We start from the raw sequence: 56,440 nt of genomic DNA on the forward strand, positions 1-56,440 counted from the left end.
CGGCGGCCTTCCTGTTTGGGCAGGTGGTGCAGGTCGGCCATGAGGAGCATGTTCTCCTCGCCGGTGATCAGGCCGTCGACGGCGGAGAACTGCCCCGTCACCCCGATCGCGGCGCGGATCTTCTGCGGGGCGCCGGCCAGGTCGTGGCCGGCGATCTGGGCCTGGCCGCCGTCGGCGGTGATGAGGGTGGAGAGGATCTTCACGGCGGTGGTCTTGCCGGCGCCGTTGGGACCGAGCAGGGCGAAGACGGTGCCCGCCGGGATCCGCAGGTCGATGCCGTCCAGGACGGTCTTGTCGCCGTAGGACTTGCGCAGCCCGACAGCCGAGACGGCGGGCGGCGACGGTTGACCGTCCCCCTGCTTGGGCGTGGGCATGACAGAAGAAGGCACGGGGCTCTCCATTCGAAGGTTGAAGCGGGCGGAAGATGTGGCGGGTTGGGGAGGTGGCGCTCAGGCCTTGGCGCGGCGGATGTCGATGTTGCCGTGCCGGGTGCGGGCAAGGACCTTGACGGTGTCCTCGGTCTTCTTCGGCGTCCCGGACGCGGTGAGCGTGTTGCGCACCTGGCCGGAGCCCGAGCCGGCGTCGAGCCAGGCAGCTGTGCCTTCGCGGACGCCGACCTGGATGGCGCCGTACGAGGTCTCCAACTGGACAGTGCCGCGCGCTACTTCACCCACCCGCAGGGCGCCGTGGGCGGTGGTGGCGGTGACCGAGTCCTCGGCGCGTGCGACGTCGATGTCCCCATGGGCGCCGCTCGCCCGGAGCTCGCCGGTCGCGGCGCCGATGGCCGTGTTGCCGTGCGCGTTTTTCAGCACGACGGGGCCGTCGACGAGGCCGACGCGCACGCTTCCGGAGCTGGTGGTGATCTCGGCCGCGCCTTCGACGCGATCCACGGTGATCGAGCCGTGCGACGCGGTCAGGTTCAGCGGGCCGGTCACATCGAGGCGGACGTCGCCGTACAAGGTTTTCACGCGGACCTCGCCGAGTCGGCCCTCGCCGAGCACCCGGGCCGCGGCGCCGGTGATGTCGATACGGGAGCCAGTGGGCAGTTCGACCGTCACGTCGACGACGCCGGTGCGACCGAACAGAGGTGACTTGGGGGTCCGCACGGACAGCACGCCGCTCGCGTAGGTGACCTCGGTCCGGCCGGCCGCCCGTACGTCGAGGTCCCGCCCCGAGTCGCGGGGGCGCACCTCGACCACACTGTCCAGGCGGTCACCCGCGGCGAACCGGAGGGAACCGGCCTCCACGTGCGCGGTGACCGAGATCGGTTCGGGGGTGTCGAAAGTAGGCATGGCTGTCCCGTCCTCATGGATTCTCATGGGCATTCAGGACGTCCCCGCTGGTGGGACGTGGTGTGGTGAAGTGGTGCGGAGCGGACGCGGCGACTGGCGCACCCAGCCCGTGAAGCTCTGTCCGACGGTCACCCGACGCTCTGGCTCTTCTCCGCCGTACGCGGCCGAGTGGGACCGTCGGCCGCGGCCGACACCGCCCGCACCAGCCACGCGTTGACGGACAGCCCCTCGCGGCTCGCGGCCTCCTCGGCGCGCGCCTTGAGGGAGGCCGAGAGCCGCAGATTGACGCGGGCGATGCCCCCTTCGTCCCCGTCGGCGGGCACCTGCGCCTGGACCGGTTCGACGGGCGCGACGACCGCCCCCATGGGGCTGCCGTCGGCGGGCGGCGGCGTCACCACGAAGTCGGGGTCGGGCCCGCGCAGCCGTACGTCGACCGAGCCGGGAGCGAGCTCGCGGGTGACCTCGCCCATCGCGGCCGAGAGCACGTGGAGCAGGGTCAGCCGGGTCGCCGACTCCAGCGGAGCGGTGAGCCGCTCGGCCAGCTCGCGGGCACCTTCCCCGCCTGCCTCGGCGGCCACCGCAAGTTCACGGCGGAGGGTGTCGACGTACGGGGTGAGATCCATGACGCCATCATGGCACCACATTGGCGCCATCGCAAGCCCGATTGGCGCCACCCCCGAGGTCACTCGACAGCGGCGGAACCGACCTGCGGATTCGAGCGAGGCTCGCCTGCGCCATCATGGCGCTACGCACACCCGGCAAACTTGCGAGCGTATGGACTGAGACGGATGGCGCCAGCTGGCGTTGGTTGAACACCGCGAGACACCGCGAGACGCCGCGAGACACCGACTGACACTAAGTGGCGCCATCCCGCGCCAGGTGACGCCATGTGATGTCACCGGGTGGCAGCCTACGTCGCCTCGCCGACCACCCCCGGGGCCGAGCGCGCGCGACGATGAGCGTTGCCGCACGGATCGCCCAAGGGCGTGAGTGGCGCCCCTCGGGAATGGCGGACAAGCGGCCACGCGTTAGCGGGGGGAGGACGAGAGCACCGGAGCACGACTTGAGTACTCCCATGATCACGGCATCTGTGGCCGAAGCCCTGCGAGCCTGGCGGCGCGCCACGCCGGAGCCCCTGTGGTGGGTCGGGCCACTCCTGCTCATCGTCGCGATCCCGGTGGCCGACGGATTCCTGGCGCCGGACATCCATCTCGCGCACCTGCTGGTCGTCGCCGTGGCGGTCACCGCCATCGGCACCGGCCCGCGCGCCACCACGCTGATCGGGGCACTCGCCGTACTCGCCCTGGTCTCCGCCGGCATGGAGCGCGGGACGCTGACCACCGAGAGCGTGGTCGTCGAACTCTCCGCGCTCCTCGCCGTCTGCGCCTTCCTCGTCCTCTTCACACGCCTGCGTGACCGGCGCGAGCGGGAACTCCTCAGGGCGCGCTCCGTCTCCGACGCGGCACAGCGCGTCGTCCTACGGCCCTTGCCCGAGCGAACCGGACCCGTCACCCTCGCCTCGGAGTACCGCAGTGCCGAAGCGGACGTGACGATCGGCGGTGACCTCTACGCCGCGGCCCGGATCCCCGGCTCGACGCGGCTGCTCATCGGAGACGTCCGGGGCAAGGGTCTCCCCTCGATCAGCGACACGGCGATCGTGCTGGGCGCCTTCCGCGCCGCCGCACACCGCCCGATTCCGCTGCCTGAACTGGTCGCCTACATCGAGGACGCCGTCCGGTGGGGACTCGCGGAGTTCTCTGAGACGAAGGAGGACGCGGCCGAGCGCTTCGTGACCGCCGCCGTGGTGGACATCCCGGACCACGAGCCGGTGGTGCATGTGATCAGCTGCGGGCACCCGCCGCCCCTCCTGCTGCACAGCGCGAGCACCACACTCACAGCGACAACGGCAACGGCAACGGAGGGGACAGCGACAGCGCTGGCGGTACCCGAGCCGTCTCCTCCGCTAGGACTCGGCGTATTGCCGGACGGCGCCGACGGCACAAGCAGCGCCGCCGACACCTACGCTCCGGCGACTTTCCCCTTCGACCACGGCGACCGGCTGGTGCTGTACACCGACGGCGTCAGCGAGGCCCGGAACGCGGACGGTGTCTTCTATCCGCTCGCCGAGCGGGCGGCGGCCTGGGCGGATCAGGCGCCCGGTCCCCTGGTCGAGCGACTCACCGCCGACGTCCGCACGCATGCCGGCGGCCGCCTCGACGACGACATGGCGATCATCGTCGTACAGCGCGACCGCACACCGACACAGGGCGACTGAGTTCGAGCCGTGGTCGTGGGGACGCCCGTACGTCAGCGGCGGCGCAGGCGCTTGTCGGTGATGGGCGGCGGCGGGTTGACGAAGAAGTCGTCCGGATTCACGTCGACGCCGGGCGGCACGATGGCGTCGACGCGGTCGAGAATGTCGCCGGTGAGCTCCACGTCGGCGCCGGCGAGGAGGTCGGCGAGGTGTTCGGGAGTGCGCGGGCCGATCAGTACCGCGCTCACCGCCGGGTGGGAGCGCACGAACGCGATCGCGAGATGGGCGAGCGACAGTCCGGCCTCGGCAGCCAGGGCGGTGAGCTTCTGGACGGCGTCGGCCTTGGCCCGTACGCCGGGCTGGGAGAGATCGAACATCTTCGCGCCGAGCCCGGCATTACGGTGCCCCTGGGTGGGATCCACGCGTCCGGAGAGCCAGCCGGAGTTCAGGGGGCCGAAGGTCAGCACGCCCATGCCGTACCGCTGGGCGGTGGGCAGGACGCGGTTCTCCACGCCGCGGGTGAGGACGGAGTAGGGGGACTGCTCGGTACGCAACGGGTGGTGGCCGTGACGCCGGGCCGTCCACTGGGCCTCGACGGTCTCCTCCGGTGCGAAGAAGGAGCCCCCGATGGCACGGATCTTCCCGGCGCGCATCAGGTCCGACAGGGCGGCGAGGGTCTCGTCGATGTCGGTGTCCGGGTCCGGGCGGTGCATCTGATAGAGGTCGATGTGATCCGTGTCCAGACGGCGCAGGCTGTCCTCGACCGCGCGCCGGATCCAACGGGCCGAGCCGCCGCGCTGGTTGGGGTCCTCCCCCATCGGCAACCCGAACTTGGTGGCCAGCACCACCGCGTCACGACGGCCCTTGAGAGCCTTGCCCACGATCACCTCCGACTCCCCGCCGGAGTAGACATCCGCCGTGTCGACGACATTGATGCCTGCGTCAAGCGCGGCGTGGATGACGCGGATGCACTCCTCGTGGTCGGTGTTGCCCATCGCGCCGAACATCATCGCGCCGAGCGCGTACTCACTCACCGACATGCCGGTGCCGCCGAGAATCCTGCGCTTCATCGCAGCTCGCCTCCTGGTGCCTTGGTTGCTCGTGCCAGCCGAACACGGCCATCGGCCAGGGTGGGAGACCCGCTCGGACAGGGGGTCCAGCAGGGCCTCCCTGGAGGCTCAACGCTGGGATCCGCCGCGCCTACGCTGGTCGCATGGGTCAGGATCCGAATACGGAGCTGCGGGACTTTCTGCGCTCACGCCGAGCGAAGATCACCCCCGAGGGGGCGGGTCTGACGCCGCATCCCGGCACGCGGCGGGTGCCCGGTCTGCGGCGCGAGGAGGTCGCGCTGCTCGCCGGGGTCAGCGTCGACTACTACATCCGCCTCGAACGCGGACGCCACGCACATGTCTCGGAAGCGGTCCTGGACGCCCTCGCGCGCGCCCTGCGCCTCAACGACCTGGAGCGCGCGCACCTGCTCCGCATCGCGCGCCCCTCCCCCGCCCGCTCACGCCCCGCGCCGTCGCAGCGCGTCCGCCCGGGCCTGCAACTGCTGGTCGATACGCTCGCCGACGTCCCGGTCCTGGTTCTGGGACGGCGTTTCGACGTGCTGGCCGGCAACCACCTCGCCCGCGCCCTCTACACCGACTTCGACGCGCTGCCCGCCCACGACCGCAACATGGCCCGGTTGATCTTCCTCGACGAGCGGGTACGCGCGCTCCACGTCGACTGGGAGGAAGGTGCCCGCTCGGTGGTCGCCTCCCTGCGCCTGTACGCCGGACGCCACCCCCATGATCCCGCCCTGGCCGAACTCGTCGGCGACCTCTCACGCCGCGACGCCGACTTCCGCCGCTGGTGGGCCGAGCACGACGTCTTCCAGCGCACTCATGGCACCAAGCGCTACCGGCACGCCCTCGTCGGGGATCTCGTGCTGGGCTACGAAGCCTTCACCGCCGCCGACGACGCCGACCAGACCCTCGGCATCTACACCGCCGAGCCCGGCTCCCCCTCCGAAGACCGCCTGAAACTCCTCGCGAGCTGGAGCAGCCCCTCGCACCACCAGCCCACCCAGGAGCACCACGGGGTTCCGCCTCGCACTTGAAGTCCCCGGACCGACCGGCCGGAGAGGCGCTCAAGCCGGACCGCCCGCACCGTCCGGCGCGGGTGGTCCAGGCAGTGCCCTCGCCTGGTCAGGCCTCCGCGTAGATCCTCTCCACAAAGGTCGCCATCTGGTCGTCGGAGAGGTGCGGGGCGAGATCCGCCTCGCTGATCATGCCCACCAGCTTCTTGTTCTGGATCACGGGCAGCCGACGAATCTGGTGACTCTGCATCTCCTCCAGCACATCAGTGACGTCCGCGTCCGCATCGATCCAGCGCGGGGTGCCCTGGGCCATGTCACCGCACGTGACCTGCGCGGGGTCGTGCCCCTTCGCCACGCAGTTCACGACGATGTCGCGGTCCGTGACGATGCCGCACAGCCGCTCCGCGGAGTCGCTGATGGGCAGAGCGCCCACGTTGAGCTGGGCCATGAGCTGAGCGGCCCGGTCGAGGGTCTCGGTGGCGGGGATCCACTGAGCCCCGGGGTGCATGATGTCTGCGGCGGTAGTCATCGCGTCAACCTCCTGATCGCGCCGTCGCGGCGGGCGCGGGCGCGCCCGCTTCGGCGCCCTCATACCCATCCTGATTCGGCTGTTCGGAGTACGCGACTCCGCCCTACGACACACCCGGTACGCACCCGCAGCCACCACGCCTTCATCGCAGTCACCTCCGCCGACCGCTCAAGGGTTCTTGAGCGGCGTGAGGTCGCGCCGTATGGCTGTACCGGCCGTACCGGGTCCCCATGAGGTCGTCAGCCGCTCGCCGCGCCTCGGCCAGGGAGTTCCCGGGCACCACACCGCCGCAGCCCCCGTACCGAACGGCTCGCTCCGCGCTGTCACCTCGCGGCCGCTGTCATTCGTGCGGCTATCTGAAGCCGTTGTTCAGCTGTCTGCCATCGGTCGGTCACAGCCACTGCGCAGCGTGCCCCTCGGACCCGAAAAGTTCCACCTCAGGAGGGCACATGGGCACGTCAGGACACCAGAGCGGACTGGACAGACGCGCGTTGCTGCAGGCGGCGGTCGCCATACCGGCGGCCGGCGCGGCGGTGACGGCGGCGTCCACGATCGCGGCGACGCCCGCGCACGCCGCCACGGCGAGCAGCGGCGGCCGGTCGCACTTCGACGAGGAGAGCCCGCGCTTCGCACTCGCGGTCCTCCCCGACACCCAGTACCTGTTCGACGCGGACAGCGCGGACCCGGAGCCGCTGCGCGAGACCTTCCGCTACCTCGCCGCCGAGCGCGCCGAGGCGAACATCGCGTTCATGACGCACCTCGGCGACGTGACGGAGCACGGCACGGAGGAGGAGATCGGCCTCGCCGCCGACACCTTCCGCACCATCCACGGCAAGGTGCCCTACAGCGTCCTCGCCGGCAACCACGACATCCGCTCGTCCACCGACGACCAGCGCGGCGACTCCGCCTACCTCGACGCGTTCGGCCCGGAGCGCTACGCCTCGATGCCGACCTTCCGGGGCGCGTCGCCCGACGGCTACAACAGCTACCACGTGCTGCGCGCCGCGGGCCGCGAGTGGCTGGTCCTCGCCCTCGACTGGCGTGTGTCGGACAAGGGCCTGTCGTGGGCGCAGGGCGTACTCGACGCACACCCGACACTGCCCGCCATCCTCACCACGCACGACATCGCGTGGTCCGACGACGACGGCGCGGCGCAGCTGTCGGGCAACGGCACGCGTCTGTGGGACGGCCTGATCCGCGGCAACGACCAGATCTTCCTGGCGCTGGGCGGCCACTACTGGCCGCCCGGGCGCACCGTGCTCACCAACGACGCTGACAACGATGTCCACGTCCACATCACCAACTACCAGGACCGCTACTACGGCGGCGCCGGCATGATCCGCATGTACGGCTTCGACGTGGTCCGGAACGTGATCGACGTCCAGACCTTCTCTCCGTGGTTCCTCGCCCGGGACCCGGAGAAGCGCAGCCCGCTGGAAGCGGAGACCATCGAACTGACCGGTCCCGTCGACCGGTTCAGCCTGGACATCGACTTCGCCGAGCGTTTCGCGGGCTTCTCCCGTGCGGTGCCTCCGGCGCCCCGCCCGCCGGCCGCCGTGATGCCGCGCGGCACGGTCGCGTACTGGCGCTTCGACACCTCCGGCACGGTCGCCGCCGGGAAGCCGGGCACGTCCGTCCCCGACGGCGTCGTCGTGCGCGACCTCTCCGGCCACGGCAACGACCTGACCGTGAGCCGTGTCGGCGCCGCCGGCCAGGACGCGCTGACCTGGTCCGCGGATCACCACCCGGGCCAGCCGGCGCACGCCAGCCTGCGCTTCGACGGCGGCAAGAGCCCTGACCACGCCGCGATCCTGACCACCGCCGCCGGAGCCGCGCTCAACAGCGAGAAGTTCACCTCCGGCTACACCATCGAGACGTTCATCCGCCTGCCGGAGCCGTTCGAGGGCGACCACGCCTGGATGGGCATCCTCAGCTGGGAGGGCCGGAACGGCGACGCCGGCAAGACCACCGGCTGGTCCCCGCTGGAGCCCACCTGCAGCCTCAACCTCTCCCCGGAGCGGTTCCTGCAGTTCGTGGTCTACCCGCACAAGCAGGACGCCGACCCCACGTCGTGGAGCCACGCCCTGCCCATCGGCCGCTGGACACACATCGCGGTCGTCAACGACGGCCGCCGCACGGTGGTCTACGTGGACGGCTCGCGCATCGCCCGCAACCCCACGCAGCGCTCGACCGGCATCGCCACCCTCGGCAAGCCGTTCGTGATCGGTGCCACCCAGTTCGACGAGCGCTTCGGCCAGGGGTTCTACGGCTGGATCGGCGACACCCGCATCGTGGACCGCGCGCTGCCCGTACGGGACTTCCTCGCGCCCCCGGCGTAGCGCATGCCGTGTGCCGTGCCGACCTCACTCCTCGGGAGGCGGCACGGCGCGCGACCGGCGATCCGAGCAGGGTCCGCGAAGACGTCGTATCCGGTCCGACACGGGTGGCCGTCGCCGCCCTGTCGCCGTAGTGACTAGGGGATGATCGCCTACGTGACGAAGGAAGCGGATTCGGGTGCGGGCGTTGATGAAGCCGCGACGTGGGACGCGCGGTTGGGTTGGGCGTTCGGGCTCATCGCCCACGATCCCGTCGAGCGGGCCGCGGCGCTGCTCCGTCTCGCTGATGTCCAGGGAAAAGTGGCGGACGCCCGGGATCGGTTCAACGAGTTGTGGCATGCGACGCTGCCGCTCGGCAGAGAGGAGCGCTGGCGTGATCCGGCGTTCCTGCGGGCACATGAGCGGTATGTCGAAGCCGGGAGGTATTCGCTGCCCAACGCGTTGTGGAACCGCCCGTCCAGCGACATCAGGACCTGGCAGGGGTTGCCGTACGCGCTCCTCTTCCTGGAATGGGAGGCGAGGTATCCGCAGGAGTGGACCCGGTACGCCAAGGAGTGGGGCACGAAAGAGGGCCTCATACGGGACGTGGCGGTCGCCGGCCACGGCGAGACGGCCCGGGCGAAGCTCACCGACCTGGTCGAGGTCGTCGTTCAGAGGGCCTACCGCTGCAAGGACCGCGCGTACGTGCGCGTCGCCCGAGCCGTCGACAGTGAGGATCTGCGCGGCAGGCTGAAGGCCGCCGCCCGGTCCGCCAACCCATGGGCCCGGCTGCATTCCGGCTATGTCCTCTGGCTCCTCGATCGCCCGGAGGTGCCCAACACGATCCGCGTCTGGCAGAACTGGATAGCGGACGACGCCGGAGAGTGAGGCCCCCGTCCATGCCCTCTTCCGCCGTCGGCCCGAGCGGCCACTCGATCCGCCGCGGCGGACTCCATGCGTCGCTCCCGCGGCTGCCGCGCCTCCTTCGGACTCTTGGGGCGTCGATTCCCGGAAAACGTTCGTGCGTACGAGATCTCGGCCGTGCCAGGATGGCTTCGGGAAGCGAGGTCTCGTGAAGGAATTGGCGCGGTTCCGCCAGGCGTTGGTCGCGTGGGCGGCCCGCGGAGCGGAGGCGGACGCTGCCGCCGCGGTGGCGCGGGAACTGGCCGGCGGCGGGGCGCGGACCATCGTCCTGGTCGAGGGGAGCAGCGATCAGGTCGCCCTCGAAGCGCTGGCCACACGGTACGGCCGCGACCTCGGCGCGGAGGGCGTCGCGGTGGTACCGCTCGGCGGTGCGACGAACATCGGGCGTTTCCTGGACGTGTGTGGTCCTCCGGGGCTCGACCTTCCGCTGGCCGGCCTCTACGACATCGGTGAGGAGCGGCATTTCCAGCGTCACCTCGAACGGGTCGGGCTCGGATCCGGTCTCGCGCACAGCACATTGGAGACGCTGGGATTCCATGTGTGCGTCGCCGACCTGGAGGACGAACTGATCCGCGCCGTGGGGGCCGAGGGCGTACAGCAGGTGATCGAGGCCCAGGGCGAGACGCGCCCCTTCCGCACCTTCCAGGGCCAGCCGGCGCAGCGGGAACGGCCCGTGGAACACCAGCTGCGGCGCTTCATGGGCACGCACAGCGGCCGCAAGGCGCTCTACGCGCAAGCCCTGGTCGCGCACCTGCGCCTCGACCGCGTTCCCCGGCCGCTGGAGCGCCTCCTCACGCACGTATGACCGTCTTCAGCGGCTGCCGTCCTTGGGCATGGCCTCGGACGACGACGTGCCGTGGGTGACCGTCCGGGCACCGCGTGGGTACCCGGACAGCGGAACGACGTACGTCAGTGCAACGCGAACTTCTGGGCCGCCGAACCGTTGCAGTCCCAGATCCGCAGCCGTGTGCCGTTGGCGGTAGCGCCGTTGGGCGAGTCGAGACAACGGCCCGACTGCGGGTTGAGCAGCGAACCATCGGCCTGCTGCACCCACTTCTGGCCGCCCACACCATTGCAGTCCCACAACTCGACCTCGGTGCCGTTGCCGGTCCCGTTGCCGACGATGTCCAGGCACCGCCCGATCGTGGACAGCGAACTGTCCGCGTGACGCGTCCAGTGCTGATCCGCCGCCCAGGACTGGCAGTCCCACAGCTGAACGGCCGTACCGTTGGTGCCCGTGTCGTCCGCGGCGACGTCCACGCACTTGGCACCGGGACCGGTGACCGGCGCACCGCCGTTCACGGAGAACTTCTGGGCCGCCGCGCCGTTGCAGTCCCAGATCTGCAGCACCGTTCCGTTCGCGGTGGCACCGCTGGGCGAGTCGAGACAACGGCCCGACTGCGGGTTGAGCAGCGAACCATCGGCCTGCTGCACCCACTTCTGGCCGCCCACACCATTGCAGTCCCACAACTCGACCTTGGCCCCGTTGGCGGTCCCGTTGCCGACGATGTCCAGGCACCGCCCGATCGTGGCCAGCGAGCCGTCCACGCGGTGCTCCCAGTGCTGGTCTTCGGCGTAGGTCTGGCAGTCCCACAGCTGGACGGCGGTGCCGTTGGTGCCGGTGTCGTCCGCGGCGACGTCGACGCACTTGCCGCCGGGTCCGGTGACCGTCCCCTGCGGGCCGTTGGGAACGTCCGTCGCGCCGGAGTATCCGACCGAGACGATGTTCGCCTGAACCGCGTTCTCCGCGGCGTCGGTCGGGTATCCGGCGACCATCACGCCCTCGAAGAACGTGCCTCTGTTGCGGTTGCTGTTGTCGCCGCCGATGCCCAGGATGATGCCGCCTTCCTGTTGCATCGGCCGGTAGCCGCCGCGCGTGGGCAGACCGCCGTCCCACCACGTCGTCAGGGCGCCGGACTGGGAGTTGCCGCCCTTGAGGGCGTATCTGGTCTGTCCGTCGTTCTTCAGCACGGCGGTGACGTACGCGCTGTTGTTGCCGCGATTGGCGGTGTTGGAGCCGTTGTCGCCCTGGAACATGCCGTTCTCCAGGTCGGCCTCGACCCACGGGCCCGAACCGGTGCACGGCGCGAAGTAGCAGGTGGTCGCGATACTGACGGCGTCCATGTGCCCGTTGCCGGTGTCGGCGGGGGTGCTCTCGGCGTTGCCGTAGTCGAAGCAGCAGTCGGAGCCGACGTGCGTGCCGCTGGCCACCATGTAGACACCCTCGGGCTGTCCGTTGACGGCGACGCCCGACGCGACTCCCGTGTAGCGGTACCCGACGCCGGGTGAGATCCAGATGCCGTACACCTTGTGGCCGCCGGCGGTCACGGCGATCTCACTGGCATCGGCCCCTCGGTCCACGCCACCGGCGGTCCCTGCCGGGCCCGGCGTGAGGTCGTTGTGCCGGGGGCTCTGGTCGTAGACCTTGGTGATGCGGCAGGTGGTGTTCGCGCAGAACGTGTCCTGCTGCGCCGCGTTCGCGTAGCCGCCCTGAGCCAGCAGACCGATGTCGGTCTTCGCGCCGTCCGAGGCGCGGGTGACCTGGTAGAGCGGTCCGTTGTACGAGGAGTAGAGGGCGCGCGTCGTACTGTGCGCGGCCACACACGCCGTGCCTGCGCCGCCGTAGAGGTCGCAGGGAAGGGAGCCGGCCGCCTGCGAAGCGCCGGGAAAGCCGATCAGGACGCCGAGAGCGAGGCCGAGAGCCGACACCGCGACCGCCACCGCCCGCGCGACTCGGTGACCTGCGGTGGCGGCCCTGCTCAGCGGTGTCCCCGCCCAAGATAATCTCGTAATGTGCATGACAAATCTCCTCCAAAGTCCAGCCCTGACTTGAGGTGCCGTCCGCACGGACGGATCGCACGCCGACCGGCTCGGAACCTACGCAGCCTGTTTGAAGGCGTCAATATTTGTGGCATCGCTTTGGTACGTACTTTGCTTGATGTCGGAACGTGTTCGTTCTCCTTACGGGACCCGACCAGTGCGGAAGGCGGTCCAGTCGTTCGTCCCGCAGCCGCGCGTCGGCCTCGGAGAGCGTGATGTCGGGCCCGGCGTGGGCCAGTTCGGCGACAGCGGCCATCCAGCGACCGACCGGGCCGTCCAGGTCATGGCACTGGGGGGAAGTCGCGCGAGGTCCAGGCCGGGCAGGCGGCCGGTGGCGGTCCCGTCGTGGGTGACCGAGGTGGTGCTGTGACCGGTGCGGCGCATGCCGTCGACCAGGAGGCTCCGGCTGCCATCGGGGCAGACGTTGGTGCAGCCGACCGCGGCAGAGCCCTGACCGGCCCGTGGATCGAACGAGGTGCTGTCGTGGCCTGGTACCTGGCACCCTGTCGACCGTGCAAGGCGCCGCACGAATCGTGGCCTTCGGCGGCGCCTGCCCAACGTCTCCCGCGCACCCGCTCAGTGAGCGTGGTCGTCCTCGCCCGCCTCCAGCAGGTTCGCGGCCGCGCCGACGATGCTCGGATCGGGACTGCCGACGACGTCCTCGTCCTTGTCGGCGTAGTCGAAGCGCGCGAGGACACTGCGCATGGCCTCGACACGGGCCCGCTTCTTGTCGTTGCTCTTCACCACGGTCCAGGGCGCCTGCACGGTGTCCGTCTCGCGGAACATCGCGACCTTGGCGGCCGTGTAGTCGTCCCAGCGGTCGAGCGAGGCCAGGTCCATGGGGCTGAGCTTCCACTGCCGTACGGGATCGACCTGGCGGATCGTGAAGCGGGTGCGCTGCTCGCCCTGGGACACCGAGAACCAGAACTTGATCAGGTCCACGCCGTCGTCGACGAGCATCCGCTCGAACGCGGGCGCCTGCCGCATGAAGCGCCGGTAGTCGTCGTCCGTGCAGAAGCCCATGACCCGCTCCACGCCGGCCCGGTTGTACCAGGAGCGGTCGAACATCACGATCTCGCCCGCGGTCGGCAGATGCTCGACATACCGCTGGAAGTACCACTGCCCGCGCTCGCGCTCGGTCGGCTTCTCCAGGGCCACGACACGCGCGCCCCGCGGGTTGAGGTGCTCGGTGAACCGCTTGATCGTGCCGCCCTTGCCGGCCGCGTCGCGCCCCTCGAAGACGATGACGAGGCGGCGACCGCTCTCCTTGATCCAGCTCTGCAGCTTCAGCAGTTCTATCTGCTGGAGCCGCTTGTGCCAGTCGTACTCCTTGCGCTCCATGCGCTCCTGGTAGGGGTAGTTCTCCCGCCAGGTGTCCACCGGGGTGCCGTCCGGCCGGATCAGCACCGGGTCGTCATGGTCGCTGTAGTCGACGGTCATTCCCGTCAGTAGTGCAGTCATCGTGTCTCTCCGCCTTGGCCTCAGTGGAACTGCGGCACGATCAGATAAATTCCGTACGCGACCACGGCCGCGCAGGCCAGGAAACACATCCCGGCCTGGGCGAGACCGAGGACGTGAGTGCGGCCGCCGTCCGCCTCCCGCGCGGTCTCGACCTGAGAGATACCCAGGACGCCGAGCGCGAAGACGACGACCACGGCGACGGTGACTCCGATACTCACCGCGGTGACCTCACCGAGTGCGGTCCAGTCCAGATCCATCGTACGAAACTCTCTTCGGCTCAGGCGGCGGTGCCGACGCCGGTGGGCGTCCCGCCACGGATGGTGACCTTGTGGGTGTCGTTCACGTTGTCCGCGTGGACCGGGTTACGGCGCGAGGCGAGGACGATGAACGCGGCGACGGCGACGGCGCACACGGCGATCACCGCGGTGCCGACGTTTCCGCCGTGCTTGACCACGCTCGCCGAGACACCGCCGACCAGCGCGGCGGCCGGCAGCGTGATCAGCCAGCCGATCACCATGCGGCCCGCCGTGCCCCAGCGGACCTCGGCCAGACGCCTGCCCAGACCGGCGCCGAGGATGCCTCCGGAACAGACCTGCGTGGTGGAGAGCGCGAAACCGAGGTGCGCCGAGGTGAGGATCACGGTGGTGGAGGCCGCCTCCGCCGCGAAGCCCTGCGGCGACTGGATGTCGGTGAGCCCCTTGCCCATGGTGCGGATGATCCGCCAGCCGCCGAGGTAGGTCCCGAGGCCGATGGCGAGACCGGCCGACGCGATGACCCACACGGGGGGACCGGCGTCGTGGCCGAGTGAACCCGCCGAGATCAAGGTGAGCGTGATGACACCCATGGTCTTCTGCGCGTCGTTCGTGCCGTGCGCGAGCGAGACCAGCGAGGCCGAGGCGATCTGGCCGAACCGGAACCCCTTGGTCACCGATTCCTTGCGGCCCCGCGCGGTGATCCGGTAGGCGAGATAGGTGGCCAGTAGTGCGGCCACACCCGCCACGACCGGTGAGGCCACGGCAGGGATCAGCACCTTCTCGATGATCTTGTCGAAGTGGACACCGTGCTCACCGGCGCCGACCCACACCGCACCGATCAAGCCGCCGAACAGGGCGTGCGAGGAACTGGAGGGCAGGCCGAGCAGCCAGGTCAGCAGATTCCAGAGAATGGCCCCGACCAGCCCGGCGAAGATCATGCCCGGGGTGACCAGTGCGTCGTCGACGATGCCGCTCGAGATCGTCTTGGCGACCTCCGTGGACAGGAAGGCGCCGACGATGTTCAGAACACCGCTGATCAGGACGGCGGTTTTCGGCTTGAGCGCGCCGGTTGCGATGGACGTCGCCATTGCGTTCGCGGTGTCGTGGAACCCGTTCGTGAAGTCGAAGGCCAGAGCCGTGACGATGACGACCGCCACGAGGAACGTGATGTGGTCCATCGCTCGATGGAAGCAATCTGAGACGTACACGCGGGAAACCGGAGACGACCGGGACGCGTGGCCCAGCGAAGATGGATGTGTGTTTGGGTCGTATCGGACCGATCCGATGACTCGATGCGCGTCCCACCGCCGACCGTCGGCTCGCGTCGGCGCGCTCGGGTCGCCGGGCCCCGGAGCGCCATGACCCGTCTGGCGTCAGGCGGAGAGCGCGGCTGGAACTCGATGGCCTGCACGACGTCGAGTCGACTCAGGAGAGAGGTCGCTCACTCCGGCGGCGCATGTCCGGCCGGTCGAGAACCTCGACATACATGATCCGGCCATACACGACGTCCAGGCACAGCATTCCCCGCGCCGACAGGAGCGGCACACACCGGTGGCCGGCGCCATACGGCTGCCCCTGCGGATGCGCTTCGGTCGCGAAGCTCTGACAGAAGTCATCGCCACAGCCGCACTCGTCGACCAGACGAAGATCCCAGGCGCAGATGGCCAGTTCACGTTCTCCCTCGTGTTCTAGAAGGGAGATCAGTTCTGCGACGAACTCGGGGAAGACGTCGCGGACAAGGGGACGGTCCCGCTCCATGACCCGAGGGTAGCCGGAGTCGCAGACCCTGGCGCCGCCCTCTCGCCGTACTCGCCGGAGTCGCCGAGGGCCACCGCGCACTAGACGCCTGCCACACACGGGAGTTCACATACACAAACCTGCGCCACGTAGATGTACAGCGTGGTGAACGCCGTGCAACTCTTGCCTCGCCTCTTCGCGTTCCGTCCCCCACTCGAAACGGCGGGCCCCCATGAGCCTCTCCCGGCGACACCTGCTGACCTCCGCGGCCGGCGCCGCGGCCGCGACGACCGCGCTCGCACCCTCCGCTCAAGCCGCGCAGGCCGCGCCCATCGCCCCGGCCGCGGATCCGGCCGAGACGATACGAACCCTGCGCACGGCGGCGGACTACGCCGTGACCAAGCTGAGAGCGGTCGCCCCCGGCGTCACGTCGTTCCCCGTCATCACGAAGTTCGAGAAGTGGACCTACTCGGACAACGGCGACTGGGTCGGCGGCTTCTGGCCGGGCACACTGTGGATGGCCTGGCTGCACAGCGGCGACGCCCAGTTCCGCTCCCTGGCCCTCGCCGCGGCCGACCGGCTGGCCCCGCGCCGCACCGACACCGGCACCCACGACCTCGGCTTCCTCTTCTACCCCTCGTGGGTCACCGCCTGGCGGCTCACCGGCGACCCCAAGTGGCGTGACGGGGCTGTCCAGGCGGCGTCCTCGCTCGTCAAGCGGTACAACAGCGCGGGACGGTTCATCCGGGCCTGGGGCGCGCTGAACGAAACGGCCAACGCGGGCCGCGTCATCATGGACACGATGATGAACCTCGACCTGCTGACCTTCGCGAGCAAGCAGACCGGGGACGCGCGCTACCTCGACGCCGCCGTCGCCCACGCGCGCACCGCCCAGCGCTACTTCCCCCGCCCGGACGGCTCCACCCCGCACGTCTACGACTTCGACCCGGCCACCGGCGCCCCTCTCGGCCCCAACACGGTCCAGGGCTACAGCCCGTCCTCCTGCTGGTCCCGGGGCCAGGCCTGGGGCGTCTACGGCTTCACCACGATGCACCGGCGCACCGGCGACCCGCAGTTCCTCGCCACGGCGACCAAACTGGCGGACTACGCGCTCGGCGCCCTCACCCCGGACAACGTCCCGGTCTGGGACTACCTCGCGCCCCAGCAGCCGTACGACATCAAGGACTCGTCCGCCGGTGCCGTCCTGGCCTGCGGGCTGCTCGACCTCTCCGCCGCCACCGCCCGTCCCGACTACCGCGAAGCCGCCCTCCGCATCCTCACCGCCCTCGCGACCACCTGCCTGACCACCCGGTCCACCCGGGCCCAGGCCGTCCTCGCCCGCGCCACCCGCAACCGCCCCGCCGAGGACGGCATCGAGGTCTCCGTCCCCTACGGCGACTACTACCTCCTGGAGGGCATCCTCCGCGTCCTGCGCCCCGCCGACGTCGACCGCGCGATCGGCCTCTCCTCGGTGTGACGGCCTGAGCGCGGCAGCGGCCAGGCATCGGAACCCGGGACGCCCGACGACGGCGCTCGGCTCGCGTGATGCCTGGTCGCACCCCCGTGGCGGCTTTCGCCGGTCGGTGCGAGGCTGATCGGCAAGGAGCCCCGTCGGAGCGACGGACCTGCGAAGGAGCCATGGTGAACCCTGAGGAAATGGTCGCGCTGTGGGAGCGGCACACGGCGTACGAGTTCGAGGTCAAGGACGCCGATCTGACGGTGAGCACCATGGTGGAGGACGCCAGTGTGATGCATCTGCCGACGATGAGCGGGGGGTTCGGCAAGGAGCACCTACGGCGTTACTACCGCGACGTCTTCATTCCCGGCATTCCGCAGAACACCGTCACGGAGACCGTGGACCGGTCGGTGGGCAGTGACTTCCTCGTGGAGGAGATCCTCATGGGGATGCCTCACGACCAGGAGATCCCGTTCCTGCTGCCCGGACTCGCGCCGACCGGACGGGCCCTCGAGGTGCCGCTGTTGGTGATGGTGAAATTCCGCGACGGCCTGATGGAGAGCGAACGCCTCTACTGGGACCAGGCCGCCGTGTTGACCCAGGTCGGTCTGGTCGCCCCGGAAGGCCTGCCCATGGCCGCCCACACGGAGGTGGTCCGATTCCTGCGGGACAAGGTCATGTCCTGAAGTGCGCGCGGGGTCACGCGAGCCGGACTCCGCGCGGGGGTGCGACGCGCTTTTTTCGTGGAGCTCAACTCATCACGATCCGCTGACTCTTGAGCGCCGACTGCATGTGGCGACAGCGTTCCAGGGAGCGTCCACGCATCCACACCATCCAGCAGCAGAGCGCGACCGTCCCGGCCGCGGTGACCAGTGGCAAGGTCGGTTCACCGCTGCTCACCCCCAGCACGAGCAGCCCGGCCGCGACCAGGCCCATGGAGCCCAGCCAGTACGGCAGCCACCGCCTTCCCCGTTCCATGCGCCCGAGGTGCTCGTCGACGAGCCGTCGCATGGTCGCCTGCTCCTGGGGGTCCTTCGGCACCTCACGGTGCACGATCTTGCGGTTGAGTTCGGCGAGTCCGTGGGGGTCGGTGCCGACCGCACGCGCGACCCTGCGGCGCTGTAGGGCCATGAACCCGACGATGATCGCGGTGTAGAGCGCGGCCTGGATCACCCATAGCGCCGGATGCTCATCCCGACGCGACACAGCGTTGAAACCCACGGTCAGGACGAAGGCCAGGACCGCCTGGGCGAACAGACTGCGGCCGAGCCAGTTCCTCAAAGCGTGCACGGTACGTACCTCCTCGAACATCGACGCTCACCGCTGTCGCTGTCCGGTTACCCCGCCAGGCCCGGCCTACCGGCAGCCCACCTGCCGAACCGCAACAGATCGCACCTGACGCGGACTTGCGCACCGCTCCGCCCGGGGAGGGCGCCGTAGACTCCAGGCCGACGATGGCCCGGAGGAGACCGTGACGGATGGCCGGCCCGTATACGAAGCCGCGAAGCCGGCGGGAAACGGCTCGCGGCCGGCGTGGTCCGTGAGGTCGAATAGGGCGGTGTCGGAGTCGGCGGACGGGAACCAAGTACGGGGGCGTGGTGGGAACCGTACTGAAGGGCATGATCCGTGTCCCGTGGCACGAGTTGGAGCACGCGTACGGCTCCGCGAAGGACGTTCCCGGAAGGCTCTCCCGGGTGGCATGGGGCGATGCCAGGACCAGCGCCGAGGCCTTGAGCGACCTTGGCCTGTGGCTCGGTGAGCTGGCCGTCTTCGACGCGACGGTCGCCGCGGTCCCGTTCCTGTGGGATCTCGCCGTGACGGAAGCCGTCGCCTGCCGGCCCGAGGTGATCGAACTGCTCCGGGCGATCCTCGGACACGGCAGTTCGCACATCGAGGTACAGCGGGCTGCCCACCTCGCCGTGCTGCACCGTGCGCGCACGGTGACCGCGCTGACCGGTGATGACGACCCTGCGGTACGGGCAGCGGCAAACGATCTGGCGACGGCGATCGACGGCCATGTCTGCCGTTCCTGCCGCCCGGCCTGACGCAGATCGGTCGACGACCCCACACGACCCGCCTGCTCGCCCGCCTCCCCCAAGGCGGTTTGTTCGGGCTACTAAATACAGGTCGAGGGTTCCGCGCCCGGATGCCCGTATGGCGGACAAGGCATCGGCCGGGAAGAATCTTGCCAGGCACGGTTTGCACGAGACGAAGGTTCCCCGGATGAACGGTCGGTTGGCCTTGCTCGGGTCGGTGGCCCGTGGTCTCACGGAGAGCGAAGTCTTCCGTCTGGCACTGCAACACGCCGTGGCGGAGCTGAGCGCCCTCGGAGGCACGATCCATCTCCGCGGGCCCATGTCCGCGCTCCGGCTGGTCACGGCGACCGGCATACCCTCCGCCTGCATCCATACCTGGGAGATCATCGACCAGGACGGCCCGCTGGCACCGGCCCAGGCCCTCCAGCGCGGCACCGAGGTGTGGGTGCCGCTGGCGACAGCCGCTCCCGGGACGGATCCGGCCGCCCCGCCCTGTGCGGGCAGCGACTTCGGTGGCCACGGATGGCTCAGCACAGGCATGGTCGCCCTCCCCCTGTCGAGCGCGGACCGCACCACCGGCGTACTCACCCTTTTGACCGGTGAGCGGGGCGAGCCGACCCCGCGCCAGTGGGACTTCCTGCACGGCCTGGTCGCATGGACCGAGGAACGCCTGGCCCAGGCGCCGCCACCGGTGCGCCCCCCGCCGGACGACCGGGGCTCCGCGCGTCTGCGACAGGCCCTCAAGGAGGTCAGCATCGGGTCGTGGGACTGGAACATCGCGACCGGCGAGCTGATCTGGGACGAGGCGTCCATGGAGCTCTACGGCGTGACACCGGACGCCTTCACGGGCAAGGTCGAGGACTGGATGAGGGTCGTCCACCCCGACGACCTGGCCTACACGCTCGCCGCCGTGGAGCGGGCGATCCGTGACCGGACGGTGTTCGACGTCGAGTACCGGGTGCGCAGGCCGGACGGCGGCTGGGGCTGGACCAGGGCCCGGGCCAAGCCGACCTACCACGAGACGGGCGAGCCGTACCGGATGATCGGTATGGGCTGGGACACCAGCGAGTCCCGTACCGCCCGGGACGCCCTCAGCCGGGCATTGCGCCACATGAGCGACGGCTTCCTGGCGGTGGACGGCGACTGGCACGTCACCTTCGCCAACCTGGCGGCCGAGCGCGTCCTGGGTCTCTCCGAGGAGGAACTGTTCGGACGCGTGCTGTGGGAACTCCCCACGACCAGGCCGGCGCCTCCACGGCTGGAGGAGCAGTTCCGCAAGGCGGCACGCGAGGAGGGGCCCGCCAGCTTCGACTCGATGCTGTGGGGCAGCGACCGTCTGTACCAAGTACGCCTCGTCCCCGGGCCGGACGGGCACACCCTCTACTTCACCGACGTGACCGAGACCCGGCGCCTGGAGGTGGAGGCCGAGCGGTCCGAGCGTGCCGCGAGTGAACGTGCCGTCCGCATCGCGGAGTTGAACGCCGAACTCGCCAAGGCGACGACGTCGCAGGACGTGGTCGACGCGGCCGCCCGCAGGGTCCTCTCGCCCTTCGGCGCGTCCGGATTTCTGGTGCGGGTCATCGAGGGCAACCGGCTCCAGAACGTCGGGGCCGTCGGTCAGGCGCGCCAGTTCCGCCCCGCCCTCGACAACCGCACGCGGGTACCGGGCGACCCGGAGTGGGACACCATCACCTCGGGGGCCCCGCTCTTCTTCTCCTCCAGGGAGGAGAAGTCCAAGCACGTACCCGACGATCTCCTGCTGCCCGAGGCAGCGGATGAACAGGCGTGGGCCTACCTGCCGCTCACCGCCTCGGGGCGCACCTTCGGCGTCTGCATGGTGGTGTTCGACCACCCGCGCCATCTGACCGACGACGAGCGTGCCCTGCTGAGCACCATCAGCGCCCTCTTCGCCCAGGCCCTGGAGCGGGCCCGGCTCTACGACTTCGAGCACACCCGCTCCCGCGCGCTCCAGAGCAGTCTCCTCCCGCGCGGACTGCCCACCCTGTCGGCGTGCACCACCGCGGCCCGCTACCTCCCGGCCGGACAGGGTATGGACGTCGGCGGCGACTGGTACGACGTCATCCCTCTCTCAGGCGGCCAGGTGGCGCTCGTCATCGGTGACGTCGTGGGCCACGGCGTGCCCGAGGCCGCCACCATGGGCCGTCTGCGCACCGCTGTGCACACCCTCGCCGATCTCGAACTGCCGCCCGACGAAATCATGAGCCACCTCAACGACATCGTCAGCGGCATGGGCGAGGAGTCCTACGTCACCTGTGTCTACGCTCTGTACGACTCCACCTCGCAGGTCTGCTCGCTGGCACGGGCCGGTCACCCACCGCCCGCGCTGGTTCTCCCCGACGGCACCGTGCGCTTCCCGCAAAGCTCCGCCGACCCTCCGCTGGGTGTCACGAAGATGCCGTACGAGAAGGTCGATGTGCCGGTGCCCGACGGAAGCCTGCTGGTGCTCTACACCGACGGCCTGGTGGAGTCCTCCACCCGCGAGATCGACGCGGGCATGAACACGTTGGCCCGGCTCCTGAGCACCGCTCACGAGGACGGCGCCATGGCGGACCTGGAGCAGTTGTGCGACCGGCTGATCGGCGGTCTGCTGCCCGTGGACCAGATGACCGCCGACGACTCCGCGCTCCTCGTCGCGCAACTGCACGCGCTCCCGGCCGACCGGATCGCCTCCTGGCCGCTTCCCGACGCCGCTCCGGCGGCGGGCCAGGCCCGGCGGCTCGTACGGGAACAACTCGCCGCCTGGGACCTTCCCGACCTCATTCCCACGACGGAACTCCTGGCCAGCGAACTGGTCGGCAACGTCGTCCGGCATGCCAGAGGCCCCGTCCGCCTGCGTCTGCTGCACAGCACCAAACTGATCTGCGAGGTCTTCGACGCCAGCCCCGCGATGCCCCGCATCCGCCGCTCGGCGGACACCGACGAGGGCGGACGCGGCCTCCAGCTGATCACAGCTCTCACCCAGCACTGGGGCGCGCGCTACACCCCGGACGGCAAGTGCATCTGGACCGAACAGTCTCTCAACGACTCGCCCGGGGAAAACGGTTGACCGGACAGCGGCACACCGCCCGGTCCGTGCGACGACCTCCGGCCCGCACCCGCCCCTACGGCCGAGGCGCCGCCAGCGCCACAAGAAGCCCCTCGGCCAGGCGTACGGACGCAGTCGGGTCGTCCCGTGTCGTCGTGGCCCGGACGACGGCACGCAACTGCGCACCGGGGTACGTGTCGGCGTACGCCGCACACCCCTCCCTCACGTCCCTCTCCTCCGTCACGTACGCGCGGGACAGCGCGTCGCCGAGCGCCTCCGCGTGGGCCTCGGCGAAGGCCCGCGCGTTCGCCTCGCTGCTCAGCCGCGCGTACTCATGACCGTAGGTGTCGGCCTCGGCCGGGGCGAAGTCGTTGGCCAGCGCGTAGTCGCGGGCGCTCGTGTGGGCCTCGGCGTACGCGCTCGCCCGGTCGTAGGCCGCGTCGTACAGGCGGAGCAGCGCCGGGCCCAGCACCGTCCTCCAGGTGTCGCGCGCGACCGGCCTGCCCTGCGCCGCCGCACGATGCAGGTCTCCCAGGGCGGTGATCACACCGGAGTCCTCGTCGCGAGCCGCCCGCGCGAGGAGTGGCACGATCGTGTCGGCGTGCCAGACATGGACCGCGTGCAGACCGGTCGCGCGCGGTCCTTCGACGAGGAGCCCGTGCAGCCGGGCCGCCCAGCCGTCCGCGCTGTCCCTCGGCAGTAGCTCGTGCAGCGCGACAGCGACATGCCACAGCCAGGCCGGCGAGGACGCCCCGGCCACGGCCGCCGTGGGCGGTTCGGCGGCCGGTGACCGCAGCGCGGCGAGGAACGCGTCCGAGGCGGCGGTCGTGGTCATGGAGCACCTTCCCTTGCGTCGGCGAGCTGGATCAGGCGTACAGGCGGGTGCCGTTGACGGCCACGCGGCGGCCCTCCCTCGTGTGCGGGAAGTAGTCCCACACGGCGTGGTGCTGGACGCTGCGGTTGTCCCAGAGCACCAGGGTGCGCTCCTCCCAGCGGACCCGGCAGTGCAGCAGCGGGGTACGGGCGATGTGCGCGTACAGCATGCCGAGCAGGGCGTCGCTCTCGGCGCGGGACAGCTGGGTGATGTGCGAGGTGTAGGGGGCGTTGACGAACAGCAGCTTGCGGTCGGTCTCCGGATGCCGGGCGACGACGGGCTGTTCGGTGCGCGGCACGTCGTACTCGGGCGGCGGGGTCATTCCGGCGGCGGTCCACGGCAGGGCTCCGTCGTGCAGAGCGGTCAGGCCGTCCAGGAAGCCGCGCATGGCGGGTGAGAGCAGCTCGTAGGCGAGGTGCATGTTGGCGAACAGGGTGTCGCCGCCGCTGCCGCCCTCGGGGACGGTGGTGATGTACAGCATCGAGCCGAGGGAGGGTTCGGCGTCGGCGGTCCCGTCGGCGTGCCAGCCGTTGCCGGCGACCGCGCGGGACTCCTTGGTCGCCTTGATCTCCAGGATGTGCGGGTCGGATCCCTCGGGCGCGAGGGCGACGGGGTGCAGTTCGCCGAAGGTTCGCGCGAACCGCTTGTGTTCCTCGGGGGTGATGTCCTGGTCGCGGAAGACCAGGACGTGATGGGTGTGGAACGCGTGCGTGAGTTCCTTCTCCTGCTGGGGCGACAGCTCCTGGGACAGGTCGAGGCCGGTGACCTCCGCACCGAGCAGCGGGGTGATCGGGGCTACGGAGAGGGTGTCGTAGGGCTCGGCCGGCCGGGTGGTGAGCCGTTCGACGGCCCGCAGTGCGTAGTCCTCCATGAGGGACCTCCATGACATCGGTGGGAGAGGTGGGAGCTGTGGAAACGGTGGGAGCGGTGGCGCGTCGGTGTGCGGGCAGGGGTCACAGGCCCCGGTCGAGGAGTTCGGACACGACGAGACGGCCGAACGCGAGGTTGCCGTGGATCGTGTCGTCCACCTGGCAGAAGGCCGGACGCTGCCGTCCCGTGCCGTCGGTGACGCGGGCCCGCAGGTCGACGATCTCGACGTTCCGCGAGGCGAGTTCGGCCACGATGACGTCCTGCGCCGCGAAGAAGACGCGTGGGTCGGACATGCCGGGCACGCGTTGGGGCGGCAGCGGGGCCACGACGCGCAGTCCGAGCGCGGCGGTGTGGTCGTAGAAGGCGAGCGCGCCCCGGACGGTCGCCCGCACCAGGTCGGCGAAGAGTGGCCCGCGCAGGAACCCGTCCGGGACGATGCCGTGCCGGTCGCGGTGGACGTCCCAGTTCTGACGGGTGGCCACCGTGTGGGCACTCAGCCCGAACGTGCACACCAGCGGTACCGGCAGCCCGGCGAGCGCGCCCACGTCGAGCGTGTCGAGGAACTCCCGGTACAGCCGCTGCGCCCCGGCCTCCCGGAAGGCGAGGCCGGTGCCGTCGGCGTCGAAGAAGGGACCCAGGAAGTCCCGTCCCGAGCCCACCGGGCCGCCCACGAAGGACAGGTCGGCGGCCTGGGCGGCCTGTCCGACGCAGCCGGCGTGGGAGTCACCCAGCAGAAGGAACCGAGCGGGGGCTGTAGTAGTCGAGCACGGCGTCGTCACACCAGTGGTCCTCTCCGCCGACGACAGGGATGGCTGGTCCGGGCGCGGGGCGCGCCGGGTCGGTCCGGCCCTGGAGGGCCTGGAAGAAGTGCCGCATCACGAAGGCCACTCCGTCAGGACGGACCGTGCGGAGGTTGGGTTCGTAGAAGCGCGCCCGGTACGGGAAGCCCGTGACGATCTCGTACGACGGGAAGTAGTCGACGTGGTCCGCCTCGTCGGCGAGCTGGCCGGCCGCCGCGCGCAGGACGGACTTGGAATGGGTGGTCGCGACGAGGGCGTGACGGCCGGTGGCGGTGGCCGTGAGCGGCACCGGGGAGACGGTCAGGACGGTGCGCAGCCCGGGGTTGACACCGCGGGCCAGGGCGAGCAGGTCGGTCAGGTCGCGGTGGACCCGCGCCACCGTGTGCTGCTGCAGGACGTGCCGGGCGGGATCGAAGGTGCCGCGCACGGTCCCGGGGCACGTCGGCAGTACCGTGCCGGTCCGCGTGTCGTGCCAGGCCTCGGTCAGGCCGAGGGTGAAGACGAGGACGTCGGCCTTGGCGAGAGCGGTGCGGATGGCCGCGAGGGTGATCTCGCGCGAGCGCAGCAGTTCGTCGTGGGAGGCGAAGCCGTCCGGTTCGAGGGCGGGCCGGTAGGGGTCGTGGAAGACGCCGTCCTCCTCCCACGCCTCCTCGGGCGGCTTCTCCTCGCCGAGCGCCCAGGCGACCCACTGGCGCAGCGCGGCGGCGGTGTAGATGTTCCCGGTACGGAAGGAGAAGCGGCGGTAGCCGCGTGCCGACCGCTCGGCGCGGGTCAGGCCCGGTGGTGCCGGTTCGGCGTCGTACCAGTGCATGCCCTCCTCCAGAAGGGCGCGGCCGATGTGGGCGGCGAAGCAGGATCCGGCGGTGACGACGGGATCGTCCTGGCCGAGGGTGAACTTCGGTGTCCACAGGTCGCTGATCGCGAGCGGGTCGGGTTCGGCGACGGCGGTACGCCAGAAGGACCGCGCGGGCAGGCTGGTGTAGGGGTGCTGCACGGTGGCCTCCTCAGGACCGGCCCGCGGGCTGGGACAGGACGGTGTGCGCCTCCGCCGGAGCCGGCGCGAGGGTGGCGGCGATGGCACGGACGTGTGGCTCCGCGACGAGTTCGTAGTGCGTGGCGTCGACGTGGTGGACGCGCAGTGGCCGGGGCAGGTGCGCGTCCCACGCGTCGGGCGCGGTCGGCTCCGGGGCCAGGAGGCCTTCCTCCACGGGGCGTTCGGCGAGCCAGACGGTGGTGGGGGTCAGGGCGAGCCGGGGCAGCCGGTGCTCGGCCATGGCGGCGAGGTTGGTGCGGCAGCAGCGCGCGAGGCGTTCGGCGTAGGCACGGCCGGACTCCGGCAGCCGTTCGGCGGTGTTGCCGTTCAGCTCTCGGGCGAACACGGCGTCCACCTGTCGTTCGTCGTAGGCGGCGAGCCGCCTTCCCGCGCCGGGTGGTGGCGGGTCGAGCAGGTACAGCCCGTCGGCGGGCTGGCCGTCGGCCTCGGCGAGCGCGGCCATCGACAGGGCGGTCCAGGCCCCGAACGACCAGCCTGCCAGCCGTAGTCGGCGGTCGGGTTCGGGGAAGGCGGCGCGCAGGGCGTCCAGGTAGTGCGCGGCGCGCTCGGCGATGGACCGGGCGGGCAGTCCGGGGTCGCGCAGCCTCGGGTCGGCGATCAGGCAGACCGTCGGCTCGCCGGGCAGGGCGGCCACGAGGGGCCGGTAGGCCTGGATGTCGCCGCCGACGGGGTGGACCAGGCACAGTACGTCCCGGCCGGTCCCGCGCTGCCAGACCTCGACGTCCACGGCGGCGGACGCCCGCGCGCCGGTCTCCAGGTGGCCGAGGATCTCGGCGAGGCTCACCCGGTGACTCAGGCGGGACAGTTCGACGTCGGTGCCGTAGCGGCGTTTCACCTCGTCGAGGAGCTCCAGCAGGGTGAGCGAGTCGGCGCCCAGGTCGTAGAGCGCGGCCTGCGGGTCGAGGTCGTCGACGCCCAGGAGGCCGACCAGGACTTCGGTGAGTCCGACGGCGGGGTCGTCGTACGCGGGAGCGTCGTACGCGGGGTCTTCGTACCCGGGGTCGTCGTACGCGGGGGCGAGCCGTGGCGCGGGGACGGAGCGTGGGGCGGGACTGGGCGATGGGACGAGGCCGGGTCGCGCGGCGGAAACGGGCCGAGGGACGGTTGTCGATTCGTAGAAGTAGTGCGCCTGGGCGAGGGGTGTCGTGTTGACCAGCAGATGGGGCAGTTGCAGCCGCAGTGCCTGCTCGAAGACCGCCGCGCCGTCCTCGGGAGTGAGGGCCACCGCGAGATGGTGCTGATGGCGGATGTCGGCGCTGAGCACCCGCTGCGCCATGCCCACCTCACGCCAGGCGTCCCAGCCGATGGTCATGCGTACGGTGGCGTCCTCGCCGGCGGGCGGCGCGTAGTGGGCGTACGCGTCGAGGCAGGCGTTGGCGGCCGCGTAGTCGAACTGTCCGACTCCGCCGTAGCCGGCCGCCATGGACGAGCAGTAGGCCGCGTAGTCGGGGTCGTGCTCGGCGATGAGCCGCTCCACGAGCAGGGCGCCGCGCAGTTTGGCGGTCGTCGCGTGGCGGGCGGTGGCGGGGTCGCGGTGGGCGAGGAGCCCGCCGGCGGGGGTGCCCACGGCGTGCACGATGCCGGCGAGACCGTCCAGGTGCGGGGCCAGCCGGTCCGCGATCATGTCCAGGTCGTCGGTGGACAGGTCGGCCGTCACGAGCGTGACGCGGCCCGGGTGTGCTCCCGGCACGGCCGGGGTCTCGGTCCCCCGGGCGAGGAGGACCACGCGGTTGCCGGGGTGCTCCAGGAGGCGGGCGGCCAGGGTGCCGCCGATGCCGCCGGTTCCGCCGAGCACCAGGTGGGTTCCGGGGGCCACCGCTCGTACGGCGTCCCGCGGGGTTTCGGGGGCGGGGACGGGCTGGACGGTCCGGTGCCACCAGAAGCCGTCGCGCAGCGCGCTCGCCGGTTCGGCGGGAGCGTCGTCGAGCAGCAGGTCGGGCAGATGGGCGGCCCAGTGGGCCGGGCGGGGACCCGGAAGGTCGGCCCAGCGCAGAAGCACGCCCAGTTCCTGCCGGGGAACCTGGAGCGCGGCGCCCAGCAGCCCGGCGACAGGAGTGCGGACGGCGCCGGTGACCGGCTGCGCCCCGTGGGACAGCAGCCAGGCGCGCGGCCGGTCCGTCTCCGGGGTGCCGGCCAGGGCGCGGGCGAGGGCGGCGACCGTGTCGAGGCAGGCCCACTGGGCGGTTTCCAGGGCGGCTTCGTCGGCGCCGTCGTCCAGGGTCAGCGGCAGCGCGTGCAGCCAGTCGACGCCGGATCGGTCGTCCCCGGCGACCTGGTCCAGCAGGGCGGCGAGCTGCCCCGGGTCGGCGGGGTCGGCCTCGTAGCGGTCCTCGTCCCGACGGGTGAGGGTGGTACCCGCGCGAACGGTCACCACCCGGGCGTAGTGGCGCTCCAGGAACCGCCACGACTCGGCGTCCGCGTCCGGTGCGGTGACCACCACGGCGGTGCGCCGGGGCTGATGTGCACCGGTGCGGGCCCGGCGCAGCCGAGTCCACACCGGCTGGTGTAGCCACTGGCCGGCGGGCAGCCGCCGGGGACCCGGTGCGGCGGCCGCCGGTTCGGCCTCGGATCCGCCGGGTGTCCGGGGGAAGTCGTACTCCGCCGTGTCGAAGGCGGGCGGCGGGAAGTCCCAGGGTGCGGGGGCGGGCCCGGCGGGCCAGACGAGGGTGTCGCCGGCCGTCCAGGCCCGCGCGAGTGCGCCCGGGTCGCCGTCGTGCGCGGGGTGGCGCTTCGCCGGGTGCGGTGCCGTGACCTCGGGGAGCGCGTCGAGCCAGGCGACGGCGGAGTCGACGTCGGGGCAGTGCGCCGCCGCGCGGTGGCCGAGTGACGGCCGCCCCGCCTGGAGGTGGCGCAGGACCTGCGGGTAGGCGGCGGGACGCGCTCGCAGATAGGCGGCGATACGGCGTCCGTCCGCACGCACGGCGGACTCGGAAGCGCCGGACAGCACCAGGCACGGCACCGGCTCGGCGGCGGCCGGGCCGGGTGGCGGCTCCGCATGTTCCAGCAGCAGGTGGGCGTTGGTCCCGCCGATACCGAAGCTGCTCACGGCGGCGACCCTCGACGCGCCCCGCGGCCAGGGTTCGGCGGTGACCGGAATACGGAACGGCCCGTCCTCGATCTCGGGGTTGAGCCGGTCGAAGTCCGCGGTGGGCGGGATGATCCCGTGGTGCACGGCGAGCACGGCCCGCACCAGGCCGACGACGCCCGCGGCGGCGCCCAGGTGGCCGATCTGGCTCTTCACGGAGGACAGCGCCACGCGCGCGTCGTCCGCCAGGCCGTACGCCTGCCGCAGGGCGGCTGCCTCCACCGGGTCCCCGAGCCGGGTGCCGGTGCCGTGGGCCTCGACATACGCGAGGTCGGTGCCCTCGCGGCCGCTGCGGCTCAGGGCCGCCCGGATCGCGGCCCGCTGCCCGGCGAGGGCGGGAGCGCTGTAACCGAGCTTTTCGGAGCCGTCGTTGTTGAGGCCCGAGCCCGTGATGACGGCGTACACGGTGTCGCCGTCGCGGCGGGCCGCGGCGAGCGGTTTGAGGACGACCACGCCGGTGCCGCTGGCTCCGACGGTGCCCTCGGCGTCCGCGCTGAAGGGCCGGCAGTGGCCGTCCGGGGAGAAGATGTGCTGCGGGCGGTAGGTGTAGCCGTCGGTCAGCGCGGTGTCGACGAGGACACCGCCGACGAGCATCACGTCGGCGTCGCCCTGGCGCAGCATCCCGGCGGCGACGTGGACACCGGCGAGCGAACTGGAGCATGCCGACTGGACCGTGAGAGCGGGGCCGGTGAGTCCGAGGTGGTAGGCGGCCTTGGTGGCGAGGAAGTCCTTCTCGTGGTGCAGGGCGAGCCGGAAGGCGTCGGGCAGGGCGTCCGGGTCGCCCTCGCGCAGCATGTGCTGGAAGTAGGTGTTCTCTCCGCAGGAGGCGATGAGTCCGATCCGGTGGGCCGCCGGGTCGCCGAGTCCGGCGTGGGCCAGCGCCTCGACGCAGTTCATCAGGAGGTGGCGTTGCTGGGGGTCCATCAGTCGTGCTTCCTGCGGGCTGATCCTGAAGCGGCCGGGGTCGAAGGCGAGCAGGCCGTCCATCTGGCTGCGCGCGCCGACCCGGTCGTCGGTGGCGGCGAAGTGCTCGATGCCGCGCCGGCCGCTGGTGACCAGGTCCCAGAAGGCGGCGAGGTCGGCGGCGCCCGGGAGGCGTACGGCCATGCCGATGACGGCAACGGGCTCCTCGGACCGCTCCCCCGGGGCCTGCGGTGCCGGCCGGTCGTCCTCGTCACCCGCGTCGAGCAGGCGGGCCAGGGCGCGCGGGGTGACGTGCTCGAACAAGTCCGGTACGCCGAAGGGGAGATCGCCCTCTCCGGCGCAGCGCAGGTGGAAGCGCATCAGGTCCAGGCTGGTGGCCCCGGCGTCGAAGAACCTCTGGTCCACGGCGACCGGTTTGCCGGTCACGGTCTCGAAGAGGTCGGTCAGCCGTCGTTGGAGCGGGGTGAGGTCCGCGGACTGGTCGCCGGGCGAGCGCAGTTCGTGGCCGGGGGCGGTGAGGGCCGCCCGCCGGTCCAGCTTGCCGCTGGGCGTGCGCGGCAGGTCGGTCAGGCGGCGGAAGCGGCTGACGCGCACGTACGCGGGCAGCAGACGGGCGAGGTGGCGGGTGAGTTCCGCGGGGTCGGGGTCATCGCCCGGGTACTGGAGGGCGGCCACGAGTCGGCCGTCGTGGACCTGCGCGATGGCGTTGGCCACGCCGGGGTACTCCAGCAGCGCGGCCTCGACCTGTCCCAACTCCAGCCGGTGACCGCCGAGTTTGACCTGACTGTCGTCGCGGCCCGCGTAGTGCAGCAGGCCCTGCCGGTCGAAGCGGGCCCGGTCGCCGGTGCGGTAGAGGACGCCGAGGTCGGGGTCGTCGAGGAACCGGTCGTGGTGCGCGGCGGCGGCCGCGCCGAGGTAGCAGCGTCCGGCCATCGGGCCGCCGATCAGCAGGTGCCCGGTGACATCGGGCGGGACGGGCAGGCCGTCCTCGTCGACCACGCGCAGCACGGCGTGCGACACGGGCCGTCCGATGGCGGGGCGCGACGGCCAGGCGGCGGGGTCCCCTTCGAGGCACAGGGCGCTGACGACATGGGTCTCGGTGGGTCCGTAGTGATTGAACAGCCGCGCGTCCGGCAGGGCGGCGAACCAGCGGCGGATGGCGTCGGTGCACACCAACTGCTCCCCAGCCGTGACCACTTCGCGCAGCCGGGACGGGAAGCGCGCCGTACGCACACCGTGTTCGGCGAGCAGCTGCAGGGCCACGTACGGCAGGAAGATCCGTTCCGCTCCCCCGGTCTCCAGCTGTTCCAGCAGGGCCGGCACGTCCTGGCGCCAGGCGGGGTTCACCAGGCGCAGCAGGCCGCCGGAGCACAGGGTGGTGAGGATCTCCTGGAAGGAGACGTCGAAGGACAGCATGGAGAACTGCTGGGTGACGGCCCCGCCTTCGAGGCCGCCCTCGGTACGTTGCCAGGTCAGCAGGTTGCACAGGGTCCGGTCGGGGACCTGGACGCCTTTGGGGGTGCCGGTGGAGCCGGAGGTGAACAGGGTGTAGAGCGGGCGCTGTCCGCGATGCCGGTGCGGCACGGGTGTGGATCGGGGGTCGTCGGTCAGGGTGACCGGGTGCCGGGGCAGGGACCGGGGCGCGAGAGTGTCGAGGACGTCGAGGTCGGCGGGGGCGACCAGGACACAGAGCGGGGCGGCCTGGTCGAGCACGTGACGCAGCAGGGACGGCGGGTAGGCCGGGTCGAGGGGGACGACGGTCACGTTGAGGCGGGCCGCCGCCAGGAGGGCGACGACGTGTTCGACGGAGGGCTGGAGGTACAGCGCCACCGTCGCCGGCGCGGCGGGATCCGCCGGCACGCGGGCGCGCAGGGCGGAGGCCAGTTCGTCGGCCTGGGCGTCGAGTTCGGCGTACGTGAGCGTGGACGCTCCGTCGGTGACGGCCGGGGCGTCGGGCGTACGGGCCGCCTGCCGGGCGAAGCCCTCGGCGACGGTGGGGAAGTCGGGTTCCGGGGTGGATCCCCTGCCGGTGTCGGGCAGGGACCGGCGGTAGGGGGCCACCAGGTCGCGCACGGTGACGTCGGGGTCCGTGGTCAGACGGTCGAGGGCGTGGCGGAAGAGACGTCCCGCCGCTTCCGCGCGCTCGGCGCCGATGTCGTCCCGGTACTCCCACAGGCAGTCGAAGCCGGACTCGTGCTCGACGACGGACAGGGTCAAGGCGCACTTGGCGCCCAGCGGTTCGGGCCAGCGCGTTCGTGTCCGGCAGCCGTCCAGGCGCAGCGTCGAGAACTCGGTGTTCTCCAGGACGAACAGGTAGTCGAACAGCGGGGAGCGCTCGCGGAGCGCCGGGGCCGCCAGGACGTCGGCGAGTGCGACCTCCTGTCCCGCCAGGACGGTGCGTACGGCGTCGGCGTGCGCGGCGAGGTGATCCGTCAGGGAGTCGTGCGGGCGTACGGCGAGGTCGAGGAGGACGGTGTTGGCGAACATGCCGACGGTGTCCGCGAATTCGGGCCTGGGCCGGTTCGCCACGGGGGCGGCGATGAGGGGCCGGTTCTGTCCGGTCACTCCGTACACGCTCGCGGCGAACGCGGACACCAGGAGCTGGAACCTGGTCAGGCCGAGTTCCGCGGCGCGGCGGTCCAGCGCGGCACGGCGCACCAGGTCGAGGGAGGTGCGCAGCAGCCTCGCCCGGGGGCGGTCCTCGCGGTCCGGGATCGGCGAGGCGGGTGACGGTTCGTCCTCGCGGCCGTAGTGGGACAGCAGGCGCGCGCGGTGGCGGTCGTAGGCCGGGCTGGTGTGCCAGGTCCGCTGCCAGCGGGCGAAGTCGAAGGGGGTGACGGCGGGCACGGGGGCCTGGTCCGCGCCGCTGTAGGCGTCGGTGAGGTCGCGGAAGAGGAGGTTGAGGGACCAGCCGTCCACGGCGACGTGGTGCAGGTGCAGCAGGAGGAGGCCGCCGTCGGGCCGCTCGGTCCATGCGGCCCGCAGCATCCGGGGGCCGGTGAGGTCGAAGCGGTGGCCGAAGAAGCGGTCCGCGGTGTCCTGCCACCGCTCGTCCGTCCGCGCGTCCAGCCGCTGCCAGGGGTCGTAGGGCTCCTCGGTCCGCTGGAGCAGGCCGTCCGGGGTGGGCACCAGGCGGGTGCGCAGGGCGGGATGGCGCTCGACCAGCGTGCGGACCGCGCGGTGCAAGGCCTGCGGGTCGACGGCTCCCTCGATGTGGAAGACGAGTGGTACGTCGTAGGCGCGGTCCTCGGGGTCGCGCTGGTGCAGGAGCCAGAGGCGTTCCTGCTCGCCGGTGGCCGGCGCGGTCGGGCCGTCGAGCGCGGCCGGCAGGGGCGGGTGCTCGCCCGCGCCGGCGTCCGGGGCGTGCACGGCGGCCGCGAGGGCGGCGAAGTCGGCCCGCAGGACGCTCTCCTGTGGCAGGTCGACACCGAAACGGTCGAGGATCTCGAAGCGGAACCGCAGCGCCTTCAGAGAGTCGCCACCACTCGGTATCCAGCGGTCGTCGGGGCGCAGGCCCTCGACGGCGAGGATCCGTTCGGCGATGTCCAGCACGGGCCGCTGCTCGGCGCTGACGTGCGCCTCGTCCACGCGCGTACCGCGCCACGGCGGGCCGGCGTCACGCAGCAGGGCCGTCTGGTCGACCTTGCCGTTGGCGGTCAGCGGGAGTTCGGCGACGAGGTGGGTGTGGTGCGGGCGCATGTAGGCCGGCAGGGCGGCCGCGAGGTGGCGTTCGTAGGCGTCGTACGCAAGGTCGTCGCCCAGCACGAGGAAGGCCAGCAGTTCGTTGCGGTCCGCCGTGTCACGCCGGGTGCACACGTGGGCCCGGCGGACGGCCGGATGGGCCAGGAGCTGCCGTTCGACCTCGCCCGGTTCGATACGGAACCCGCGCACCTTGACCTGCCGGTCGGCCCGCCCGACGTAGGTCACGCGGCCCTCGGCGTCCTGGCGGACCAGGTCGCCGGTGCGGTACCAGCGGCTCGGGCCGCCGCTCGCGTCGGGCAGCTCGACGAAGCTCCGCGCGGTCCGCTCCGGCAGGTTGTGGTAGCCGCGCGCCAACGCCGGTCCGGACAGCAGCAGTTCGGCTACCTCACCCGGCTCGGCGGTGCGGTCGTCCTCGGTGCGTGTGAGCAGGCCGGTGCCCGGCAGCGCGGTGCCGATGGGGATCGTGTCGCCGGTGAAGTTCCGCGGGATCGGGTGGCACAGGGCGAACGTGGTCGCCTCCGTCGGCCCGTACACGTTGTGCAGGACCGTCCGGGAGCCGGGGTTGGCGTCGTACCAGCGGCGTATCAGGGGGACGTTGAGCTGTTCGCCGCCGACGAGGACCTGGCCGACGTCGGCGAAGCAGTCGGGCACCTTCTCGACGACCGCGTTGAACAGGGCGACCGTGATGAACATCGTGTCGATACGGCGTTCGCGCAGTACGTCGGCGAGCCGGCGCGGGCTGTGCACCTGGGTGTCGTCGAGCACGACGCAGGAGCCGCCGGTCAGGAGCGGGGCCCACACCTCGAAGCTGAGGGCGTCGAAGGCGGGGTTGGAGAGGCAGGCGTAGCGGGCGCCGGGCCGCAGCTCGATGTAACCCGGGCGGCCCAGGCGCAGGACGCCCGCGTCGGTCACCTCGACGCCCTTGGGGCGGCCGGTGCTCCCGGAGGTGTAGAAGACGAAGCCCGTGCCGGTGTCGCCGTCGCACGCCGGAGCCTGCCCGGCCGAGTCGATCCGGTCGGCGGGCCCCACCGCTCCGAGCAGCAGGTCGGCTTCCAGTTCGTCCGGGGTGCGCGGGTCGTCGCGGACGACGAGGACGGCGCCGGAGTCCGCCAGGATGTGCCGCTGCCGTTCCGGCGGACTGAGCCGGTCCAGGGGTACGACGGTGGCTCCGGCGCGGCGGATGCCGAGCAGCACACAGATCAGCCGCCAGGACCGGGGCAGGCCGACGGCGACGGCGTGTCCTGGGCGCACTCCGCGCGAGCGCAGGTGATCCGCCACCCGCGCGCTGAGCAGGTCGAGTTCGGCGTAGTCGAGGGTCCGGGAGCCGTCCTCGACGGCCACCGCGGAGGGTGTCCGGCGGGCCTGGGACAGGACGGCGTCGGCGAGCGGGCTGAGGGCGGCCGGGGGCTTCATCACGCCTCCTGGGCCGAGGCGGCGACGGCGTGGGAGTCGGCCGGGAGGGCGGATTCGCTTTCGTGGTGCGCCAGTTCGGCGGTGAGCAGGGCGCCGACGCGGGCGGCCTCGCCGCCTTCCAGGATCTCCCAGTGGTCACAGGCCAACGTCTCCACCCGGAACTCGCCTTCCGCGCGCCGCCGCCAGAAGTCGCGGACCTCGCCGTGGAAGGGGGTGTCGGTGCCACCGGGCACGGCCTGGGCGAGGACGATCCGGGCCGGGGAGACGGCGGGGAGATGGTCGCGGGCGGTGAGCCGGTTGTGGTTGTAGAGGCGGAAATAGCGCTCTACCTGTGCGTCGTCGATGCCGGGATACATCCCGTTGAACCTCACGAGTTTGTCGCGGAACTCCGCCGCGTCGACGGCGGTGATCGCCGTCCGGGCCGAGGCGTCGTCGGTGGCCTGGGTGTCGAGCAGGACGACACTCACGTCGTGCCGGCCGGACCGGCTCAGCACGCGCGCCATCTCGTGGGCGACCAGACCGCCGTAGGAGAGTCCGGTGAGGACGAGGGGGCCCTCACCGAGGGGTTCGAGGAGCCGGACATACGCCTCGGCCATGGCCTCCACGGTGGGCAGGACGTCCTCGCCAGGGTTCACGCCCGGCGACTGGATGCCGTAGAGCCCGGCCCGTTCCGGCAGGAAGGCGGCCAGCGGCAGATAGCAGAAGGCGGTGCCGCCGGCGGGGTGGACGCAGACCACCCTCGGGCCCGTGCCCCGGCGGAACTCGATGAGGCTGCCGGGCACGCGGTGGATGCCGTCCTCGCGCAGCAGTGCGCTGAGCGCCTCGATGGTGGGACGCAACATGACTTCCGCGACGGGCAGTTGGCGTCCGAAGGTCTCGCCGACCTCGTGAGCCATCTTGATGGCCGCGAGGGAGGTGCCGCCGATGTCGAAGAAGTTGTCGCTCACACCGATGTCGGGGTGGAGCAGGACGCGCTGCCAGATGCGGTACAGGGCGTGTTCGACGTGGTCCCGGGGGCTGGCCGTGTTGACCTGGGTCGAGCCCCGCTCCCGCACGAGCCGCAGCAGCTCACCGCGGTCGACCTTGCCGCTGCGGTTGAGCGGGAGGGACTCCAGGCCGAGGACGACGGCGGGGATCATGTAGTCGGGCAGCCGGCGCGCGAGTGCGGTGCGCCAGTCGTCGGCGGCGCGTTCCGGCGCGGTACCCCTGCCCACCCCGGCCACCAGCCGGGGCTGCCCGGCCGCGTCGCGGTCGACGAGGACGACGGCCTCGCGGACGCCGGGCAACGCCATGAACGCCGCCTCGACCTCGGCGGGTTCGATCCGGAAGCCGCGCAGTTTCACCTGGTCGTCGGCGCGGCCCGCGTAGTGGGCCTGGCCGTCCTGCCCCCAGCGGGCGAGATCGCCGGTGCGGTAGACGCGTTCGCCGGGTACGAACGGGTCCGGCAGGAAGCGTTCCTCGGTGAGGTCGGGCCGGTTGAGGTAGCCCCGGGCCAGGGACGCCCCGCCGAGGTACACCTCCCCCACCACTCCGGGCGGGACGGGCCGCATCCGGCCGTCCAGCACGTAGAGCCGGGTACCGGGCAGCGGGCGCCCGATGGGGCAGGGCCGGTCCGACGGACGGGGATCGTAGTAGGCGGTGCTGTACAAGGTGGCCTCGGTGGGGCCGTAGCCGAAGCAGATCCGCAGGCCGGGCAACTGCTCCGTCATGCGGTGCAGGGCCGCTTCGGTCAGGGACTCGACCCCGGTCAGCAGCTTGCGCAGAGGCAGACCGCGCAGCCGCTCGGCGGGATCCTCGTCGATCCACTTGACGTAGGCGGGCGGCAGGAACGCCTGAGTCACCTCGTGCGCGCGCATCCACGCCATCAGGGCGTCCGGGTCGCCGCGCAGTTCCTCGGGAACGATGTGCAGGACGCCGCCGGTGGTCAGGGGCAGCAGCAGCTCGTGGATCGAGGCGTCGAAGCCGATACTGGACCACGCCGAGCCGACCTCACCGGGGGCGGTGCCCATCCGGTCGTGCCAGGCCGCGAAGAGGTTGAGGACGCTGCGGTGCTCGACCGCGACACCCTTGGGCCGTCCCGTGGACCCGGAAGTGAAGATGACATACGCCGTCCGGTCGGGCCCCCGGCCCACGTCGGCCGGTGGCTGTTCGCCCGCCCCTCCTTCGGCCTCCACGGTGCGCAGGTCGAGCCAGTCCCCGGGACGGTTCCCGGAGTCGTGGTCGCTCAGCACCACGGGGCACACTGCGTCCTCGACCATGGCGGCGAGGCGTTCCCGCGGCTGTCCGGGGTCGAGGGGGAGGTAGACGGCACCGGCCTTGAGAATGCCCAGGACGCCGACCGCCAGGTCGACGGTCCGGCGCGCGTGCAGCCCCACCACGTCGCCGGGCCGCACCGAGCGGGCGACGAGGGCGTGCGCGAGCCGGTTGGCACGGCGGTCGAGCGTGGCGTAGTCGAGCGTCCGGTCCTGGTCGACGACCGCTGCCTGTGCGGGGTGCCGGCGGGCCTGAGCCTCGATGAGGGAGGCGATGCCGTCGGCTGTACGGAGGGCGGTGGCGGTGGTGTGGGGTGCGGTGGAGGCGGCCGTCATGGCTTCGCTCGCGTCCGCCGTCATGGCCCTGGTCGCGACCGCTGTCATGCGCTCGGTCGCGTCCGCCGTCAAGGTCTCGGTCGCGACCGGGGTGACTGCCTCGGTCCCGACCGGGGGGACTGCCCCGGTCGCGTCGCCTTGGCGGATCAGCCGGAGGCACTCGGCCGGGTCCATCAGCTCCAGGGCCTGGACGTCGCGCTCCGGATGCCGGGCCAGGTCCGTGAGCAGGTGGCGCAGATGGGCCGCCCAGCGTCGGGCGGTGGCGTGGTCGACGAGGGCGGTCGCGTAGTCCAGGTGCCCGATGATCCGGCCGTCCGACTCGGTCGCCGACAGGGCGAGGTCGAACTTGGCCGGAGCGTGGACGATCGGAAGCGGCTGGGCCTCGATCCCGGGCAGGCACAGCAGGTCGCGCCGGTCCTGCACCCACGCCAGCATGGTCTGGAACAGCGGGGTGTAGGAGGCGCTGCGGGGCGGGTTCACCGCCTCGACGACGCGCTCGAAGGGCAGGTCCTGATGGGCCAGGGCCTCCCGGACGACGGCGCGGGTGCGGGTCAGCGCCTCGGAGCCGCTGGGTGAACCGGACAGATCGATCCGCAGCGGGAGTGAGTTGACCAGGAACCCGATGAGACCGGCGGCTCCCGGTCCTCGCCGGCCCGCGACCGGACTTCCGACAACGATGTCCTCCTGGCCGGACAGCCGCGACATCAGCATGGCCCAGCCGGTCAGGACAGCCACGAACAGGGTCGCTCCGTGTTCGCGCGCGAGAGTCCGGAGTGCGGCCGTGACGTCGGCGTCGAGGTCCCACTCGACCCGCCCGCCGCGATAGTCCTGCTCGGCCGGGCGCGGGCCGTCCGTGGGCAGCTCCAGCACGGGCGGCGCGTCGCTCAACGCCCGTTTCCAGTATTCCTCCTGAGCGGCGAGAGCGCCGCCGAGGACGGCCTCACGCTGGGCGTCCGCGTGATCGGCGTACTGCGCCGCGAGTCCGGGCAACGGCTCCGGATCGCCGTCGATCAATCCTGAGTAGAGCGCCGCCAGTTCCCTCATCATCACGTTCATCGACGCGCCGTCGTAAATGCTGTGATGGAACGTCAGAAGCATCACATGCCGCTCACCCCCCAGGGCCAGCAGGCGGCCACGGCCGAGCGGTCCCGCCTCCAGGTCGAAAGCCCCCTCCGCCTCCTGCGACTGGCGCGATGCCACGCACGCGTCGGGGTCGGCCTCCGCGGTGAGGTCCTCGAAGACCAGCCCGAAGCCCGCGCCCGGCGGGTCGATGTGCTGGCTCACCACACCCGCCTCGGCCACCAGTCGGGTCCGCAGGGATTCGTGCCGGTCGCTCAGCGCGTCGAGCGCACCGGCCAGAGCGTGACGGTCGAGTGGACCGGTGAGCGCGAAGGCCAGGGTCTCGTTGTACGCGGCGTTCGCACCACGGAGTTGGGCCAGGAACCACAGACGCTGCTGGGCGAAGGACGCGGGCCGGACCGTGGGGGTGGGGAGAACGGGGCGGGGGGTGTGGTGCACCGGCAAGACCTGGCCTTCCTGTCGGGGTGGGACCGGGGAGGAACTGGGCGCAATAAATGACGGCGCCGCGGTGGACGCCGTCAAGGTGAGAAATCCACACTGGAAGCCGGGAGATATATGCCGAGGAAATCGGCGTCAATTACCCGGTCACATAGTTGTGTTGGTCAGGCGGACTTATCAGGAGCCTTCGTGAGGCAGTGATGATCATCATTCACAAGCGGAGGGCATGTCAACACTTGACTTTGCGTCCCGACTTCGCCTAGACGATGAGCTCCACAACAGTCTCATAAGGTACGGCTGCACCGGTATGCGAGATCCACATCAACACGGTGTGACCGAATTGAATGCCTAAACTCACCCAGCGTATTCAGGCAATCCACGGCCGCGCGACGCATTCACACCTCATGCCGCGTGCGGTTCGACCGGTCGAATAGGCGGACCGGTCCGGTGGACCCGGAACCGGACCCGCCCGGTCGAGCTGACCGTGGCCGTCCGGTCCGGGATGCCCACGACGTGATCAGGCCTGCGCGGAGTCCGGGCCGTACGCCGCGGCGATGTCCTTCGAGGCGGACCACCGGCTGTACGTGGGCGACTGCGGCCAGCCGGCGGGCGAGTCCTGCCACTCCTCCTGCCGTCCGTACGGCAGGAGGTCGATCAGCGCGAAGGTGTGGCTGAGCTGTTCGGTGCCACGGCCGGTGGTGTGCCAGGTGCGATGGACGGTGTCGCCGTCACGGAGGAACACGTTGACGGCGAAGCCTTCGCCGGGCGCCGCGCCCACGTCGGCGCCGAAGGGGCTGTTCGCGGTGGAATACCAGGTCATCTTGTTGCCGACCCGGTGCTTGTAGGCGAGCGCCTCCTCGATCGGGCCCTGGGTGACGATGACGAAACGGGCGTCGTAGTTGTCCAGGAACTCCAGCCGGGTGAACTGCGCGGTGTACCCCGTGCAGCCGGGACACTGCCACTGCTCGCCGGGGAACCACATGTGGTTGTAGACGATCAGTTGCTTCTTGCCCTCGAAGAGGTCGGCCAGCCGGACCGGTCCGCCCGCGCCGTCGAGGACGTACTCGGGCATCCTGACCATCGGCAGACGGCGGCGCTGGGCGGCGATCGCGTCGAGCTCCCGGGTCGCGGCCTTCTCCCGGGCCCGTAGCGCGTCCAGCTCACGCTGCCAGGTGTCCGCGTCGACGACGGGCGGTAGTGCGTTGGTGTCCATGATCCCTCACTGATCGTGTGCGCGGTCTGCGGTGTGAGGGTGTGGACCCCCCGCGACGCGCGAAGTCATCGGCGTGGCGGTGACCGGCCGACAGGATCCGCGGCAGAGGGCGGGGGCTCAGAGTTTGATGATCATCTTGCCGGTGTTGTCGCCGCGCAGGACGCCGAGGAAGGCGTCCAACGTGTTCTCGACTCCTTCGACGACCGTCTCGCGGTACCTGAGCTCTCCCGAGCGCACCCAGGCGCCGACCTCCTCGAAGAACCGGGGCTGGAGGTCGTAGTGGTCCCGCACCAGAAACCCCTCCATGCGGCCACGGGTCTGGATCAGCCGGGCCAGGTTGCGCGGGCCCGGTGCGGGCTCGGTGTCGTTGTAGGCGGAGATCATTCCGCAGATCGCGATGCGGCCCTTCAGGTTGAGCGAGCCCAGGGCGGCCTCGAGATGGTCGCCGCCGACATTGTCGAAGTACACGTCGATGCCGTCGGGGGCGGCGGCCCGCAACTGAGCGGCCACCGGGCCGTCCTTGTAGTTGAACGCCGCGTCGAAGCCGTACTCGTCCAGCAGCAGGGCGACCTTCTCGTCGGACCCGGCGGAGCCGATCACACGGGAGGCGCCCTTGAGCCCGGCGATCTGCCCGACCTGGCTGCCGACCGCGCCGGCCGCACCGGACACGAAGACGATGTCGCCCTCCTGCAACGCGGCGGTGCGGAGCAGACACGCGTACGCGGTGAGGCCCGTCATGCCGAGCACGCCGAGGTACGCGGACAGGGGCGCGGCCCCTGGATCGACCTTCACGCACTGCTCGCCGTCGACGGTGGCGTACTCACGCCAGCCGCTGGAGTGCAGCACGTGGTCGCCCACGACGATGCCCTCGGCACGGGAGAAGACCACCTCGCCGACGGCACCGCCCTGCATGGGCTCGTTGAGTTCGAAGGGCGCCGCGTACGACTTGGCCGCGCTCATGCGCCCCCGCATGTACGGGTCCACGGAGAGGTACGCGTTGCGGACGAGGACCTGGCCGTCTCCGGGCTGGGCCAACTCGGCCTCGACGAGGGCGAAGTCCTCGGGAACGGGCCAGCCCTCGGGGCGGCTGAGCAGAAGCCACTCGCGACTGGTCACTGGGAAGGTGAGTGAGCCGGACACAGGGCCCTCCTCGGCGTGGGAATGTCGGGTGTCTGCGACGGGGTGGGTGAGACCTGGCGGCGGCCCGCGCCCGCGTCCATGCGCGCGGTCAAGGCAAGGCTCCGGAAGTCCGGTTCGCTGTCGGGAACGACTGAGCCGACGCCGTCCGTTCGGTCGGCCTACTCGGACCCGGGCAGCGAACTCAGCACCGCACGGACGCGATCAGGCGAAATCCTGCCCGGCGTCCACGCCGCACAGGCGGAGAAGCTCGATGACATAGCGGTCGAGTTCTTCACCGACCTTCGTCACTTCCGCCGGACCCAGGCTTCCGAACTCGTCGCTGGGCCGGTGCATGCTGAGGACGGCATTGTTCTCGTCGTCGCTCCACACCAGCATCCGCAGCGGCGCGTACAACAGGGCCCGGGGGTCGTGACGGAACATGCTCTCGGCGATGACATGGTTGCCGATCAGATACTCCATCGACCTCGTGGAGCCGTTCGCCAGGCGCAAGGCCCGGGTGCCGTTCAGCCGCCAGTAACGGATCAGGTGGTGGGGAGCGTTGACTTCCATGGCCGCTCGAACATCGTCCCAGGTACCACCAGCCTCCTCGATGAGCTCGTACACCCCCGCGTCAAGGGGAGGAGCCGCCTCTTCGAGCGCCGTGACGAATTCACCGTAGGGAATACCCGTGTGAACGTCCACGCGCTTCACGGTGTGGGTCTCGCTGGGCATGCCTGACATCCCCTCGTCATGGGCTGCGCCCTGTGACGCCGTCTCGCACAACACCTCGGGGGACTACGGCCTCCCACTCGACGGTACGTAGGCAAGGTGGGCCGGGCAACTCGGCCGGTGTCCCCTGGTGGGGCGACTCGCACCTCACACGTCAGGGGCGCAGCCCCGCCCGCCTGAGTGTGATCTCGGACAACGCGTCGATGATCTGCTGGTCTCCTCGCCGCCAGGCGTCGGCGAGTCCACCGGGAGGGGCGGGGACCGCGGCGAGAGCGCGCTGCGGGCCGGTGAGGGCGCGCAGCGCGAGCAGATCGGCGCCTCCGTCGGCGTCGAGCAGTCGCCGGGTGGTGGCGCTGCGCCGGATCCAGCGCAGGCGCGGGGGGAGCCACAACACCAGTACGAAAGCCACCGGGAGGACGATCAGGGCGACCGCCGTCAAGGTGGCGACCTGGCCCACGGTGTCCTGCAGCGACTGTCCGGCATCGGCGAGGCCGGTCCCGGCGTCGGCGGCGGACTGGAGCGGCTTCTTCAGGGAGTCGCCGACGAACGGCACTTTCGCGGCCGCCTCGCCGGCGTCGCCGAGACCGTCGGCCAGGGTGTCGCCCGCGCTCTCCGCCTTCCGTCCGGGCTCGGCCAGCAACAAGATCACGTCACGAACGGCCAGGGCGAACTTCACCGCGGCCGCGATCAGGACGACGGCGATCAGGTCCGCGACCACCTGACGGGTCCGACGCGCTGAAGTCTGGGCATAAAGTCGCATGGACGTGCTCCTCTTCCGGCGATGACATCGAAGGTGGACCGGCTTCAGCCAGGAGGAGTGGTCAGAACGGCTCTTCGCATCGTGGTGACAGCCCGTCGACTTGGCAGGAAGCGCAACGACCGAGAGCGTAACCCGTGCGCGCCGCACGGAAACTGATTCCGGATCACTTTTCGAGCCATGGGCACGGGGGTCTCCGCGACCGCGGTCACGCACGGCCGCGCGTCGGAAGGGTCCTCTACGGGCCCACCCGTCCGAGCCGCAGGTCCCGGTGGAGGAACCACGCCGTACCCGCGACGACCGTCCCGCAGACCGTGGGCACGAGCAGCCACGGGAGGCCCGTCCACACGGTGACCAGGCCCACGACGACGCAGCTGGCCCCCGCGACGATGAGCAGCCACTTGCCGTACGGACGCCAGGTGAAGAACCCGGGGTCGCGTGGCCTGGCCAGCCGGATCGCGCCGAACATCAGCGCCAGCGCCGCCAGCAGTCCCGCGAACGTGCCCACGGCGGCCGTCATCTGAAGCTCGTCGCGGGGCGCTTCGGAGGATTCCTGCCGGGCGTCACCCTCGGCGACGACCACGACGACGCCGCGCCAGACGGTGCCGGTGACCCGGTCGCCTCGCTCGAGCCCGTCCAGCACCGGTTCCGGGTCGCCGAACGGCACGACGACCCGCGCATAGGGCTCGGGGCCGACCAGGGTCGCCCGCATGTGCCTGCGCGCCTTCACGGTGTCCTCCACGGTGAAGGGAACCTCCCGCAGGCAGTCCTCCGCGCTCGGTATCACCGTGCGGGCGGGACAGACGTCGGCCGCCTTGTACTCCCGGTAGAGGGTGCGATCGGTGGGAAGCACCGTGGCGAAAAGGAAAGAGGACGTCAGCGCGGCGGCCAGGGACAACATGATCAGCACCGCACCCACCAACAGGTTCCGGCCGGCCACCGGCGCGTGTGGCGACGGCCCGTCCGCCCCCTGGGCCGCGCCACTTCTCATCGTCTTCATCGCTCGTCTCCCCCGCCGCACCCCACCGAAATCCGACGGGCAAGTCTCGTGCAGTCATGATCACGCGGGCAACGACGGCGACCGGCAGTCAGACGTAGCACGTGCTTGCCGTACCCGGGCAACGTGATGCGCGCACCCGCTCGGGCGCCTGGCTCGACAGGGTGTCCGTCCTCGGAGACCTCAGGCACCGGCACGGGCTGAAGGCCGTGCGGAGTCTCTCGTTGTGGACAGCAACGTGGTGGTCGACCTCGGCGATCTACCGTAGGTCTCCGGCTGACCGAGGACGTCGGCTCCGTAGCGAGAGGTGACACAAAGTGACGATCGTCGCATATCAGGGCGAATTCGGCTCCAATTCGGCGACCGCCACCCAGAACCTCTTTCCCGGCAGCACGGAACTGCCCTGCACGAGCTTCGAGCAGGCGCTGGACGCCGTCACCCTCGGGACCGCCGACCTGGCGGTCATCCCGGTGGACAACTCCGCCGCCGGGCGGGTCGCGGACGTACACCACCTGCTCCCGGAGTCGGGCCTGTTCGTCATCGGCGAGTACTTCCTCGCCATCCACTTCGACCTCATGGGCGTACCCGGTACGGCTCCGGCCGACGTCGAGTGCGTCCGCAGCCATGTGCACGCGCTGGGGCAGTGCCGCAAGGTGTTGCGCGAGGGCGGCTGGCGCACGCTCGTCAGTGACGACACGGCCGGGGCCGCCCGCGAGGTGGCGGAGCTCGGTGACGCGCGGCACGCGGCGCTCGCCCCGCCCGCCGCGGCCCGGCAGTACGGCCTGGAGGTACTGCGCGCGGGGGTCGAGGACGACCCCGACAACACCACGCGGTTCGTCGTCCTCTCCCGCGAGTCCGCCTTCGCGCCCGTCACGGACGAGCCGACGATGACGAGCCTCTTCTTCGCCGTACGGAACATCCCCAGCGCCCTCTACAAGGCGCTCGGCGGCTTCGCCAGCAGCTCGGTGAACCTCACCAAGATCGAGAGCTACCAGTTGGGCGCGGGCCTCAATCCCAGTTGTTTCTACGTCGAGGTCGAGGGCCACCCGCACCAGCCCCACGTGGCGCTCGCCCTCCAGGAACTGCACTTCTTCTCGTCCGAGGTACGGATCCTCGGCGTGTACCCGGCACACCCGCACCGCCTGCTGGAACGCACCGGGTGACCATCGCACCCGGACCGGTCAGACGGTCGCGCCGCTCTGGCGTGCCCGGTAGGCGGCGGCCTTGACCCGGTTGCCGCAGGTCCGCATGGCGCACCACTCCCGCCGATGCCCTCGCGACCGGTCGAGGTAGACCTGCGTGCACTCGGGACGCGAGCACTCGCGCAGGAGCGCCTCCTCGTCGCCTCCGAGGATCTCGACCGTCTCGCGCGCGAGAGCCGCGAGCCCCTGGGAGACGGAGCCGGTACGGGTCGTACCGTCAGGTCCGAGCCGCAGCGTCACCGGCAGGCCCGCCGCGTGCAGGTTCACCGCGGCGACCGCCTTGGTGGGCAGCGGCCGGCCGGCGAGGCGGGACGCCACCAGCGCGTAGATCGCCTCGCGCAGTTCCAGGGCGAGGGTGAGGTCCGTCTCGTCACCACCGGGCGCCAGATCGAGCATCTTCGACTCGACGAACCAGTCGTCGAGCAGCTCGGGAGAGGCGAGCTTCTCCATCGGTGCGTCGTTGCGTCGCGCGCGTAGGGTGCCGACGAAATCGAGAGGCAGCGTGCCGCAGGGGAAGGCGTGTTTCACGTCACCATATTGACCAGTGACTGACGAATACGCAACGTTCTCGCCGTGTTCCACTTCCCTCACTCACCCACTCTCCCGACCACTTCGGACCCTCGCGCGCCGCGAACCGACCCTTCGCCCGAGGAACTACAGCCAGGACCAGGCCACAAGCACAGCCAGGACTACAGCCCCAGATCGAGGGCCAGGCACGAGAAGTAGTTCCACGAGCCTTCAGGGTTGTACGAGGCGGCACCCCCGCCGCCGGCCCCGGCGTCCGCCACCTCGGTCATGTCCTCGAAGCGGATCCGCTCGGGAAGACTGCCGTAGCGAACGTGCCGTGCCGCCGCGGCGGCATCCGTCGTGACGTCCTCGCTCATGACCGTTCCCTTCTTCGTCGATCGTCTTCGTCGATCGAGTTCGTCGATCGTGGATCGCGCCCCGCTCGCCGCGAGACGACAACAAGACTGCGCTCTTTCACGTAACCTGTCAAGGCGGTGACGAGCGGTGCGCCCAGCGTGCTGCCGTCAGCGGCCCGGCGCGCGTTCGGTGATCTCCTGGAGTATCCAGTCGTTGCCGTCGGGGTCCGCGAACGAGGCGAAGGAGCCGTAGCTGGCTCGCTCCGGGTGGAGTCCGGGCACCCTGCCCGTCTCGCCGGCGTGATGGAAGGCCCCGGTGACGTCGTGGAACGGGCCGGAGACATCGACGCCTCGGTCGGCCAGCTCCGCGCCGGCCTGCTCGATGTCGGAGACGATGAGATGGAGCCCCCGAGCCGAACCCGCCGGGGTATGCGTCACGCCGTCGCCGAAGATGACCGAGCACGCCGAGCCGGGCGGCGTCACCTGCACGATCCGGTAGCCGTCGTCGATCGGGAAGTCCGCGTCGAGGCGGAACCCGAGCTTCTCCACGTAGAAGTCCTTGGCCTTGTCGACGTCGGAGACGGGGATGACGACGACTTCGAGCTTCATGTCCATGGCAGCGCTCTCGCTTTCAGGTGTCGAGGTGTAGAGGTGTAGGTGTCTGGGTGCGGGTATCGGGGTGCAGACGTCGTGTCGCCGGTGCCGGAGTGCAGACGTCGGGGCCGCTATCGGGTGGTGCGCGCGGCCTCTTCGATGACGCGGGTGACGACGCCGGGGTGGGAGACGGCTACGGCGTGGGAGGCGGCGACCTCGGTGGTGTGGGCGTGGGCCCGCCGGGCCATGAAGCGCTGGGCGGAAGCCGGGATGTTCAGGTCCTGGGTGGTGATGACGTCCCAGCTGGGGATGGTCTTCCAGGCGGCGACCGTGGCCTTCTCCTCCAGGGCGGCCTGGGCGACGGGGCGTTGGGCGACGGCGGCGAGGGCGGCTTCGTCGCGCGGAACGTCCGCGGCGAACTGGTGGCGGAACTTGCCCTGCTGGACATAGAGGTCGGTGCTGGTGGTGCCGTCGGCATGGGTGACCGTGACGGGGTCAAGGACATCGGCGAGGGTGGAGCCGGGGTATTTGCCGGTCAGCCCCAAGGCGCTCTCGCCGGGGGCGGGCAGGAACGCGGCCACATAGACGAGGGCCTTGACGTCGGGGTCCTTCGCGGCGGCCTGGCTGATCACGGAGCCGCCGTAGGAGTGGCCGACGAGGATCTTGGGACCCTTGACGTGGTCGAGGAGGCCGCGCAGCTCGGCCGCGTCGTTGCGCGGGCCGCGCAGGGGGTTCGCGGCGGCGACGACGGGGTAGCCGTCGGCGCGCAGCCGGGAGATCACACCGTTCCAGCTGGAAGCGTCCACGAACGCGCCGTGCTCCAAGACGATGGTGGGCTTGCCGTGCTCCTTGCCGACCGCCGTGGCGCCGTCGGCACTGGCGGTGCCGGCGAGCGCGAAGGCCCCGAATGCCGCGCCCGCCGTGACGGCCACGCCGACACCGGTGAGAGCCCGTCGCTTGCCTACGGCCTTGATGTTGAACACGAGTGGATCCTCCAGAAGTACGTGGGGCGACGCGGAAACCGTCCGGTCGCCGGATGACGCCGGCCGCGGCACAGCTGTCTGGCAGCCGCTCGGCATCACCGCTCTAACTGGTGACTAACTTGCCCTGCATCGCGTCACCTGTCAAGCCGGTGATGGATGAATCGATCGGCTCGCCTGCAATCGCCCGACGATCGAGATCACGCACAAGCGGCCGTCGGTTGAGATCACGACGGCCGATGACAGCAGGCGCCGCCGAGGCCACATAACCGTCTTGACCGGTGACGAATCGCTGTGTCAGAGTCATCGCCGCGAGCGGCCTGCGGCGATGACGCCGAGACTTGTCCCACCGGAGTCCCTGCCTCGCACCGGCAGAGCGCATCGGAATGACGCACGGAAGGTTTCACATGATCAACAGGCGTACCTTCAACAAGGCGATGGGTCTGGGCACGGGCGCGGCCGCCGTCTCACTGGCCGGTCTCCACGGAGTCGCCGACGCGTCCACCGCTCCGAGCCGAACCGGCGGGGCCCCCGTCGTGCCGGCGGTCACTCCGGGCACGCACACGTCCTTCCCCGCGCTGAAGCAGGTGAAGGCCGGTCTGTTGAACGTCGGCTATGCCGAACTGGGGCCCGCTCACGGCCCTGTGGTCATCTGCCTGCACGGCTGGCCCTACGACATCCACAGCTACGTCGACGTCGCTCCCCTGCTCGCCGCCGAGGGCTATCGCGTGATCGTGCCCTACCTCCGCGGCCACGGCACGACACGCTTCCTGTCCTCACGGACCTTCCGCAACGCCCAGCAGTCGGTGATCGCCCTGGACATCATCGCGCTGATGGACGCTCTCAAGATCCACAAGGCCGTGGTCGCGGGCTTCGACTGGGGCTCCCGCACGGGTGACATCCTGGCGGCCCTGTGGCCCGACCGGGTCGAGGCACTGGTCTCGGTGAGCGGCTACCTCATCACCAACCGCAAGGCCCAGCTGGAGCCGATCGCCGCGGCCGCCGAGCACACCTGGTGGTACCAGTACTACTTCGCCACCGAGCGCGGCAAGAAGGCCATGGAGGACAAGGTCCACCGCCTTGAACTGACCCGGCTCGTCTGGGACATCGTCTCGCCGACCTGGAACTTCGACGACGCCACCTTCGAACGCACCGCGGCCGCCTTCGAGAACCCCGACTACCCCGCGATCGTGATCCACAACTACCGCTGGCGACTGAGCCTGGCGGAGGGCGAACGCCGCTACGACCGCTACGAGGACGAGTTGGCCCTCGCGCCCGCCATCACGGTGCCGACCATCACCCTCGACCCCGAGCGGGATCCGTTCACGGCGCCGGGCAACGGGGCAGCGTACCGGAGCAAGTTCACCGGAAAGTACGAGCACCGGACACTCACGGGCATCGGCCACAACCTGCCGCAGGAGGCGCCGACGGCGTTCGCCCAGGCCGTGGTCGACGTGGCCCACTTCTGACGGACGGAACAAGGGGCCGGCCGAACCGGCCGGCCCCGACACCTCCGCGGACGCTCCCGCCCGTGCCGGCGCGATCGACGTGCTGTCCGGTTGGGACCAGCACGTCACCGCCTGCGTGAGCGCGCGGTCAGGCCGGCTGCCACAGCTCGATCCGATGCCCCTCGGGATCGGTGACCCAGCCGAACCGACCGACGCCGTCCATCTCCTGCGTCTCCTCGGCCACGTCCGCCCCCTTGGCGCGCAGTTGCGCGAGCATCGCTTCCAGGTCACGGACCCGGAAGTTGAGCATGGATTGCTGGGTGCGGGAGCCGAAGTAGTCGGTCTCCGACTCGAACGTCGCGAACACCGTCGGCCCGGTCTCCTGACGCCACAGGCCGTTCTCGTCGGCGTCCAGACCCAGGCAATCGCGGTACCACGCGTTCAGGGCCGCCGGGTCGGAAGCCCGCAAGAAGTATCCACCGATTCCAAGCACACGTTCCATGCCGCCATCTTGCCAGGGCGTCGATCGGGCGGACCCGCACCACGCCATCGCCCAAGTCGCGCACAAGGCGGTCACGGCAGTTCCCTCAGCCGTTCTCGACCACCGGCGAACCCTCCGCCGGTCTGGCGCGGCCCCGCAGCAGGACGTCGAGCGAATCCACGACCCACACCCAGGACTCCTGCGCGTCGGGAGCGCTGTGCTCGAAGCCTCCGGCCAGCTCCAGGCTGACGTAGCCGTGGAAGACGCTGCCCAGCAGCCGGACGGCGTGTGTCTCGTCCGGCTCCGTCAGGTCGTAGCCGCGCAGGATCGCTCGCGCCATCTGCGCGTGCCGCACCCCGGCGCTGGCGGCCGCCGTCTCGGGGTCGAGCCGCAACCGGGCGGCGGCGTAGCGGCCGGGGTGCTCCCGGGCGTAGTCGCGGTAGGCGTTCGCGACCGCGGAGAGGGCGTCCTTGCCGGCCCGCCCGGCCACCGCGTCGGCGACCCGGTCGGCGAGTTCCTCCAGCGCGAACAGGGCGATCCTGGTCTTGAGGTCCTTGGAGCTCTTCAGGTGCGAGTACAGACTCGCGACCTTGACGTCGAACCGCCGGGCGAGCGCCGAGACGGTCACCTGCTCGAACCCGACCTCGTCGGCCAGCTCCGCACCCGCACGGGTCAGACGCTCCGGGGTCAGTCCTGCTCTCGCCATACCTAACCTTCCGCCCATCCAACGACAAGCATTATGCATTTGCCTAACAGTTTTAGGCAAACTAGCCTGCCGTGTATGAAGCCACTGACCGAGCGGGAGATCCGCGCCGCCTTCGTGAACTGCTCCAAGGGCGAGGCCAAGCGCCTGTCGATCCCCCATGACCTGGCCGAACGGCCCTGGGACGACCTGGACTTCCTCGGCTGGCGTGACCCCCAGGCCCCCGACCGGGCCTACCTCGCGGTCGACCTGGACGGCCGCACGGTGGCGCTCACCCTGCGCGGCTCCCACGCCTCCTCCTGGCAGACCCGGCGCAGCATGTGCTCGATATGCCTGACCACCCACACCGGTGGCGTCTCGCTCCTGGTCGCCGCGAAGGCAGGCAGGGCCGGGCAGCAGGGGAACAGCGTGGGCGCCTACATCTGCAGCGACCTCGCCTGCCCTCTGTACGTGCGGGGCAAGAAGGACGCGGGCATCGGTGCGCGGCTCCCCGAGTCACTCACCCTGGAGGAGAAGATCCAGCGGACCGTCGGGAACCTCACGGCCTTCGTCGACAGGGTCACCGCGTGAGACAGCCGCCCTCCCCCGACCACCGTCACCTCCCGGAGTCGCGCATCTCCGTGCGATGGTCGTAGTACGCCCACACGGATACCGCCACCACGGCCGTGAGCGCGACCGCCGGGATCCGGGCGGCTCCCGTGGTCGCTGTCGCGAAGGCGACCAGGCCGGTGGCCGCGGCTCCGCACAGCATGATCACGCGGCTGACGAAGCGGTGCCGCGGTGTCTGGGGATCCTCGCGGTCCTTGAGATCACGCAGGGCGTCCCGGGCCGGGTGTCTGGATCCGCGCCGAGCGCGTGCCCGGTACTCCAGCCCGTAACTGATCACCGCGTACAGCGCGACAGCGGCCAGCGTCCAGAGCCAGCCCTCTGGGTCGTCACTCGATCCACGTGCCAGAAACACGACGCCTCATCTCTCCCACCGCTGTCCGGATGTCTCCCACCGCTGTCCAGGTGCCCGAACCCCTTTCCGGACCGCCCGTCAGGAACGGGCCGCCGGTACTGACGGAACCCAGCGCGGAACGTGATCGCCTCGCGCGGCCCGGAACGGAGTTCAGCCGTCGCCGTGCCGGTCCGCACCGGCCGGGCGGAAGCACGCCGCCACCGTCTTGCCGTGCCGCTGACCCGTCATCTCGCACTCGTCGGCGAGCGTCCGCACGATCCCCATCCCCCGGCCCGACTCCTCCCCCGCCCCCGGGTCACGCTGCTTCGGCAGCATCGGGTCCTCGTCGTGGACGCTCACATGGAGGCACTCGCCGTCCCAGGTGAGAACGAGCTGTGCGTCGCTGTGCGCGTGCAGGTGGGCGTTGGTGAGCAGCTCCGACACGCTCAGGACGACGGCGTCCACCGTCTCCGGCTCGGCAGCGGTCCACGGCAGCGACTCCAGACGCCTGCGCGTCCACTCCCGTCCGACGCGCACACCTCCCGACAGCGGGAACGAGTGCGCCCAGCCCATCGCCTTGACCGCCACCGATCTCACTCCCGTCGCGCCGTCGACTCACCCTCGTACACAGGCGTCTACCCGGCACCCGCCTCCGCAGGCCTCCCGGCCGGCACCCGGAGCTTCCGGAGCGTGCGCGCGATCGCGGGCCGCGCGCCAGGCGCCGGCGCGACGACAGCCGGCCAGGCCGGACAAGGTGAGTCGCGAGGCCACCCGGGAGCAGCCGTGGACGTGGTGAGAACAGCGAGGCGGCGCTCGAACGCACCGCGTCCGAGCGCCGCCTCGACAAGGGCACAGATTGCCCGCCCGCATACAGCGGCGCGTATGAGCCTTCTGCCGTTTTCCCGACAGGGCTACCAGTAATGTCGGCGTCCGCCGACTGCGTGACCGACCGCTCCGAGGATCCAGAGCACGGCCCCCACGACGACCAGAATGATCCCGATGGTCCACAGGATCGAAATTCCCGTCACAAAACCGATGACGAGCAGAATGACGCCGAGGACGAGCATGGTGTCCTCCGTTTCCGCTTGACGATTCACCACAAGGGTAGGCGGCAATTGTGTCCCGCGGCTTGTCCGGACACAGATTCAAGGAGCGATTCCATGATTCTCATCCTCGGACTCATCATTTTGGTCGTCGCAGCCATAGTTGGCCTCGCCGGAATATTCGGCAACACCGGTGCGGGTCACAGTCTCGGCGCCGGCGGCGACTTCTCGGTTTTCGGTTACCACGCCACTGCCTCGACCGGGGCCCTCTTTCTGAGCGGAATCATCGTGGGAGCCGCGGCGCTCCTGGGACTGACCCTGGTCATGATCGGCGCCCGCCATGCGGCCCGTCGCTCCGCGCGGACGCGGCGGGCGCTCAGTACCTCGCGTCGTGAAAACACCGTCACCGACCGCGAGAGCGACGAGCCGGCCGAGCCACGCGACAGCGTCCGCGCGGACGCGAGTCCGCCGAGGACCACCTCATCCCGTGGCCGAGGCCACTGGTTCGGCCACTCGACGGCGCCGCGCTGACGCCTCCACCAACCCGGACTCCGCGGAGGGCTGTTGACCGACGGTCTGCTGACCGACCGACCCGTCCACGAGCGTGTGTGCACGACACGAGATCCTCGGCGGTCTCCTCGCCGGCGAGGAGACCGCCGAGGAGCCGTGTCAGCTGCCGCCGACGTCGCCGTCCGGCGTCTGCCAGGAGTTCTCACGCCGACGCGCCGCCGGATTCTGCTCTGCCGGTCCGACAGGGGCTCCACGGCGTGCGCTACGTCGGCTGCCGAACCAGAACGCGCCGATCAACAGGGCGACCACCACCACTCCGGCGAGGATGAGGAAAAACGCTCCTTGCCCTGCGACCGCGAGACTTTCGCTAGCAATCATGATTGCCCTCTTACCCGCGATCGGCAGGCCTACGGGGCATGGGGGCGCTTCCTCATCGGCTCGCGTGCCGGTGCCGTACCAGCAGCGTGGCGACCACCAGAGCGGCCCCGGCCACGAACAGCGGCTTGCGGTTGGCGCGGGCCGCCGTGGCGGCCTGACCGGCCCTGTCGAGGACCGCGTCGGGCGTGTTCTCCGTGACGAGCTGACCGGCACGAGCCGTGGCATGGACGACCAGGCCGGACGCCTGCGCGGCCTGGTCCAGGAATCGATCGGGAGTCCTGTCCTTCACCAACTGCACGGCGTGCTGGGCGTTCGCGCGCACCTGGTCGGCCACCACCGCGGTCTCCGCCGCGGCCCGCTTCCTGACCGCGGCCGTCTTCTCGTACGCCTGCGCCTTGATGTCGGCCTTGTGCGCCAGCGCCTCGACGGTCTGCCCCAGTTCCTCACGCGTGCGCTCGACCTGCTCGCGCAGTTCCTCAGGCGTGGGCGTGCCGACTTGGGTACGGGATTCGTCGCTCATCGGTGTGCCCTCTCCTTGATCTCGGCCATGTCCGCCTTGACGCTGTCGATGGTCTGCACGGGGACGGGGGTGCCGGCTTTGGCGATCTGCTTCTTCCCGATCAGCGCGGCCACCGCGGCGACCACCGCCAGCACCGCCGTGAGAATCAGGGCCGACGCCCACACCGGCAGGACCAGCGCGAGAGCCGCGATGCAGGCCGCGATCAGGGCTTGCGCGGCCAAGAGCCCGAGGAGGCCCGCCGCGCCGAAGAGGCCGCCGCCCTTCCCGAAGCGTTTCCCCTTCCGGGTCATCTCCGCCCGGGCCAGCAGCAGCTCCTCCCGGACCAGGTCCGAGATCTGCTGAGAAGCCCGCGAGACCAGCACGCTCACGGAGTCGTCGGCGCTGTGGGTCGGCCGCTCTAGCGTCGTCATGGCGTAGTCACCCTGCCTTCGTCTGGTGCCTGATCGGCCACACTGCACGGCGCCCGATGGCTGCCACCGTGCCCGTCGACCGTTGGTCGTCTCCGGTACGGCCGGTGAGGGCTGAGAGTCGAAAGGGGTGACGCGCCGAGCGCGAAGCGACACCGTGCCCGGCGGGGACCACCCGGCGGCCTGCCGTCCGTGGCAGTGCCTGGACTCTCTCGATGCTCACACCGTTCTCACAGCGCGACTACCCAGCAATCGACCTGCCACCCACCTCACGCACGGACGCCGCACGATCACCGCTCCATGCGGCGGCGTTCCCTGTCGCTCCACGCGCGGGTGTCGCGCGGCCGGACATAGGGTTCCGCGTCCTCCGGCAGCCCTCCGGCGATCGCCCGTCGGCGGGCCAGCTCCGCGTCGAACTCCAGGCCGAGGAGGATCGCCAGATTGGTGATCCACAGCCAGACCAGGAAGACGATCACGCCCGCGACGGTGCCGTAGGTCTTGTTGTAGGACGCGAAGTTCGCGACGTAGACCGCGAAGCCGCCCGAGGCGATCATCCAGATGACCAGGGCCAGCAGACTGCCGGGGGTCACCCATCTGAATCCGCGGCTCCTGGCGTTCGGCGCGGCCCAGTACAGGAGCCCGATCATGATCGTGACGAGAAGCACCAGGACCGGCCATTTCGCGATCGACCAGACCGTCAGGGCACTGTCGCCTATCCCCAGCACAGTGCCCGCCTGCCGCGCCAGACCGCCGGTGAAGACGACGATCAGCGCGCTGGCGCAGGCGAGGACCATCAGCGTGACGGTGAGCGCCAGGCGCAGCGGCAGCACCTTCCACGCCGGACGGCCCTCGGGCACGTCGTAGACGGCGTTCGCGGAGCGGATGAACGCCGCCACGTATCCGGAGGCGGACCACAGCGCCACCACGACACCGACGAGCGCCATCAGCGACCCGACGCCGCTGCGGCCCTGGAGCTGCTCGACCGCGTCGCTGAGCACGTTCCGGGCGGAGCCGGGAGCCAACTGCTGGAGACTGTCCATGACGCGCTCGGTCGTCGTCCTGCCGGCCAGGCCCAGCAGGGACACCAGGACCAGCAGGGCGGGGAAGACCGCCAGGACTCCGTAGTAGGTCAGGGCCGCCGCACGGTCGGCCAGCTCGTCGTTCCGGAACTCCTTGGCCGTGCCGCGCAACACCGCCGTCCAGGAGCGCGCGGGCAGCTCCGTCGGCCGGTCGGGCGCCCTCTTCTCCACCAGTTCGCTCGGGCCCACACCCGCGTCGCCCTTGGCGTCGGCGGGCTCGCGGTCGCTGCCATGGCCCAGGCTTGACAGGGGCTTCATGCCCCCCGAGTTTCCATCCCCGTGCCACTCATGCTCGGCACGGCGCTCGGAAACAGTGTCGCCCCGCGCGGGCACACCGCGCGGGGCACACCGTTCGGGTGGAGCCTCCCTGGGACGGGAGTCCCGCGCCGGGTAGTCGTCGTGTATGAACTCACATGCCCTCAGTATCTCGACGACGGCCGGACCGAGCGCGGCACTCGACACTGCCTCGGCATGGTGGCTGACCACCCTGGACCGACTGGAACGGACGACGATCGCCGACCCCGTGATCAGGGTTCTCCAGCGGGGCATCAGCTCACTCCCCTTGGGCGGAACGCGTGATCTGCTGCGCGGCAGGCCGCTGGGGCACCCGGTTCATCCGGTCCTGGTGCAGGTGCCGATCGGGTGCTGGATGTCGGCCACGGTGCTCGATGTCGTCCCGGGGGCGCAGCGCGCGGCGACGACGCTCACCGCCGTCGGACTGGCCGGGGCGGCCCCGGCCGCCGTCGCCGGCTGGGCGGACTGGGCGGACCTGCCGCCCGCGCGGGCCAGGGTCGGTCTGGTCCACGCGGTCTCCAACGTGGCCGTGGTGGCCTGCTACACCGCGGCTCTCACGGCACGCCTGCGCGGTCGCTCCGCGAAGGGGCGGCTGTGGTCGTTGGGCGGTCTGACGGCGGTCGCCGTCAGTGGGGCGCTCGGCGGGCACGTGGCCTACCGGCGGACGTCGGCGCCACTCGTCTGACATGGGCGACGCGCGGCTCCGCCCCTGGTGGCCGACCTGCCGGACGTGAACTACGGCAGGACGACGCGCACATGGGCGTACGGGGCTCGTGTCAAGCGACGGGGGGCGTCGCGGTGTGGTCCGGGTGGTGGGGAGTACGGCGGATCGACTTGAGGCGTGCTTCCAGAAGGTGCGCGCGTCCCTCGGCCAGGGCGTCGACGATGTCGCCCTCCATCGCGGCGAAGGGCCGGTAGTAGGTGGAGTTGTACGCCTCGATGATCTGGAAGGTCCAGTGTCCCGGGATGACGTTCCGGCCGACGAGTTCGCGCTCGACCCGGGTGGCCTGATCGTGGTGGCCCGCCTCGCGCAGTAGCCGGACCGCGTCGCCGAGCTCGAAGTCCGCTGTTCCGGTCAACTGATGGAATCCGTACAGGTGGCCTCGCGCCCGCTCCGTGGTCTCCAGGGCCTTCGAGAGCGCGCCCAAGGC

The 56,440-nt window shown here is 70.9% G+C and carries 50 protein-coding genes and 1 pseudogene (1 of these 51 cut by a window edge); 14 read left to right on the forward strand and 37 right to left on the reverse strand.

What is annotated here, in order from left to right; all coding sequences use genetic code 11:
* The 3 genes and pseudogenes from ACWCQK_RS32225 to ACWCQK_RS32235 all read right to left on the reverse strand — a co-directional run.
* Positions 1-374 (reverse strand): ATP-binding cassette domain-containing protein (locus ACWCQK_RS32225; protein WP_451161170.1); only part of this gene is annotated, 374 nt, incomplete at its 3' end.
* A gap of 75 nt (positions 375-449) precedes the next feature.
* Positions 450-1,292 carry a DUF4097 family beta strand repeat-containing protein gene (locus ACWCQK_RS32230; RefSeq protein WP_451161038.1) on the reverse strand — a complete coding sequence of 281 codons (843 nt, stop codon included), beginning with the start codon at positions 1,290-1,292 and terminating at the stop codon, positions 450-452.
* Positions 1,293-1,388: 96 nt separating this feature from the next.
* A pseudogene (locus tag ACWCQK_RS32235) lies at positions 1,389-1,915 on the reverse strand (toxin-antitoxin system HicB family antitoxin); the annotation flags it as partial.
* Between the two features lie 452 nt (positions 1,916-2,367).
* Here ACWCQK_RS32235 and ACWCQK_RS32240 point away from each other — a divergent pair.
* A complete protein-coding gene (locus tag ACWCQK_RS32240) occupies positions 2,368-3,567 on the forward strand; it encodes a PP2C family protein-serine/threonine phosphatase (RefSeq protein ID WP_451161040.1) in 1,200 nt (399 codons plus the stop codon).
* 32 nt (positions 3,568-3,599) lie between these two features.
* On the opposite strand, the gene ACWCQK_RS32245 is transcribed toward ACWCQK_RS32240, so the two are convergent.
* Positions 3,600-4,616 (reverse strand): aldo/keto reductase, encoded by a 1,017-nt coding sequence (locus tag ACWCQK_RS32245; protein WP_451161042.1) that lies wholly within the window; start codon positions 4,614-4,616, stop codon positions 3,600-3,602.
* 143 nt (positions 4,617-4,759) lie between these two features.
* Between ACWCQK_RS32245 and ACWCQK_RS32250 the strand changes: the two genes are divergently transcribed.
* Positions 4,760-5,647: a helix-turn-helix transcriptional regulator gene (locus ACWCQK_RS32250; protein ID WP_451161044.1), complete on the forward strand. Its 888-nt coding sequence runs from the start codon at positions 4,760-4,762 to the stop codon at positions 5,645-5,647.
* An 88-nt stretch (positions 5,648-5,735) separates the two neighbouring features.
* Here the strand turns inward: ACWCQK_RS32250 and ACWCQK_RS32255 are convergent, their stop codons facing one another.
* Positions 5,736-6,155: a CBS domain-containing protein gene (locus ACWCQK_RS32255; RefSeq protein WP_451161046.1), complete on the reverse strand. Its 420-nt coding sequence runs from the start codon at positions 6,153-6,155 to the stop codon at positions 5,736-5,738.
* A gap of 449 nt (positions 6,156-6,604) precedes the next feature.
* Between ACWCQK_RS32255 and ACWCQK_RS32260 the strand changes: the two genes are divergently transcribed.
* The 3 genes from ACWCQK_RS32260 to ACWCQK_RS32270 all read left to right on the forward strand — a co-directional run bounded on the left by ACWCQK_RS32260 (position 6,605) and on the right by ACWCQK_RS32270 (position 10,199).
* Entirely contained in the window at positions 6,605-8,494 is a 1,890-nt protein-coding gene (locus ACWCQK_RS32260) for a LamG-like jellyroll fold domain-containing protein (RefSeq protein WP_451161048.1), read from the forward strand.
* A 141-nt stretch (positions 8,495-8,635) separates the two neighbouring features.
* Positions 8,636-9,358: a hypothetical protein gene (locus ACWCQK_RS32265; protein WP_451161050.1), complete on the forward strand. Its 723-nt coding sequence runs from the start codon at positions 8,636-8,638 to the stop codon at positions 9,356-9,358.
* A gap of 184 nt (positions 9,359-9,542) precedes the next feature.
* Positions 9,543-10,199, forward strand: coding sequence for a TOPRIM nucleotidyl transferase/hydrolase domain-containing protein (locus ACWCQK_RS32270; protein ID WP_451161052.1), 657 nt, complete (start codon positions 9,543-9,545; stop codon positions 10,197-10,199).
* A 104-nt stretch (positions 10,200-10,303) separates the two neighbouring features.
* Here the strand turns inward: ACWCQK_RS32270 and ACWCQK_RS32275 are convergent, their stop codons facing one another.
* From ACWCQK_RS32275 to ACWCQK_RS32295, 5 genes are all read right to left on the reverse strand, one after another.
* Positions 10,304-12,103, reverse strand: coding sequence for an arabinofuranosidase catalytic domain-containing protein (locus ACWCQK_RS32275; protein ID WP_451161054.1), 1,800 nt, complete (start codon positions 12,101-12,103; stop codon positions 10,304-10,306).
* Between the two features lie 687 nt (positions 12,104-12,790).
* Positions 12,791-13,675: a polyphosphate kinase 2 gene (gene ppk2 / locus ACWCQK_RS32280; protein ID WP_451161056.1), complete on the reverse strand. Its 885-nt coding sequence runs from the start codon at positions 13,673-13,675 to the stop codon at positions 12,791-12,793.
* A 20-nt stretch (positions 13,676-13,695) separates the two neighbouring features.
* Positions 13,696-13,932 (reverse strand): hypothetical protein, encoded by a 237-nt coding sequence (locus ACWCQK_RS32285; protein ID WP_451161058.1) that lies wholly within the window; start codon positions 13,930-13,932, stop codon positions 13,696-13,698.
* A 20-nt stretch (positions 13,933-13,952) separates the two neighbouring features.
* Positions 13,953-15,107: an anion permease gene (locus ACWCQK_RS32290; protein WP_451161060.1), complete on the reverse strand. Its 1,155-nt coding sequence runs from the start codon at positions 15,105-15,107 to the stop codon at positions 13,953-13,955.
* Positions 15,108-15,354: 247 nt separating this feature from the next.
* The gene (locus tag ACWCQK_RS32295; RefSeq protein WP_451161062.1) at positions 15,355-15,687 is read right to left on the reverse strand and encodes a hypothetical protein; all 333 of its coding nucleotides are present in this window, start codon (positions 15,685-15,687) and stop codon (positions 15,355-15,357) included.
* 211 nt (positions 15,688-15,898) lie between these two features.
* Between ACWCQK_RS32295 and ACWCQK_RS32300 the strand changes: the two genes are divergently transcribed.
* Both ACWCQK_RS32300 and ACWCQK_RS32305 read left to right on the forward strand, forming a co-directional pair.
* Positions 15,899-17,143 (forward strand): glycoside hydrolase family 88 protein, encoded by a 1,245-nt coding sequence (locus ACWCQK_RS32300; RefSeq protein ID WP_451161064.1) that lies wholly within the window; start codon positions 15,899-15,901, stop codon positions 17,141-17,143.
* 164 nt (positions 17,144-17,307) lie between these two features.
* The gene (locus ACWCQK_RS32305; RefSeq protein WP_451161066.1) at positions 17,308-17,808 is read left to right on the forward strand and encodes a nuclear transport factor 2 family protein; all 501 of its coding nucleotides are present in this window, start codon (positions 17,308-17,310) and stop codon (positions 17,806-17,808) included.
* 64 nt (positions 17,809-17,872) lie between these two features.
* Here the strand turns inward: ACWCQK_RS32305 and ACWCQK_RS32310 are convergent, their stop codons facing one another.
* Positions 17,873-18,412 (reverse strand): hypothetical protein, encoded by a 540-nt coding sequence (locus ACWCQK_RS32310; RefSeq protein ID WP_451161068.1) that lies wholly within the window; start codon positions 18,410-18,412, stop codon positions 17,873-17,875.
* A gap of 308 nt (positions 18,413-18,720) precedes the next feature.
* Between ACWCQK_RS32310 and ACWCQK_RS32315 the strand changes: the two genes are divergently transcribed.
* Together ACWCQK_RS32315 and ACWCQK_RS32320 are read left to right on the forward strand one after the other, a co-directional pair.
* Positions 18,721-19,167 (forward strand): hypothetical protein, encoded by a 447-nt coding sequence (locus tag ACWCQK_RS32315; protein WP_451161070.1) that lies wholly within the window; start codon positions 18,721-18,723, stop codon positions 19,165-19,167.
* A gap of 178 nt (positions 19,168-19,345) precedes the next feature.
* Positions 19,346-22,225 (forward strand): SpoIIE family protein phosphatase, encoded by a 2,880-nt coding sequence (locus ACWCQK_RS32320; RefSeq protein WP_451161072.1) that lies wholly within the window; start codon positions 19,346-19,348, stop codon positions 22,223-22,225.
* Between the two features lie 55 nt (positions 22,226-22,280).
* Here ACWCQK_RS32320 and ACWCQK_RS32325 read toward each other — a convergent pair whose 3' ends face one another.
* The 11 genes from ACWCQK_RS32325 to ACWCQK_RS32375 form a co-directional block, all read right to left on the reverse strand.
* Positions 22,281-23,039: a hypothetical protein gene (locus ACWCQK_RS32325; RefSeq protein ID WP_451161074.1), complete on the reverse strand. Its 759-nt coding sequence runs from the start codon at positions 23,037-23,039 to the stop codon at positions 22,281-22,283.
* 31 nt (positions 23,040-23,070) lie between these two features.
* Positions 23,071-23,949 carry a TauD/TfdA dioxygenase family protein gene (locus ACWCQK_RS32330; RefSeq protein ID WP_451161076.1) on the reverse strand — a complete coding sequence of 293 codons (879 nt, stop codon included), beginning with the start codon at positions 23,947-23,949 and terminating at the stop codon, positions 23,071-23,073.
* An 82-nt stretch (positions 23,950-24,031) separates the two neighbouring features.
* The gene (locus tag ACWCQK_RS32335; RefSeq protein WP_451161078.1) at positions 24,032-24,727 is read right to left on the reverse strand and encodes a hypothetical protein; all 696 of its coding nucleotides are present in this window, start codon (positions 24,725-24,727) and stop codon (positions 24,032-24,034) included.
* Entirely contained in the window at positions 24,672-25,742 is a 1,071-nt protein-coding gene (locus tag ACWCQK_RS32340; protein ID WP_451161080.1) for a GSCFA domain-containing protein, read from the reverse strand. Before ACWCQK_RS32340 ends, ACWCQK_RS32335 begins: the two co-directional genes overlap by 56 nt.
* A 10-nt stretch (positions 25,743-25,752) precedes the next feature.
* Positions 25,753-34,926: an amino acid adenylation domain-containing protein gene (locus ACWCQK_RS32345; protein ID WP_451161082.1), complete on the reverse strand. Its 9,174-nt coding sequence runs from the start codon at positions 34,924-34,926 to the stop codon at positions 25,753-25,755.
* Positions 34,926-39,038: a non-ribosomal peptide synthetase gene (locus ACWCQK_RS32350; RefSeq protein WP_451161084.1), complete on the reverse strand. Its 4,113-nt coding sequence runs from the start codon at positions 39,036-39,038 to the stop codon at positions 34,926-34,928. Before ACWCQK_RS32350 ends, ACWCQK_RS32345 begins: the two co-directional genes overlap by 1 nt.
* A gap of 511 nt (positions 39,039-39,549) precedes the next feature.
* Positions 39,550-40,245 carry a DUF899 domain-containing protein gene (locus ACWCQK_RS32355; protein WP_451161086.1) on the reverse strand — a complete coding sequence of 232 codons (696 nt, stop codon included), beginning with the start codon at positions 40,243-40,245 and terminating at the stop codon, positions 39,550-39,552.
* A 117-nt stretch (positions 40,246-40,362) separates the two neighbouring features.
* On the reverse strand, positions 40,363-41,361 hold the full coding sequence (locus ACWCQK_RS32360; protein WP_451161088.1) for an NADP-dependent oxidoreductase: 999 nt from the start codon (positions 41,359-41,361) through the stop codon (positions 40,363-40,365).
* A 225-nt stretch (positions 41,362-41,586) separates the two neighbouring features.
* Positions 41,587-42,096, reverse strand: a complete 510-nt coding sequence (locus tag ACWCQK_RS32365; protein ID WP_451161090.1) for a DUF302 domain-containing protein — start codon at positions 42,094-42,096, stop codon at positions 41,587-41,589.
* Positions 42,097-42,247: 151 nt separating this feature from the next.
* The gene (locus ACWCQK_RS32370) at positions 42,248-42,853 is read right to left on the reverse strand and encodes a hypothetical protein (RefSeq protein ID WP_451161092.1); all 606 of its coding nucleotides are present in this window, start codon (positions 42,851-42,853) and stop codon (positions 42,248-42,250) included.
* Between the two features lie 235 nt (positions 42,854-43,088).
* A complete protein-coding gene (locus ACWCQK_RS32375) occupies positions 43,089-43,850 on the reverse strand; it encodes a hypothetical protein (protein WP_451161094.1) in 762 nt (253 codons plus the stop codon).
* Between the two features lie 314 nt (positions 43,851-44,164).
* Here ACWCQK_RS32375 and ACWCQK_RS32380 point away from each other — a divergent pair, with 314 nt between their 5' ends.
* Entirely contained in the window at positions 44,165-45,010 is an 846-nt protein-coding gene (locus ACWCQK_RS32380; RefSeq protein ID WP_451161096.1) for a prephenate dehydratase, read from the forward strand.
* A gap of 18 nt (positions 45,011-45,028) precedes the next feature.
* On the opposite strand, the gene ACWCQK_RS32385 is transcribed toward ACWCQK_RS32380, so the two are convergent.
* The 5 genes from ACWCQK_RS32385 to ACWCQK_RS32405 form a co-directional block, all read right to left on the reverse strand.
* Entirely contained in the window at positions 45,029-45,577 is a 549-nt protein-coding gene (locus ACWCQK_RS32385; protein ID WP_451161098.1) for a CGNR zinc finger domain-containing protein, read from the reverse strand.
* A gap of 161 nt (positions 45,578-45,738) precedes the next feature.
* Entirely contained in the window at positions 45,739-45,933 is a 195-nt protein-coding gene (locus ACWCQK_RS32390) for a hypothetical protein (RefSeq protein WP_451161100.1), read from the reverse strand.
* A gap of 147 nt (positions 45,934-46,080) precedes the next feature.
* Positions 46,081-46,527, reverse strand: a complete 447-nt coding sequence (locus ACWCQK_RS32395) for a VOC family protein (protein ID WP_451161102.1) — start codon at positions 46,525-46,527, stop codon at positions 46,081-46,083.
* Between the two features lie 110 nt (positions 46,528-46,637).
* Positions 46,638-47,489 carry an alpha/beta fold hydrolase gene (locus tag ACWCQK_RS32400; RefSeq protein ID WP_451161104.1) on the reverse strand — a complete coding sequence of 284 codons (852 nt, stop codon included), beginning with the start codon at positions 47,487-47,489 and terminating at the stop codon, positions 46,638-46,640.
* Positions 47,490-47,592: 103 nt separating this feature from the next.
* Positions 47,593-47,793, reverse strand: coding sequence for a hypothetical protein (locus ACWCQK_RS32405; RefSeq protein ID WP_451161106.1), 201 nt, complete (start codon positions 47,791-47,793; stop codon positions 47,593-47,595).
* A 100-nt stretch (positions 47,794-47,893) separates the two neighbouring features.
* Between ACWCQK_RS32405 and ACWCQK_RS32410 the strand changes: the two genes are divergently transcribed.
* Positions 47,894-48,955: an alpha/beta fold hydrolase gene (locus ACWCQK_RS32410; RefSeq protein ID WP_451161108.1), complete on the forward strand. Its 1,062-nt coding sequence runs from the start codon at positions 47,894-47,896 to the stop codon at positions 48,953-48,955.
* Between the two features lie 127 nt (positions 48,956-49,082).
* On the opposite strand, the gene ACWCQK_RS32415 is transcribed toward ACWCQK_RS32410, so the two are convergent.
* On the reverse strand, positions 49,083-49,436 hold the full coding sequence (locus ACWCQK_RS32415; RefSeq protein WP_451161110.1) for a VOC family protein: 354 nt from the start codon (positions 49,434-49,436) through the stop codon (positions 49,083-49,085).
* An 85-nt stretch (positions 49,437-49,521) separates the two neighbouring features.
* Positions 49,522-50,121 carry a TetR/AcrR family transcriptional regulator gene (locus ACWCQK_RS32420; protein WP_451161112.1) on the reverse strand — a complete coding sequence of 200 codons (600 nt, stop codon included), beginning with the start codon at positions 50,119-50,121 and terminating at the stop codon, positions 49,522-49,524.
* Between the two features lie 75 nt (positions 50,122-50,196).
* Between ACWCQK_RS32420 and ACWCQK_RS32425 the strand changes: the two genes are divergently transcribed.
* A complete protein-coding gene (locus ACWCQK_RS32425; protein ID WP_451161114.1) occupies positions 50,197-50,688 on the forward strand; it encodes an FBP domain-containing protein in 492 nt (163 codons plus the stop codon).
* A gap of 25 nt (positions 50,689-50,713) precedes the next feature.
* On the opposite strand, the gene ACWCQK_RS32430 is transcribed toward ACWCQK_RS32425, so the two are convergent.
* The 3 genes from ACWCQK_RS32430 to ACWCQK_RS32440 all read right to left on the reverse strand — a co-directional run bounded on the left by ACWCQK_RS32430 (position 50,714) and on the right by ACWCQK_RS32440 (position 52,125).
* A complete protein-coding gene (locus tag ACWCQK_RS32430; protein WP_451161116.1) occupies positions 50,714-51,079 on the reverse strand; it encodes a hypothetical protein in 366 nt (121 codons plus the stop codon).
* Positions 51,080-51,229: 150 nt separating this feature from the next.
* On the reverse strand, positions 51,230-51,646 hold the full coding sequence (locus ACWCQK_RS32435; RefSeq protein ID WP_451161118.1) for an ATP-binding protein: 417 nt from the start codon (positions 51,644-51,646) through the stop codon (positions 51,230-51,232).
* A gap of 323 nt (positions 51,647-51,969) precedes the next feature.
* Entirely contained in the window at positions 51,970-52,125 is a 156-nt protein-coding gene (locus ACWCQK_RS32440) for a DUF6131 family protein (RefSeq protein ID WP_451161120.1), read from the reverse strand.
* A gap of 93 nt (positions 52,126-52,218) precedes the next feature.
* Between ACWCQK_RS32440 and ACWCQK_RS32445 the strand changes: the two genes are divergently transcribed.
* Positions 52,219-52,632, forward strand: a complete 414-nt coding sequence (locus tag ACWCQK_RS32445; RefSeq protein WP_451161122.1) for a hypothetical protein — start codon at positions 52,219-52,221, stop codon at positions 52,630-52,632.
* Positions 52,633-52,770: 138 nt separating this feature from the next.
* Here the strand turns inward: ACWCQK_RS32445 and ACWCQK_RS32450 are convergent, their stop codons facing one another.
* The 4 genes from ACWCQK_RS32450 to ACWCQK_RS32465 form a co-directional block, all read right to left on the reverse strand.
* Positions 52,771-52,989, reverse strand: coding sequence for a DUF6479 family protein (locus tag ACWCQK_RS32450; protein ID WP_451161123.1), 219 nt, complete (start codon positions 52,987-52,989; stop codon positions 52,771-52,773).
* A 52-nt stretch (positions 52,990-53,041) separates the two neighbouring features.
* Complete coding sequence (locus ACWCQK_RS32455) at positions 53,042-53,509, reverse strand: DUF3618 domain-containing protein (protein WP_451161125.1); 468 nt, start codon at positions 53,507-53,509, stop codon at positions 53,042-53,044.
* The gene (locus tag ACWCQK_RS32460; RefSeq protein ID WP_451161127.1) at positions 53,506-53,919 is read right to left on the reverse strand and encodes a phage holin family protein; all 414 of its coding nucleotides are present in this window, start codon (positions 53,917-53,919) and stop codon (positions 53,506-53,508) included. Before ACWCQK_RS32460 ends, ACWCQK_RS32455 begins: the two co-directional genes overlap by 4 nt.
* A gap of 287 nt (positions 53,920-54,206) precedes the next feature.
* The gene (locus tag ACWCQK_RS32465) at positions 54,207-55,253 is read right to left on the reverse strand and encodes a YihY/virulence factor BrkB family protein (protein WP_451161129.1); all 1,047 of its coding nucleotides are present in this window, start codon (positions 55,251-55,253) and stop codon (positions 54,207-54,209) included.
* A 145-nt stretch (positions 55,254-55,398) separates the two neighbouring features.
* Here ACWCQK_RS32465 and ACWCQK_RS32470 point away from each other — a divergent pair, with 145 nt between their 5' ends.
* Positions 55,399-55,974: a DUF2231 domain-containing protein gene (locus ACWCQK_RS32470; RefSeq protein WP_451161131.1), complete on the forward strand. Its 576-nt coding sequence runs from the start codon at positions 55,399-55,401 to the stop codon at positions 55,972-55,974.
* Positions 55,975-56,065: 91 nt separating this feature from the next.
* Here the strand turns inward: ACWCQK_RS32470 and ACWCQK_RS32475 are convergent, their stop codons facing one another.
* Positions 56,066-56,440, reverse strand: partial view of a hypothetical protein gene (locus ACWCQK_RS32475; protein WP_451161133.1) — the 3' portion only. 69 nt of this gene lie beyond the right edge of the window; the window shows 375 of its 444 coding nt (coding positions 70-444); its start codon lies off the right edge, out of view; its stop codon occupies positions 56,066-56,068.

The organism is Streptomyces sp. NPDC002306 (genome assembly GCF_053593435.1).

What these genes read in the sequence shown, in the direction of transcription:
- ppk2 (WP_451161056.1), bottom strand. Translation starts at nt 13,675, where the DNA reads ATGACTGCACTACTGACGGGAATGACCGTCGACTACAGCGACCATGAC.
- ACWCQK_RS32255 (WP_451161046.1), bottom strand. Translation starts at nt 6,155, where the DNA reads ATGACTACCGCCGCAGACATCATGCACCCCGGGGCTCAGTGGATCCCC.
- ACWCQK_RS32375 (WP_451161094.1), bottom strand. Translation starts at nt 43,850, where the DNA reads ATGAAGACGATGAGAAGTGGCGCGGCCCAGGGGGCGGACGGGCCGTCG.
- ACWCQK_RS32395 (WP_451161102.1), bottom strand. Translation starts at nt 46,527, where the DNA reads ATGGACATGAAGCTCGAAGTCGTCGTCATCCCCGTCTCCGACGTCGAC.
- ACWCQK_RS32300 (WP_451161064.1), top strand. Translation starts at nt 15,899, where the DNA reads ATGAGCCTCTCCCGGCGACACCTGCTGACCTCCGCGGCCGGCGCCGCG.
- ACWCQK_RS32355 (WP_451161086.1), bottom strand. Translation starts at nt 40,245, where the DNA reads ATGGACACCAACGCACTACCGCCCGTCGTCGACGCGGACACCTGGCAG.
- ACWCQK_RS32470 (WP_451161131.1), top strand. Translation starts at nt 55,399, where the DNA reads ATGAACTCACATGCCCTCAGTATCTCGACGACGGCCGGACCGAGCGCG.
- ACWCQK_RS32260 (WP_451161048.1), top strand. Translation starts at nt 6,605, where the DNA reads ATGGGCACGTCAGGACACCAGAGCGGACTGGACAGACGCGCGTTGCTG.
- ACWCQK_RS32440 (WP_451161120.1), bottom strand. Translation starts at nt 52,125, where the DNA reads ATGCTCGTCCTCGGCGTCATTCTGCTCGTCATCGGTTTTGTGACGGGA.
- ACWCQK_RS32370 (WP_451161092.1), bottom strand. Translation starts at nt 42,853, where the DNA reads ATGCGACTTTATGCCCAGACTTCAGCGCGTCGGACCCGTCAGGTGGTC.
- ACWCQK_RS32325 (WP_451161074.1), bottom strand. Translation starts at nt 23,039, where the DNA reads ATGACCACGACCGCCGCCTCGGACGCGTTCCTCGCCGCGCTGCGGTCA.
- ACWCQK_RS32320 (WP_451161072.1), top strand. Translation starts at nt 19,346, where the DNA reads ATGAACGGTCGGTTGGCCTTGCTCGGGTCGGTGGCCCGTGGTCTCACG.
- ACWCQK_RS32390 (WP_451161100.1), bottom strand. Translation starts at nt 45,933, where the DNA reads ATGAGCGAGGACGTCACGACGGATGCCGCCGCGGCGGCACGGCACGTT.
- ACWCQK_RS32290 (WP_451161060.1), bottom strand. Translation starts at nt 15,107, where the DNA reads ATGGACCACATCACGTTCCTCGTGGCGGTCGTCATCGTCACGGCTCTG.
- ACWCQK_RS32465 (WP_451161129.1), bottom strand. Translation starts at nt 55,253, where the DNA reads ATGAAGCCCCTGTCAAGCCTGGGCCATGGCAGCGACCGCGAGCCCGCC.
- ACWCQK_RS32415 (WP_451161110.1), bottom strand. Translation starts at nt 49,436, where the DNA reads ATGGAACGTGTGCTTGGAATCGGTGGATACTTCTTGCGGGCTTCCGAC.
- ACWCQK_RS32265 (WP_451161050.1), top strand. Translation starts at nt 8,636, where the DNA reads ATGATCGCCTACGTGACGAAGGAAGCGGATTCGGGTGCGGGCGTTGAT.
- ACWCQK_RS32450 (WP_451161123.1), bottom strand. Translation starts at nt 52,989, where the DNA reads ATGATTGCTAGCGAAAGTCTCGCGGTCGCAGGGCAAGGAGCGTTTTTC.
- ACWCQK_RS32425 (WP_451161114.1), top strand. Translation starts at nt 50,197, where the DNA reads ATGAAGCCACTGACCGAGCGGGAGATCCGCGCCGCCTTCGTGAACTGC.
- ACWCQK_RS32445 (WP_451161122.1), top strand. Translation starts at nt 52,219, where the DNA reads ATGATTCTCATCCTCGGACTCATCATTTTGGTCGTCGCAGCCATAGTT.
- ACWCQK_RS32250 (WP_451161044.1), top strand. Translation starts at nt 4,760, where the DNA reads ATGGGTCAGGATCCGAATACGGAGCTGCGGGACTTTCTGCGCTCACGC.
- ACWCQK_RS32410 (WP_451161108.1), top strand. Translation starts at nt 47,894, where the DNA reads ATGATCAACAGGCGTACCTTCAACAAGGCGATGGGTCTGGGCACGGGC.
- ACWCQK_RS32460 (WP_451161127.1), bottom strand. Translation starts at nt 53,919, where the DNA reads ATGACGACGCTAGAGCGGCCGACCCACAGCGCCGACGACTCCGTGAGC.
- ACWCQK_RS32285 (WP_451161058.1), bottom strand. Translation starts at nt 13,932, where the DNA reads ATGGATCTGGACTGGACCGCACTCGGTGAGGTCACCGCGGTGAGTATC.
- ACWCQK_RS32420 (WP_451161112.1), bottom strand. Translation starts at nt 50,121, where the DNA reads ATGGCGAGAGCAGGACTGACCCCGGAGCGTCTGACCCGTGCGGGTGCG.
- ACWCQK_RS32345 (WP_451161082.1), bottom strand. Translation starts at nt 34,926, where the DNA reads ATGAAGCCCCCGGCCGCCCTCAGCCCGCTCGCCGACGCCGTCCTGTCC.
- ACWCQK_RS32405 (WP_451161106.1), bottom strand. Translation starts at nt 47,793, where the DNA reads ATGACTCTGACACAGCGATTCGTCACCGGTCAAGACGGTTATGTGGCC.
- ACWCQK_RS32295 (WP_451161062.1), bottom strand. Translation starts at nt 15,687, where the DNA reads ATGGAGCGGGACCGTCCCCTTGTCCGCGACGTCTTCCCCGAGTTCGTC.
- ACWCQK_RS32245 (WP_451161042.1), bottom strand. Translation starts at nt 4,616, where the DNA reads ATGAAGCGCAGGATTCTCGGCGGCACCGGCATGTCGGTGAGTGAGTAC.
- ACWCQK_RS32330 (WP_451161076.1), bottom strand. Translation starts at nt 23,949, where the DNA reads ATGGAGGACTACGCACTGCGGGCCGTCGAACGGCTCACCACCCGGCCG.
- ACWCQK_RS32240 (WP_451161040.1), top strand. Translation starts at nt 2,368, where the DNA reads ATGATCACGGCATCTGTGGCCGAAGCCCTGCGAGCCTGGCGGCGCGCC.
- ACWCQK_RS32365 (WP_451161090.1), bottom strand. Translation starts at nt 42,096, where the DNA reads ATGCCCAGCGAGACCCACACCGTGAAGCGCGTGGACGTTCACACGGGT.
- ACWCQK_RS32230 (WP_451161038.1), bottom strand. Translation starts at nt 1,292, where the DNA reads ATGCCTACTTTCGACACCCCCGAACCGATCTCGGTCACCGCGCACGTG.
- ACWCQK_RS32455 (WP_451161125.1), bottom strand. Translation starts at nt 53,509, where the DNA reads ATGAGCGACGAATCCCGTACCCAAGTCGGCACGCCCACGCCTGAGGAA.